Origin of the sequence: Streptomyces vietnamensis, from assembly GCF_000830005.1 — a bacterium.
GTDB lineage: Bacteria > Actinomycetota > Actinomycetes > Streptomycetales > Streptomycetaceae > Streptomyces > Streptomyces vietnamensis.
On the sequence record NZ_CP010408.1, the window covers coordinates 113,223 to 170,893 of the forward strand.

Below are 57,671 nucleotides of genomic sequence, written 5' to 3' on the forward strand. Positions count from 1 at the left end.
GCCAGAGCCTCGACCGTCTCCCCACCCGCAGCGGCAAGCCCGCCTACCACCGCGACGGCCGCATGGTCGGCTACGCCACACTCAGCGCCGACGCCAAGGCCTCCCGCGCCTCCGGCACCTTCCGGCGGCGCGTCTTCTGGCTCCTGCCCCACGACCGCGACAGCGAGCCCGTCGGCCTGTACGCCAGCTCCGCGCCGGCCGAAGCCGTAGACCCAGACACCCTCGAACCACGAGTCAAAGGCAGGAAGACGGAACGCTCGGAGGGCGGTCCTCCATCAAGCGCGATGCGGGAACTCGGGATAACGCTTCCCCTGTGACGCCAGCTTCCCGAGACAGAGACTGAAGCGACTCAAGCGACTGAACTCTCCACATCCCTGAAGCTTGAGCGCCTTGGAGTTCACGGCTCCCTGCGGGCTACTGAAGAGCCCGCCATCGGACACACTGGCCAGCCCCGTGAACCTCGGCCGACGACGGTGCCTGGACGACGCTGCGGCCCTCGCGTCCCGCCCAGCGGCGCGAGGGGAATCGTTCTTCTGCCCCGTTGCTGAAGCCGCACCCACCGGCTGGCGGCATGAATGCCCGCCGCAGGACTACGTGGCTATGTGCACGAGAACCGGCTCTGGCACACATTCCGTGAAGTTGAGTCGGCTCAGTTCGTTCCTGTACGGACACGAACCGCTGACCTGCCGGTTCATCAGGACTGCCGGTCCTGCAGGCCGAGGGCCGGCACAGGTTCACGGAATGTGTGCCAGACCCCGTTCTCGTGAACATCGGGCGCGGGCGAGTGCCTCCCGAACTGCTGTCGAAACGCTGCTACGACGTGAACAGAGCCACTCGTCCCTGTATCTGGCAGCGGAGCTGGCCCGTTCATCGGCGGGGCGGGAAACGATATGTGTGGTTCACCCGACGATGCGTCGGACAACGAGGATCGGGCCCAGGTTGACCTCTTTGGTGACCTCCACGACGCGGCCTGGCTTCGGTGCGTGTACGACGTACCCGTAGCCGATCGCCATGGCCACGTGCTCGGGAGCGGAGGCGGAGCCGACGGCGAAGACGAGGTCACCCGGCTGGATCGCGTTCGTCGGGACGGCGCGGCCGTCGTGGATCTGGGTGTAGGTGGTGCGGGTGATCTCCTTGCCGGCGACTCCGTAGGCGCGCTGGGTCAGGGACGAGCAGTCGCACCGTTCAGCCGGGTTGCTGCCGTGGGGGTTCGTGCAGCTGCCGCCCCACTGGTACATCGTGCCGAGCTGGCCGAGGGCCCAGCGGATCGCGGTGCGGACCTCCAGCGGCGCCGTTGCCGGGATCTGGTACCCCTCCGGCAGTGTGCCGGGCGGAATCTCCCCGAAATCAGCGGTGCCCTCGCCAGAGCACCCGCCGGTGCCGAAGCCTCCGCCGAGGCCGGGCTGTCCCGGCATCGGTCCGGCGGGTGCGGCGCCGAGCGTGGGGGCGATGGCCTGCTGGAGGGCCGTGGCGAGAGGTTCGTGCTTGGCGTACGCGTCGGGGAACGCGCTGCGCTGGACTTTCTGTGCGGCCACCGTGACCGGCATCTGCTCCCAGTCCTTTATCTTTACGAGCCCGTCGTAGAACTTCCCGGACGCGTAGACGGGATCCATGATCTGCTCGCGGGTCCCCCAGCCCTGGGAGGGTCGCTGCTGGAACAGGCCGAGCGAGTCACGGTCGCCGTGGTCGAGGTTGATCAGCGTGGACTCCTGCAGGGCGGTGGCGAGGGCGACGACCTGTCCGCGGGCGGGCACCCGTTTCTGGATGCCGGTCGCGACGATGACCTTCGCGTTGGGGACCTGCTTCTCGGGCTCGGAGAGGCCGGGGACGTTCACGTCGCCGCTGCCGGCCAGCATCTCCTTGACCTTGTGGGCGATGTCGGTGGTTTCCGGGTCGAGTTCGGGCTGGTCGGCATTGGGGCAGCGGGCCGAGGCCGCGGCGGCCTCGGCCTCGCTCTGGCCAAGGCCGGCGACGTGGGCGGCGATCGCGGCGAGCAGGACGAGTCCCAGCCCGATCAGCCCGGCGGCGCCGGCCAGCCACCGTGTGCTCCCCTTCTTCATGAACGCCCCTGCTGGCGGCGACGACGGTTTAGTTCCCACTGCTCGTTACGGCTGAGGGAGGCGGCGCTCGGCCGCGGGGTCACGGAGATGACGCGGCGTGTGACGGGCTGGCGCCGGCTGCCACGGTTCAGGCGCTGCCGGAGCTGCTGCTGTCGCGGCGAGGCTGCGGGCTGGGTCGGCGCCGGGTGGCGGGGCTGGGCCCGCTGTCTTGTCGTCTGCGTTGCCTGCGGGTTGGGCTGGTTCGGGGTGGTGGTCGCCGGGCCGCTGCTGGTGGCCGGGTTCTGCGCCGGTCCCCCCGGCGGCTGGTTCGCCGGGGTGCTGCCGGGCGGGTTCGGGGGCTGAGTGGGCTGTGGTGGTACGGGGGGCCTCTGGCCAGGATTCCCTGTGTTGCCCGGCCGGGGCTGAGGCTGGGGGCCCGCCGGCCGGGCTGGCCGGGTGCCGCGGCCCTTGCCTCCGGACTGGATCCGGTTCATCAGGGCGACGGTGCTGACACTGGAGGACGTGGCGTAGCCGATTGCGGCCGCCGGGTTGCCCGAGGCGAGGGCTGCACCGACCATCGCGGTGCGGACCGCTCCGCGGGTGATCTTGCGGGCGATGCTCTGATTCTTCGCCACCGGCGTGGAGGACGGGGTGAACACGCTGCCGTGGGTCCCGCCGATCCGGGCGGCGGACATCTTGGCGCGGAAGTTCGCCGCGACCTGCTTCGACCGGACCGTGAGGGCCTTGCGCTTCTTGATCGCGCCGATGCACACGATGTCCACGGCCAGGAACCGGAGGGTGAGTTCGGTGCCCCAGTCCTGCTGCACAGGGTCGAGGACGGCCTGGATGATCAGGATGAGGACGGCGAGGCCGATGATGGAGGCGAGGAGCTGTCCGAGGGAGTGCAGCACGGATGCCGCCCAGTCCCACAGGAAGGCGCGGCCGGCGCCGGGCATCAGCCCGGCCACGAGGGCGGGTTCGGCACGTACGGCGTCCCAGGCGATACGGCCCTGCGCGACGAGGAAGCTGCCGGCGAGGCCGGCGATCAGAACGGTGACGATCAGGGCGGCGACGAGCAGGAAGATCGCTCCGCCGACCTTGTCCAGCGAGGCCCGCTTGGCGGCCTGCACGTCGCCCTGGACGCACCGCTGCTCGAACTGCTCCATCGGCGAGTTGCCGAAGTGGTCGAGCGCCCACTGCTTGGCGATGGGCAGGGTCCAGTCGGTGATGGCCGCGCCGGAGGGGTCGATCCAGGCCCGGTAGCTGTTGAACTTCTTCAGCCGCTCCATCTGCTGGTTCAGCGCCCGGTCGTAGGCGAGCTGCGTGATCTTGGTGTTGGAGTACCTCTTCGCGCAGTCGCCTTCGAAGACCCGGCCGTACTGGAGGAGCATGGCCGGCTTGACGATGAAGGCGTCGGTCAGGGCGTTGGTCAGCGGGCGGGAGAGCGCTCGGCTGCTGGCCGAGTCCTCGGCGTCGGGGGCCTTCTCCCGCTCGCCGGGGTTGGCGTCGAGGATGATGTCGGCGACTTCGAGGGCCAGGCCGCGGGCGGCGGCGATGGCGCCGTCCTGCTCCCCCAGCAGGAGCTGCGGGGGTGAGGACAGCAGCGTGGCGGTGAGCGCGGCGATCAGGAGGGACAGGGTTGCGTCGCCCCACCCCTTGGCCCGGTCCCCGAAGAAGATGCGGGCGACGGTGACCAGGGCGCACACCGACAGGAAGAGGCTGGGCAGCCCCATCTGGAGGATGACCTGGGTGTGCAGGGAGTTGGCGACGGACAGGACGGGCGCCAGGAGCAGTTTGGCGAGGCCGAAGCCGAGGGACCAGGCGATGAGCCAGCAGCAGAACGCGATGACCCATTTGGTGATCATGAAGCAGAGTTCGGTGATCAGGTTCTGGATGCCGAGGTCCCAGTCGGTCAGGCCTCCGGTGTCGGACTTGACGGTGTAGGCCGAGATCGGCAGGTTGTGCGCGTCGGTGACGTTGAAGACCGCGAGGACACCGCCCTCGTCGGGCAGGAGCTTGCGCAGGCGCTCCTCCTCGGCCTTGAGGTAGGCCTCCTGCATGGTGCCGGTGACGCGCTTGTTGAGCTCGTCGAGGATCTTCTCGATCTCGGCGAGTTCCTCCGGGGTGGGCGTACGCGTGCCGGGAGTGGGCGGTCCGAGGGGGTTGGCCGCCGACGGGCTGGTGGGAGTCGGGGACGGGCTCGGCTCGGCGAGGGCGGGCAGCGCGGTGAGCAGGGTGAAGACGGTGGCGGCGAGCGCCGCCAGGAGCAGGGCAATACGCAGACGGGCTGCGCCGAGCAGACGCAGTCGCTGCCACGGGGAGCGACGGGCCGTCATGCCGCGGCCTGTTCGCTGGTCGGGGTGGTGTGGATGACGCGCTCGATCGCCCGGTCCATGGGGATGAGGACCCGCATGAGGCCGATACGGCCAGCCAGGTCGCGGTAGAGGCACTCCCCCGCGCGGGCCCGGCGCTGGTCCTCGGGCAGGCCGAGCGGCGAGAGACCGCCGGTCACGAGGTCCAGCAGGTCGGTGTCGGCGGTGTCCACGCCGAGGAATTCGAGGCTGCGCGCGGCGAGCGTGCGGCTGGTCTGCCGGAAGACGAACCGGTGCGGGATGAGGCCGCGGACGATGGCGCCCTTCTCACTGTCGGCCGGCCCGATGTCGTCCGCGTCGTGACTGCCGACGTAGGCGGCGGCGTTCCTCTTGCGGCCGTCGCGCACCAGTTCCAGGAGCAGCTCCAGGCCCTCGTCGCTGGAGGTGAGCCACCAGCACTCGTCGAAGACGGTGACCGCGAACTCGTCGCGGGAGCGCATCGCGGTTTCGCGGGAGACTGCCGCGATCAGGTACATCAGCGCCCGGCCCAGCACCTTCTCGAACTCCAGGCGCTGCATGCGGTGCTCGGAGGCGAGCTCGGACTTCTTCGGCAGGGCGAGCGAGTTGACGAGGAAGACGACACTGTCGGCGCGCTGGGTATCGACGACCGGCAGCGTCTCGTCGAACACCACCCTCGCCAGGTCCTTGCGGGCGACCGCGGCGAGCTTGCGGGCCAGGCCGTGGGCGGCCGTGTCGCCGGCGCTGCGCGCGGTGAGTTCGTCCATCAGGGCGCGCATCGACGGTTCCGGCCTGGCCAGGACGGCCTGGACGGCTTCGGACAGGGCGACGCCTTCGAGGTCCATCGGTCTGACCCCGAGCAGCAGGGTGAGGAAGGACTCGGTGAAGCGGGCCGCGACCTGGGGGCTGGTCTTCACGTACAGGCGCAGGGGGTCGAGGGAGACCGCGGCGGTGTGGTCGATGCGGATCAGCTGGGTGGTGCCGGGGCAGGCCTGGGCGAAGCGGGCCCATTCCTGGTCGGTGGTGCGGTCGACGATGACGGCGCGGCCGCGGCTGCCGGGCCGGCCGAGCTGGTGGCCGCGGGCGAGGACGTTGTAGACGGCGGTTTTCATGCCGACGGACTTTCCGGCGCCGAGCTCGCCGAGCCAGGCCATCGATGCGGACGCGTTCTCGCGGGGACCGCGAGCGGGGTCGATCAGGACGGGGCGGGCGCCGCCGGAGGCGACCTGGAGACCGTAGAGGCCGCCGCGTTCGTCGCCGAGCTGGGAGCCGCACCAGGGCATGGCCATCGCGAAGTCCTTCGCGAGGAGGATCTGCGCGTAGCCGACCATGACGCGGGGGGTGCGGCAGCCGGGCAGCATCGCCTGCCAGAGGCTGGTCTGCTCGCCGGCGGGTCGGGAGAAGGTGTAGTCGGTGGAGCCGAAGTCGCTGGCGAGGGCGGCGGCGCGGTCCATCGCGTCCTGGGGGCTGTCGCCCCACACGGCGAGGGTGACCATGGCGCGGATCTCGACCTCGCGCCGGTTGGCGGTGATCCGCTCGTGGTACTCCTCGTTGTCGGCCTGGTTGCGGGCGACGGCGGCGGGCGGGCCGGCCGGGTCGCCCTCGTACTCGGCGGCCTGCGCCTTCAGGTGCCGGGCCCGCTTGCGGATCTTCGGCTCGGCCTTCGCGCCGGGGACGACGACGAGCCGGGCGGTCCAGTCGACGGGGTAGGCCAGGTCGTCAAGCTGCTGGAGGTAGGCGGCCCCCGGCAGGGCGAATGCCTCGGGCATCTCCGAGAGGGCCAGGAGCGCCTGGTAGGAGTCGCCCCACTCGCTGGAGACCTGAAGGAAGCGCCGCGTGAAGGGGTTGGCCGGCAGGGCGGGGGCGGTAGTGAAGTCGGCGCCGCCCTCGGCGACGAGGATCTCCCCCAGGGCCGCGACGTTCCGGCCGCGGCCCCGGACCGGGGTCTCGGTGCCGTCCGGCAGGAACGGCTCCGCGAGCCCCCGGCGTGCGCTGTGGCCGTAGATCCACAGGATCTCCGCCTCGGACGCCGGCCGCATCGACACACCGGACGGCCACTGGGCCTGGATCCGCTGGGCCTGCTCCAGACGCCGCTGCACCTCCGCGTCGGTGACGACGGCTGGCATCAGGCCGAGCTGCAGAGCGACTTCCGCCCGCGCCGCCCGGAACGCGGACAGCACCGCGTCCTTCTGGGACAGCGGAGGAAGCGGGAGCGCGAGCCAGTCGGTGCGTCCGGTCAGCTCCATGGTCTCCAGCTGGTCCAGGACGGCGTGCCCGAGACGCTCGTAGCGGGGCGCGCGCTCGAGGTCGATGTCGTCGACCATGGCGCGGACCACTGCGGTCGGGTCGATCTGCGGGCACAGGCTCATGAGCATCGGCTCGCCCGTGAGCGCCTTGAACAAGCCCTCCAGCGCCTTGAGGCGGCGGCGCTTCACGGCGGCCGGGGCGTGGGAGTAGTTGGTCGCGGCGACGCGCCAGACGGCCCAGACGGTGCCGTGGGTGGTGAAGATCAGGTTCTGCTGGACATGCCGGATCGGCAGGCGCATCGTCAGTTCTCCGGTCAGGTACGGGGTGTGGGGATGCGGCGGGCGAGCAGGGCCTGCGCCCCCGAGGCCACCGGTGCGGCAGGCGCCGTGGGATCGGCAGGCGCTGCAGGTTCTGCGGGCCCGGGCCCTGCCGGCTTCGGACGGGCAGCGGCCGGTGTGCGGGCCGCGCCGCTCGCAGGGGCCGTGGCTTCGGCGGGCGATGGGCCTGCGAGCAGGTGGATACGGGTGTCGCCACGGGTGGGCCGGGCCGGTCGGTAGGCCCGGCCGCGGAGCTGGCCGCGTCGGGGCGCGGCCAGCATCAGGGCGATGCTCAGCAGGGCGGCCGCGGGGTTGCGGCCGTCGATGTGGAGATGGCGGAGCACGAACGCCACCGCGAACGGCAGGACGATCAGGAGCACGACGTCGAGCCAGCCGTGGCCGCCCCATAGCGGGCGGGTCAGGATCAGGGCGGCGACGGTGGAGACGATCCCGGCGAGCTGGGTGAGGGTGTACGGGCCGCCGGGGAGCCGGATCCCCCGGCCGCCGTTGACGTCCCGGATCACCCCGTGGACCAGCGGCGCCCGCCGGGCCTTGGTGTAGCAGCGGCCGATCAGCTCGAAGTCCAGCTCGCCACCGCCGGCGGCCTCGGTCACTGGTCGCTCCGGACGGCGTTGGCGCCGCCCTGGTACTGGACGATGTCCTCGGTCGTCTTGTTCTTGAGGGTGGCCATGTTGGCGGACAGGCCCCAGACGATCGCCGCGAAGATGACGGCCATGATCGTCGGTCCGGGTGCCTTCGTCTTCCAGCCGACAACGATGACGAAGAACCCGCACAGGACCGGGATGGCCACGTTGAAGATCAGGCCCTTGATGTCGTTGCCGAGGCCGGTGCCGGTCTGGATCCAGCCCGCGGCCAGGATGATGGTGGGAGGCATGACGGTGCTCCTTCTATGCGGTGGGGGTAGTCGCCGGGCCCGGGGAGCCGGAGGCGGACGGGGCCGGGGTCGGTGAGGTGACGGCGGGGGCGCCGTCGAGGCTGGCGATCTCCCAGCGGCCGGCGCGGGCCTTGAGGGTCAGGGCGTAGGTGAGCGGAAGCCGCACCCCGTCCTGGCCGGTGGCACGGAGGGTGACGAGCAGGCGCAGGGTGGTGCCGTCGCCGGGAACGGAGACGACCGGTTCGCCGCCGGTCTCGCCCTCGACGGCGAGCTGGTCCACCGCGATGCCCGAGTACGGGGCCGGAGACGGGGCGGCCAGGCGGGTGCCGGGGGCGAGGTAGCGGTCGAGCTCGGCGCCGGCCCGGGTGAGGTAGGCCGTCAGGAAGCTGGTGACCGCCTGGGTGTGCGGGTCGGACGGCAAAGCCGGGCGCATCGCGCCGTAGACCAGCTCCGGTGACTTGGCCCGCTCGGGCCCGGCGACCTCGGCCGGCATCGCCAGCGCCGTGTACGCGGTCGCTCCCCCGGCGCCGGGCGCCGTGGCCACGGGCACTTGGAAGTAGCGCACCGGGTCGGCCTCCGGAGACGGGGAAACGCCTGGCTGGGCGGACGGCGTCGCCGACGGCTGCGCGCCGATGACGCGGGCCGCTACCGTGACCGACCAGACGGCGGTGTCGGTCTGACGGAGCCGGACGACGGTCAGCTGCTCGCCCCGGTGCTGGCCGGAGACTCCTTCGAGCTGGAGGTTGGCAGCTGGCGGGTAGTAGGCGGCGAGCTTGGCCTCGTCTCCGTCGCCTGCGGACAGGTAGGCGGCGACGAAGAGGACCGCGAAGCCGGCCGCACCTTGGCCGCCGCTCGCGGTCGGTGCGGTCGGTGCGGCCTTCGGGGCGGGTGCCGCGGATGTGGTGGGCACCGACAGGTAGGCGAGGGCGCCCAGGAGCGGCCCGAGCGCGATCAGGCCCCAGACGAGCCAGCGCAGCAGCGCGGCCGAGTTGGCCTGGGCGCCGGTCGACCAGCCCCCGACCCAGCCGGCGTCCTTCTCGGCCTCAGGCTCCTGGACAGCCGCCGGCTGCGGCTCCGCCGGTGCGGCCGGCTTCCGTCGGCCGGTGCCCACGGGGCTCATGCCGTACCTCCGGCCGAGCGCAGGTTGTGGCCGGCCAGCTCCGCGATCCGGTTGCGCAGCTCGGCCTCGGGGCGACGGCGCAGCACGGCGAGCGAGGCGAGGACCGGCTCCGCGTCCTCGTCGAGGAAGGCGCGGAGCTTGTCGTAGGTGCCGGTGTCGAAGGGGCAGGCGACGAGGGCGGCGCCGAGGTGGATGAGCAGACGCTGGGCGCGGGTGACGCGCTCCTCATCCGCGTCCAGCGACTGCGCGACGGCGGGTGTGGTCAAGACACATCTCCAAAGGGGGGAGCGGGCGGTGGCCGGGGCGGTGGTCCAGCTCATGCCGCGGCCTTGGACCGGAGGGATGCTTTGAAGCGGGCCAGGGCCCGGGAGCGGCGGCGCTGCCAGGCGCCGGCCGTGGTCCCGGCGCGGGCGGCGACCTCGTCGTCCGGGATCCCGCCGCTGATGTGGTGCCAGGCCAGCGCCTGCGCGTCGGCGGTGGACAGCGCGCCGTCGCGCACCGCGTCAAGGAGGAGCTCCAGGAGCTCCAGCCGGGCCGGTGCCGCTTCGTCATCGGCCGGGCCGGCGTGGAGGCCAGCTTCGGTGGCGGCCGCGCGCACCGTGCGGGCGCGGGTGATCTCGTACGGGCCCGGCGCCGGGTCGGCGATGTGTTCCGCGGCCGCGAGGTCCTCCCCCGCGGGGCCCTGTTCGGCGGCGAGCTCGGCCAGGACCTGGCGCAGGGTGTCCAGCGTCAGGTTGGCGGCGGGCCGGCCGGGGCGGAGGTGGATGCGGCCGGAGCGGGCCACTTCGTAGAGGGCGGCCACGGTCATGTGACCGATCGCGTCCCGGGTGCGGCCACCGGTCGCACGGACCTGTCCGCGGGTGATGCGGATGACGGCGGGGAGCATCGCCTGGACGATGACGCGGCCGGCGAGAGCGGCCGATCGGTCACGGCCGGCGGCGCGCTGAAGGAGGGCTCGCAGGACGGCATCGGTCAGCGCATCGGTAACGCCGTCGGCCGCCGGACGGAGCGCGGCGAGGAGCTGCGCGGGCCCCAGGGAGCCGGCCCAGGAATCGGTCACGGCCGCGATGTCGTCGCCGAGGTGGCCATCGGTCACCCAGTCGGTCACCGCGTGCTGGAGGCCGGGGTCCGCGCACAGCGCGGCCCAGTCGGCGTCCAGCCGGTCGAAGAACCCGCCGCCGGCGGCGGGGTGCAGCACATCGTGCACGGCACGTCTCCTTTCGGATCTCGTGCCGTACACACTCCTCAGGCCGGCTTGCCCGAAGGCTTGCCCGCAGCCCTAAAAGCGCAGATGGGCGGCTTGCCCTCTATCTGGGCAAGCCGCCCGTGACCGATGGGGCAAGCCTGGCGAGAGGGTGGGCAAGCCGCCTCGTGACCGGTCCGTGCAACCCGGGCAAGCCTCCCCCCGCAGGCGGGCAAGCCCGCTGGTTCGGGTACGCGGGCGTACCGGAAGACAGGGAAGACGAGGGGGCAATGGACGGGTGGCCGGCGGCCGCGCGTCGGTCATGACCGGTGACCGATGGGGCCTCGATCGGTCACCGGTGACCAGGCGCGGCATCGGTCACCGGCGGCTCCCGCGATCGGTCACGGGATCGGTCACAGGCCGATCGGTCACGGCCGGACGGCTCCCCGAGGCGCCTGGCCGTGACCGATCGCAGTGTGAAAGCGGCCGCGAACGTTGGGCCGAGCAGCGCCACCAGGCCACTCCACCCGTGTCGGCCCCGCCCCGTGCGGGACAGGATCAGCACCACAAAGGTGGCCACGACTGCGATAAGTCGGGGACCGTCTGCGGGCCGCCCGGCAGCCCGATCTCGCGGCCACCGCTGACGACGGATGACGCCGCGGGCCAGCGGGGCGCGGAAGGAAACAGCATCCGATGAGCTCGCCGCCGACTCCGCCAGCGTCGACCAGGTGATCGCTGCCCATCGGGCACCTGCGCGGGCCGCTGCTCATCGGGGGCTCCTCCGCAGGCGCAGGACCACCGTGAGGCCGAGTGCGACCGGTACAAGCAGCAGGGCCCGTTCCGGAGTGCCGCCAGAGCTCCCCGGTCCGCGCTGGGCGGTCTGTGTGACGCCCCTCAGGCAGTAGTCGTGCGCCGGGCCCAGGATCAGGGCGCAGGCCTCGCTCTCCTTGGCGGGCGACGGGGCCGGCTGCGTGGGGGTGGGGTAGCTGGCGGCGAAGGCCTGTCCGGTCTCGGGCCACCAGGCATCCGGCACGCCGGTGAGCGCCAGGACCACGGTGCCGATGGCGGCGACCCAGACGGTGAACCAGGACAGGGCGCCGAACAGGCGCTGGGCCCGCGGGCGGGCGAACGTGTTGCTCACAGCTGGCTCCCCAGGGTGGCGGTCTTGGTTCGGTCGGCCGGGGCAGGCCCAGTGATGGTGATGGCGTTGGACGTGGGCGACTGGGCTCCGACACCAGCGCTGGAAATGGCCGCGGCCGCGTGAGCGGGGGCGCCGGCGCGGCCGGCGATCTCCCACCGACCGACGTGAGCCATGACGGTGAGGGCATAGGTGAGCGGGACGTGTACCTCGTCGTCGGCCGGCGACGCCGAGGTGGGCCGAGGCCCGCGGATCTCCTGCCGTGACAGCGGGCGGACGATGACCGGAGAGGAAGCACGCGAGCTGCGGTGCTGCGAGGCTCTGGCGGCGGCGCCGACGTGGGCGGCCGCCTCGGCGGCCGGGACGGCGGCGGTGCGACAGAGGATGCGGGCGGCAGGGGTGACCGGTCGGTCATGACCGGCCGAACAACGCAGCAGGGCACGCAGGACGGCATCGGTCAGCTCGCCGGTCAGGCGACCGCTGCCAGGCCAGAGTGCGGCGAGCAGCTGCGCGGGGCCGAGGGGGCGCACCCAGGAACCGGTCACGCCGTCGGTCTCGACGGCGATCTCGCCAGCCAGCCGGTCGGTCACGAGCCGGCTGGCCGCGGCGGCCGGGACCTGCCTGCCAGCGCGCAGCGCGGCCCGGTCGGCGTCCAGGCAGCGGAAGATCCTGCCAGCGGTGAGAGCGGGGTCGTGCACGGCACGTCTCCTTTCGGATCTCGTGCCGTACACGCTCCTCAGACCGGCTTGCCCGAACGCTTGCCCTCCGTTCCAAAGGACCAGGTGACAGGCTTGCCCTCTACCCGGGCAAGCCGCCCGTGACCGATGGGGCAAGCCTGGCGAGGGTGCGGGCAAGCCCTCTCGTGACCGGTCCGTGCAACTTGGGCAAGCCACCCCCTGTGGAGGTGGGCAGGCCTCGGGATTCGGGTGCGCAGGCTCGCCCGGCAGGGACGGGGCGAGGATGCGGCGGACGGGTGACCGATGTCCTCAGACCGGTCATGACCGGTGACCGATGGAGCCCGGATCGGTCACCGGTCACCGTGCGCGGTACCGGTCACCGGAGGAGCCAGCTATCGGTCACGGGATCGGTCACACGCCATCGGTCACAGCCGGACGGCTGCCGGAGGCGTCCGGAGCTGGTGACCGATGACCGGTCACCGCTTCCGGCGGAGGTGTTCGGTCAGCTGCGTTTGACGGAGCGAAGGTGCGCTCGGCCCTGCTGCTTGCGCTGCTCCGCCAGGTGCCGCTGCGCGTCGATTACGCGGCGTTGACCGGTCTTGGGTGAGACCCCCAGGCGCCGGGCGACCTCGGCACCGGAGAGCTTCTCTCCCGCCTGTTCCGCCTCGCTTAGCCACTCGGCGACGGTCACGACCTGCTGCTGAACGGGGTCCAGTTCCGGCTCTTCTGTCTGCTGCTCGGGCAGCCGCGCGGTCGCCGCTCCCGTGTCGGTGGCGGTGGATTCCCAGAGGGCCGGCTCGCCCAACGGATCCGCTGGCCGCACGGAGGGGAGGTCCAGCGACGTCTGCTCCGGCATTTTCCCGCCGTCCCAGTTCCCGCCGGTTGCTGCGGCGCTCGGCGCCGCCACCGGCTCACGCACGTAGGGCTTGGCAACCACCGGAGCCGCTGGCGCGGCGAAGGACTGCGGCGTGACGGGCTCGAAGAACGGGTGGGGCTCGACGACGGCCTGGCGCTCGACAGCCGCGCCCCCGCCGGGAAGGACACCGGTACCGTCGGCCACGACCGGCTGGTCATCGGTCAGCTCCGGCGTGGCCGGCAGCCGATCGGCCACCGGCTCCGCCAGGGCCTGGTCGTCCTCCACGTTGTCCTGTGCCGCAGCGGTTGACTCGGACTGCGGCAGCTCCTCGACCTCGTTCGCCTTGCCCCTGGCCGCTTCGCTCTCGCCGGCTTCCAGGGCTCGCTGGTGTTCGCCGGCCGCCGCCTGGTCGTCGGCGCGCTCCACCGTCACCGTGGTGCTCAGGTTCAGCCCGGCCGCTTCCAGGACGTGAGGGGCGGTCTCGGCCAGCGGCACACCGTAGCGAGCCAGCTTCATCGGCATGAGTGCCTCCACAGGAGCCTTACGACGCCAGCGGCGGCCGTACTGGCTGTGCAGCTGCGCCTCATAGACGAGCCGGTGCTGTTCCAGTTTCACGGCCTGTTCGTAGGAGCGGATCTCCCACAGCTTCATGCGCCGCCACAGCCGGAACGTCGGCACCGGGGAGAGGAACCAGCGGGTGATCCGGACGCCCTCCATGTGCTTGTCCGCGGTGATGTCCGCGATCCGGCCTACCGCATGGCGGGCGGCCTCGACAGCGACCACGAACAGGACTGGGATGACGGCGTGCATGCCGACGCCGAGCGGGTCGGGCCAGGCTGCTGCACCGTTGAAGGCGATCGTCGCGGCCGTCAGCACCCAGGCCGTCTGACGCAGCAGCGGGAACGGGATCCGCAGCCATGTCAGCAGCAGGTCCAGGGCGAGGAGCACGCAGATGCCGGCGTCGATGCCGATCGGGAAGAAGTACGAGAAGGTGCCGAAGCCCTTCTGCAGGGCGAGCTCACGTACGGCGGCATAGGAACCCGCGAACCCAATCCCCGCGATGATCAACGCACCGCCGATGACCATCCCGATCAGAACGCGGTGTGCCCGCGTCAGCTCCGGCTTCGTCGTACTTCCCGCGGCCACGTCGCCCCGTCCCTCCCGCATCAGCTGCCCCTCACGTCTGAGCAGCTCTCACACTCTCATGTCCCCTACAGGGCGCGGCCGGATCGCCGTGACTCTGGCACCGATCGTCTACGAATAGTGATCACGTCAGGGCTTCACGATGCGGCACGGTTCACCAGATCGCTGAGAATCAAGTGGAAGCGCTCGATCTCGGGACCCCCCATGTCAGCGGTTGCGGGCCTCCCGGAAAGCATGACGCCGACGGACTTGGCGATCGCTCTGGGCCCGAAGCGCTGCAGGTACCGGCTTCGGGCCTCGTCCAACTGCTCGGCGGTGATCTGCTCCGCCGCGAGAGCGACTGCCGCCTGGTGTATGGCTCGCAGCCCGTCTACGAACTCAGGTATCCCGGCTGGCTCTCCATCGAGGAGGAGTCCTCGCTCGATCCTTTGCCCAGGTCGGGCCGGCCATGGAGAGCAGACCTCCGTGAGTGCCGACTCGACGATGTCCCAGCGCACCTGCTTCGTCGCCAGAGCGTTCTCCAGAACGAGCGTGGCCTTGCGTATCTGTGCTCGGGGCGCGTCAGGGTGGGTGACTAACCGGACCAGCATGGCGGCGTTGTCCTGGAGGGATCCCTGAGGGAGCTGGAACTGCTGCTGGCAGAACGTCCTCAAGGCGCGCCTGGCTTGTTCGGTAGGGATCGTCACGAGGCCGAGCAGCCACAGGTAGATCACGATCCGGAGTGACACGCTGCGGCGATACCGCAGGGGCTGAGGAAGGTCCCTCCTAGCCCGGAGCGCGGCGATGAAGAGGTGCCCTTGAACGAGCGGGAAGGTGCGTTTTCCGCTTCCGTGCCGGGTGGTCTTCTGGAACTCCGGCCTGCACAGCAAGCCGATCTCGATCCAGTCGGTGACGAGGCGCCGGCTGACCTGTGGGAAGCCGTGGTTGTGGGCCATTTTGAGGAGGTCGTCGATCGTGAGCGTTGTGTCCAGGTCCTGGTTCGGATGTTTCATCGCACGAGTCCTGTGACCAGGCTTGCCGCGGCGGTCGCCAGCGCGGCCGCGACGCTGGAGAGCACCGCGACCAGGACGGCGTCGCGGGTCCTTTCGTGGATGGGACACCTCGAACAGTCACAGTTCTCTTCGCGGTGTTCCTTGCGGTTGAGCAGGGACATCTCTCCCCCTTCAGTGGCCTGGGTCAGAGTTCGGTGTGGTGGTGACCAGGGTGTCCAACAGGAGCGGGTGCTCGGGCCGGAATGGGTCCCTTCTTCGGTGTAAGTTCTGCGCGCGCCGCTCAACGCTGATCGGGCCCCAGCGGATGCAGCCGGACGCAAGGGTCGGTGATCAGCGGCCGCACTGTGCGTCGTGGAGCGTAGAGACATCTCCGCCGTCTGTCCGGTCCCTCGGCTGGACAGCGAGGGACCTCGAGATCGGTGCGTCAACCAAGCTGTATGCGGTGACCGGGACGAGGCACCGACAGGCACAGGGCTCGATGAGCTCTCCAATTGGAGAGCCGATGGGGCGGGAGGGCTCTCCAATTGGAGAGCCCAAGAAGGAGGAGAACTCTCCAATTGGAGAGCTCCACCACGAGCAGGGTCGTGCTCTGCGTGCAGTAAACGTGATCAAACACCTACAGAGTGATGCAGGTCACGCGCTGCTGCTTGAACGTCAGCGTCTTGATCAACCAGACAGGAGGGGACGCCCGTTGCTCCAGAGGTAGTGAAGGAGAGCTCTCCAATTGGAGAGCTCGATGCCTGAGGCCCCTCTCTCTGCACGGACTGGTGTGTCAGGATGCGTCCTGCCGTGTCTCGTTGGGGAACGGTGAGTAGGAATGAGAGGGCGCCGCCGATGCTCAGCGAGGACATGGAACTCGTCGAACCACCCGAGAACAGCACCGTCATCGGTACGGGGAAGGGTGGGGTTGGTAAGAGCACTGTCGCGGCCCACTTCGCAGCGCACTGTGCGGAGCAGGGCGAGAGAACCCTCCTTATCTGCGTGACCAGCCAGGACGACGACGACCTCGGAGTCAAGGAGTTCGGCCGGGGCACGCCTCCGGACGGGCCGTCCGTACTGGAAGGCCAGGGCCTGTACCGTGCCATCTCCGAGCGGATCCCCCTCGTTCCCGTACGCGATGTGAGGCCCAACCTCGACGTCGTGCCCGGGGGCGAAGCCGTGGGAGAGCTTGTCCCCCTGCTGATGGCCCGCCTCATGGGAGCGGAAGGCCCTGGTGTGGCTCTCTCGCTCGCGCGGGCTCTGCAGCCCATCGCGCCGTTCTACGACAGGATCGTCCTCGACTCCGCGCCCGAGAACGACTCCCTCGAGCAGCTTGCCCTCGCAGCCGCCAGGCACCTCTATGTGCCCACGCGCTCCGATTCCTCTTCGATCAACGGGATGAAGCGCATCGCCCGCAATTTCAAGATCGTGCGGAAGCAGGTGAACCCGTGGCTGAGGGTCGCCGGCGCTTTCCTGTACGCCTCCAACCCGAGCGCCGGACAGCTGCATGCCCAGGTCAAGGAGAAGATCCGATCGACCCTGGGCGAAGGCACCCCGATCCTGCCGACCATCGTGGGCTACCGGGAGAAGCCGGCAGTGGGCGCCCGCAACCTGGGTCTCCTCTTCCCCGAGTACGCCGCGCTCCTGCCTACCAGCGCCAAGAGCTACGACGTTGCCGCCGGCAGAGCCAGGGTGGAGGACGTCGTCCCCGAGGCGATCACCGGCCTGGCCGCGGACATGCGGCGTCTGAACCTTGAGATTCTCGACTACAGCAGGAAGGCAGCACAGTGAGCTCCGGACTCTTCGACGACGACCCCGCTGAGGACCACCGGGGCACCGGCCTCATGGGACCCGGCATGAGCATCGCCGTCCAGCAGGCGCAGGTCGTGGTCAAAGCGCTCCCGGGCACGACTCTGGACACGATTCCCGCGCCATACGAGATTGCAGGCCAAGGAGAACTGTCGCCGCAGGAGGAGGCTGACTTCGAGGCCTGCAAGGCAGGTGTACGCAATCTCCAGAATGCGTTCTGGGTCGCGGGCAAGTCTCTGGAGACGATCAAGACCGGCAACTTGCAGAGGAGGGTGCATGCGAACTTCGCCACCTTCGTCTGGGAGGAGTTCGAGATCTCCGAGCCGCAGATGCATCGGCTCGTGGAAGAGTGGCGAGTCGGGCAGGCGCTCTCCCAACTTGGGTGGAAGCCGAAGGAGTCTCAGGTCCGCGAGCTGACCGGCATCACCAAGGAGGCCGGCGACCAGACGGCCGTGACGGTCTACGACACGATCGCACGTAACGTGAAGAGGGTCACCGCGCAGGTCATCAGAGACGTGGTCGCCCAGCTTCCGCCCCTGCGGTCGGCTTCTGCTGCAGAAGTACGGCAAATGGTCGCGAGCGTCGTGGCACCGCCTCAGCCGCGCACAAGCGTGGAGAGTGGCGCCGAGGTTCGTGCACTGCCGCATGCCGAGGATACGGAAGCCGCGGCGCCTGCCGCCTCGACGGCCGGTGCTCCTGAACTGGAACGCCCCCCGGCTCCCACGGAGGGCGGCCAGCCAGTCGCTTCCCCGTCAACGGCGGGGGTAGGGACGGGAGGCGAGGAGAGCGGTGGTGGCGCCCCTTCGACGGCAACTGATCACCCTGATGTCAAGAAGCTCATCGAGGCCGCGAACCTGCTGGAGAAGGCTCACCGGATGCTGAGCCCGTCCCTGGTGCGTCGAGCCGGTGAGGCGTATCCGACGTTCACCGACGATCTGATCACGAAGATGCGCGCAGCGGGCGACGGAATCGGAAAGTCGCTCGAAGCGCGGACCAAGTAGCCGATCAGCGTCGGGGGCCTGCCGAGTTCGGTAGGCCCCCGACGCTGTTGTCGGCGAGACAGGTCGCGACAGCGTGATTGCCACCCGGCCAGAGCCGTATTCGGAGTCAAGAATCGAACCTGACGCCTGCAAAAAGCTCTGCCTGGCCTCCTGGCGGCCTTTCGGGCGCCAGAGGGTCGCCTCATGCCGGGCCCCTCGCGAACGGCGCTCCAGCACCCCATTCTGCGGGTCGATTTTCTCTAGAGATGCACGATTTCTGCGGTTTGCGGGTCTGGGAGGACGCCTCGCTGGCCCACCGGCCCCGGCGTCCTCCCAGACCTTCCCCTCGGCAGGTCAGTCGATCGTCCTGCTGCGCTCGCGCTTCAGGGCCGGCAGGAACACGTGCAAGGCCTCGTTGACGAAGTCAGAACGGCTCGGGAACGCCCACGAGCTGGCGAGCCCGTCGATCACTTCGAGTTCGTGGGCGGAGGGGCGAAAAGACAGCTGCTCACGGTTCTTAACCCTTCCTCGCGCCAGCCGCTGGCTGGGTTCCGGTGTCCCGAACAAGCCGTCCGGGTCGTCGTCCTCGTCAGTCGAGGGCCGGTTGTCGGCCTGAAGACGGGCCAGCATCTCCGCGTAGAGATCGTGGCGCTGAGCGTGAAGGACAGCTCGCCGCACCACGACGGCATTGGTGGGCTCCCGGCCCGTCGTCTGCCTCTGCGCCGTCTGGTACCGCTCGAACCGCAGCCGCACATGCCCGTCAACCATGACCATGCACTGGTCCGTACCGCGTCGGCGCAGAAGCGGCGTGGCCGCACTCGGCCGAGGCGCGGGCGCCTCGATCGGCAGAGCAGGCTCGCGGTCCGAGCGGTTTCCCGGCGCACTGTCCGGCTTCACCGACCCCCCGGACGCCGTGCTCGCGACACGGGACCGGGACTGGAAAGCCACGGCCGCGGCCGCGCCGAAGGCCTCGAGTCCTTCGTCCTCGGGCAAGCCTCCACGCTTCTCGTCTGCCTGGGCTGTCATGCGGCGAGCTCCTCCGTCTGCTGCTGATCCATCGCTGCTTTGGCTTGCATCACTTCGATCGCGAGGGACTGGTAGTCCCCCGCCAGGGCGCTCATCGACCTACGCGCGGCCGGTTCGAGCGTCTTGCTCAGGCGCAGTTCCTGGGGCACCTTGCCAAGCTTCCGGCAGGTCACGGCCGCAGCTTCGACATGCCGGATCGTCTGCTCGAAGACTGGCGCGGCACCCCGAAGGTCAGCGGACAGTTGGCTCTTGATGTCTTCCTGTACCCGCGTGGCGGAGGAGTTCGTCGCGAAGATGATGACTCCCAGGAGCCGGAGCACCGGGTTCAGGGCAACCGCCTGAGCGAACCGTCTTGCGACCGTACGCAGGCCCTTTCGGGACGACGGGTCGGATTTCGTCGGGATCAGGACGCGGTGCCCCGCGACGAGGGCCTGGAGTTGGAGCGGTTCACACCCGGGTGCGACGTCGAGGATGATGACGTCATAGTCGTCGGCTACAGCATCGATGGCAGCCGCGTACATCGCTGTCCACGCGGCCTGCTCGTCGAGGTCGTCTGTGTGCCGCGCTGCGCGGCGCTGGCAGTACAGCTCCTCGACGACTTCTTCGAGTGCGGGACCGCCGGGGAGTACGAACAGGTTTGGGCGCGCTTCGCCGGTTGGAACGAGTGGCTTGCCGTCGAGAATGGCTGCGGCCTGCGCGCGTCCCCCGTCATCGAGGGGGCCTCCAGTGAAACCGAGGTCTTCCGCGTTGTTTCCCTGTTCGTCCAGCTCGGCCAGCAGCACCTTCAGCCCGAGCTTGGCCAGAGCGGCGGCGAACGCGGCGGCGGTGCTGCTCTTCCCGACGCCGCCCTTCCCGTTGACGATGACGATGACCTTGCTGATCAGCGGGCTGCCCTGAACGAGCTGGAGCCTGCGCCGCAGTGCAGACCGTGCTGCGGCAAGGTCCGCAAGCTCGAGCAAGCGTCGATAGTGAGGCATATGCACCACTTCTTACATAATCACGGCCTATGTGTGATGAATGACTGTATGTGTGGTGCCATGGGGGCTGTGCTCGCCGCGCCGTAGGACGGTGTGATTCCTCCAGCCGGCCCTGATCTATAGCGGTCCTCGGTGCACGGCGTCTAGCACGCTATATAGTCCGCTCCCTAGCGGAACCGCATGGCTCGAGCGTCTCATCGAGCGAAGGGGCTCCGTGCGGTGCTGCAGGGATGCATGACTCGCCGCACAGTTCCGGCTCACCTGACCTGAAGGGCAGAAGACAACCAGAAAGCGGTGTCCGCGGCGCCCGTGCAGTTGATGGCCTGGCCGACGGCAACGTCCGAGTGGCTCACAGCCACCGCGCGCCGAGGACCGAGAGCTCCTCTACATGCGCGAACACGAGCTCGGTATCCGTCATACGCTACTGATCGATCCGCAGGCCCGGCTTCTCAGCGTCCGAGCGAGCCCGGTCCATCTCGTACGAAACCGTCAGCCGGTTTCGGCTCCGCTTGGTAGTCGAAGGCACCGTGTACTGCCCAGTCTGCAACGAGCTGCTCCCTGCAGACCTGAGCCAGAGGCGGCATCGGCCGCCCTCCTGGAACCAGTGGCCGCTCCTCGTGGAGCCGGCGGCGGGACTCGCCGCCGGCCCTGTGGGTGTCCTTCGGATCGAGCCCGGCATGATGCGGGGGCAAGGCTTAGCCCTTCGGCTCAGGGGGCTGGGGAGCGGCGTCGGGTTCGGCGAGGAACTGCCAGATGCTGATCATGGCGACGATCTGGGCGATGAGATAGGCGAACTGCAGGGAGTAGTAGCGCATCTGGTAGACGGACAGGAGGAGACCCATGCGGCTCTGCCAGTAGCGTCGCTCGGTGCGGAAGGTGTCGAAGTCCATCGCGATGCCGGTGACCGTCAGGACGAAGAGCATTGCTGACACCGCGAACGCCAGACCTGCGGTGCTCTCCTCTGTGAAGTGCAGGACCAGTCCGTCGGCGGCGACTGGCAGCGCGAACGCAAGGGTCACTGGCAGGGCTTTCGCCGCCCCTCGCTGCCCGGGAAGCTGACGCCACAGGGCACCGAGCACGAAGGCAGCTCCGGTCCAGGTCGCGGCCCAGCTGACAAGTGACAGCAGGAGGCTGGGGACACCGAACTGATCGGAGAGGACCTCCGTCCAGCCCTCGCCACGGATGTGCCAGACCCAGATCATGAGGAAGGACGCGGGCACTGCAGGGACGAGAGACAGACGGGCGCACCGGCTGCCGTTGGCCCACCACGTGTCCCGCGGCCCCAGTGCCAGGGCAGCGTCCACCACGGAGACTTTCGCTGGAAGCCGGTCCGCGCCTCCCGGCAAGGGCGGGCTCGCAGGCCAGTTGTGCAGGTCGCTGAGGTTCTGTTCGAGATCGCTGCGTTTCGGAGGTACGTCACCGAACAGGCCCTGATCGAGGCGGCGCAGTTCTGCGTGGATCTCACGGTAGGAGCGGGACTTGTCGAGGAGTGCCGCCCGGCCGGCTGGGGCCACCACCGTCGCCAGGGAGTGCCCCGAACCTTCGAGGGGCTGTGAGAGGACGGAGCGCCCCGTGAACGGTGCCACAAACCCGTACAAGGCCAGCATGCCGAAGAGCTGCCACAGCACGGAGATCGTGCTGAAGCCGGCGACGTATCCGCCGGGCAATGTGCCCACCACTCCGAAGAAGGTGATGAAGAGCAGCCGGTCGGCCGGTTCTTCGAGGGGGGACACGGTGGTAGCTGAGCGCCATGCCCGCAGGACGGCGAGCATCGCGATTGTTGTCAGCAGCCACAGGTACGAGGAGAGCCAGTCCTGAGCCCCGGGCACGGAGGACAGGGCCTCCCACACGAAGTCGTTCCAGTGATCGAGGCCGTACTCAGGGACTGTGCGGTCGCTGAGCCAGGAAGCCCGCTGCCAAGCTCGTTCCTCGGTGAGAACGAAGAAGGCCGATACGAAGATCGTCCAGGCCAGGATGGCCGGCCCGGCGAGGCGGAGTTTCAGAACCCGGTCGTTCCCTGGGAAGCGGCGGCTTCCGGGCAGCAGCCCCCCGTCCGTGGCCAGGCGCCAGGCGGCGGCCACCCATGCAAGCGAGCACAGGGAGAAGAGACAGAGGGACGCTGTCGCCGTGGCCGCAAGCGCGAGGCCGGATGCCTCGTGGCGCAGGTCGAATGTGCCGGGCACCACCGCCACCAGCAAGGGCGGCACCGTCAGGCCAGCGAGCGCTGCCCAGGTACGGCGAGTCGGGCGCGCCACGAAGAGCAGCACGGCCACAAATGCGAGGGCGAAGCCGTGGTCGCGGAGGATTAGTCCGTTCCTCCAGAAGGCTTCGTTCCAGTGTTCCCCATACCGCTGAAACACCGCTCTGCCATCTGTCAGCAGGGCAAGGAACGTGGACGCCACGGCCCATTGCGCGAGGTTCCGCAGTGTGCGGTCCTGCCGGGCAGTGGGAGGAGCGGGCCGCCTGCGGTAGAGGACAACCCCGCAAAGGAGAAGCACGCTGGTCACGATGCTGGCGATTATGTAGCCGCTGCGGTTCAGCAGCACGGCGCCCGGTCGATTGCTCTGAGCGCTCCAGGAACGCTGCCAGGAAGGCTTGAGTCGAACGGTCACCGCGGGGACCGGCTCGGTCGCGAGCGGCTTCTTGCCGGACTCCTGCTTCCCCTTTTCGGCCACCGACGCTTTGTCTGACGACGCTGGATGCCACAACAGTGCCGTGGCACCCTCGCCCCCGTCGGGCAACGGCGTTGCAGTCTCGGCGCCCGGGCCGCCGGGGTCCACCTTGATCTCGGTCCAGTGGGCGCCAGCGAGAGCGCGAGGCAGGAGAAGCCGGACCGTCCACCGGTCTCCGTCCGCGCGCACGCTCCAGAGGCCGGCGTGGACGGTGTCGTCCACGTTGACCCAGGTGTGCGCCCGGTCGACGACCGTCACCCCGCCGTCCTTCTCGGCCGTTACCAAGGGCGGGCCGTCGCGCCACTCGGACCAGCGCCGATACTGACCGTTGTGCGGAGGGCGGGTGATACAGGCCATCGCCCGGATGTACTCAGGACTTTCCTCGCTCAACAACAGGTGTCTGGCGAAGGGCCAGTCGGCGGGCACCTCGACGCGTAGTTCGGACCGTACCTTCGTGGACGTACGGTTTCCGTGCTCCAGCAGCACACCGGCGCTGACGCTTGCCGTGGCCAGCTCCGTGGACTGGCACTCGTCCGCTGGGGCGGATGCAGCGGGGGGCGCGGCGGCGAACAGCAGCATGAGGAGCAGGACCAGGGCGACCGTCGGCCTTCCCACCTCTGTCACGGCTCGTATGACACGGCTATGACCACTCAGCACAGAGCTTCCCCCCTTGGAATCCGCGAACGCCATGATGACGCAGGGGTACGCCGTGGGACACCCCTGCCCACGTGCCTACCCGCCTGGCGGATAGGCGGCACCGCCGCGGAGAGAACGTCACGCTCCACGGTCGATCAAGGCTGAAGTCGGCGAGCGCTCCGGCACATATAGGTGCGCCGCGGTGTCGGCAGGTGGGGGAGGAGCTCCCACAGGGGAGACGAGCCGCTGGCCCATTCGTTCAGAAGACCGCGATCCACCAGATGCAGCCGCTGACTGCGGGCGAACTCCACTGCCGGAACGGTGAACCGGCCGTTGGTGACGAGGACGACGACGTCGCCGCCGTGGACGGGGCGACCGGTCCCGTTGAGGACATGAAGGTCCGGGCTGCCGACTGCAGCCCCGGCCGCTCCATCACGACGGTGCTTGCACTGGATAACCCAGCGGCGGCCTACGGGATCGGTCCCCTTGACGTCGGCTCCGTTGTCGCCGGCGCCGCCCACCCGGACGGCGTCGTGTGCGCCGTCGCGGCGCATCAGGTCTCGTACGGCTTCCTCAAACTCGGTGTGGTGCAGGCTGTCCAGGAAGCGGATGTCCCAGCACTCCGAGCGGCGGCGCCGCGTGGCCCAGGCAGAGGACCTACGTCGTCCGGCCTTCACCAGGAGCAGGCTCAACACTCCGGCGGCCAGGGCCGTGACGGCGATCGTGGCGATGATGGAGCCGTGGCGTTCAAGCCCCTGGCGGGCCTGTGGGAAGAGGACGGCCGCGAGCGCGACCGTCACCAGGACGCCGCCGGCGTCCATGCCCTGTGCCCGTCGTCGGCGGTGCGCGGGCCGACGCCCTCGTCCTGGGCGTCGTGGAGCAGCGGTGCGGGGGGAGTACCGACGTCCGGTCATGGCCGGCCTTCCTGAAGCAGGGCACGGCGCCCGGCCCACCGGAAGGCCGGCGGGCAGGAGGCCGTCTCCCACCGGATGGTGGGAATCTCCACCCAGCCTCCTCACGGCGGCTTGCCCGAAGGCTTGCCCACTGCTCGAAGGGACGGAGGCAAGGGCTTGCCCACAGGGAGCCCCGCGCGCTCGGCCGTCATCGGGCCCGCGAGCGCGGCTGTTCTCACCGCTGCGACGGAGCGTTTCAGCTGGCGCCATCCGCCAGACCGAGCGCTCAACCTTGAGCCGCGCTCACCGACCACGAAAAGCGCTTCGCGTACAACACCCGGCCTGTGCATGATTCCCAACGTGCATGCAGACGGGGATCATGGCGGGCAGAGACGGTACTCGCTGACGGACGCGGGAAACGGCCATGTCTGGGGTGTCTGCGCCGAGGCAGAGGGGTTCTTTCGGGAAGCCCTCCGCGGGACGTATGAACTGTTCGGCTGGGTTCCTGACGGAGCCGAGGTGCGCGGCTGGGCCGGCAGCCGGGTGTGGCTGGTGCCGGAGGACAGGACGCTCGATGCTTGGCTGCTGGAGGACGCGGAGAGCCTTGGACAGTACCCGGGAACGGACAGCCTCGTGCTCACCGGTCTGGACGACTACGAGGGCCCGCCCGAGGGACACCAGGGACCTGTCCGACTGCATGACGGGTACCGGTGGCTGGGTTCGTGCCGGGAGTTCGCCCGCGTCCTGCCGCCCGAGCACGTAGAACCTCCGCTCGTCCTGCAGGGACTCGCCCCGAGTGATCGACTACGACGGACACTAGCTACGGGCGCCCGGCGCCCGCTGGACCTGGAGGAGGTCTGCCTGGAGATCCGGGACGACCGGGACGGACTGCTCACCGACCGGCTGCTGCGCCCCAAGGTCCGTACCTGGCAGCCGTCCTCCCGGGGTACAGGCCTGATTGATCTGGAACTCGACGGATACCTCGCACCTGTACCGGGATACGCCCGGCCCGTCTGGGAGCGCTGGCTTGCCGGCCCGCCGGACGCCCCCGGCGCCTGGGCTGCGCTCGATACCCGCCGGCGTGGGGCCTGGCTCGACCTTGTCCGGGAGCGGGGCTGTCGGCTCAAGTACCAGGACCGGAAGGCCGGGCACGCGTACGAGCTGGACGGCCGGCACGTCACGGACGAACCGGGCCTCTACCTGGCACTCGGCGAGGCCGTCAACGGGCCGGGCGGTTACTTCGGAGGCTGCCTGGATGCCCTCCTGGACTGTCTGCGCGGCAACTTCGGCTACACCGCCCCCGCAACCCTGGTCTGGCGGGATGCTGCGACTGCACGCGGGTACCTGTCCCACGCCCTGGCGCCGGAGGGTGAGCAATACGATCTGGTCGCCCTGGTGATCGAAGCTCTGATCGAGGGCGGGATGCACGTGATCCTCACGTGAACCAGCCGGGCCGCCAGAGGAGTGACTCGAATGTCTTTATCTACGACTTTGGTTCTGGCACAACTTCTGTGGTGGCGAGCCGGCTAAGGACCGCGACACCGTGGAGCGCTGCATCAACAGGATTCGGGCCTGGCGGGGCCTGGCCACGCGCTACGACAAGAGACCCGACAGCTACATGGCAGGGCTCCAACTACGCAGCTCGATCACCTGGATGCGCAGCCTCGACCCCGCCACGTGATGCACAACTCCAGACAAGCCCTAGAAGGCACGAAGCTCGACGCCGATCCCCATGCCGTCGAGGTCGCTTACGAGCCTCCAGTAAACGTCGCTCTCGTAGAAGCTCGCTGTATCGCCGTTCCCCTCAGCGGGGTCGATCTTGTCCATCTCGGGGACGTCGTAGGCCACCGTGTACCCGGCCTCCGTGTCGGTCCACTGGACCCGGACCACCATGTCCGCTGTGCCGATGTCGTAGTTGTCGTTCCCGTGGTTCTTAGCGATGTACTCAAACGGGTACGTGAACGTATAGCTGTCGTCCTTCTTGATCGACCGCAGGTAGTCCTGCTCGTTCTCGAAGCCATAGTTGTTCGACTCACTCCACATGAAAGGAGCATAATGCCCTGCAGCTCTGCCAGAGTTGACGCTTCCAAGGCCCTGATCTACGAAGAGCTCGTCAGCCGTGTTCGGACTGCCGGTAGAGGTCTTGGGCGAATGCGCCGAGAGCTGTTCCGTAGCTTGCGTCTGCGTCGCCGCTGACGTTCACCGCGACGACACTGCCCTCCGCCGGGTCGCCCGAAAGGTACGGGCCGCCACTGGCCCCCACTCCCATGAGGCAGGGGACGCGCACCATCGTCTTGCCAGCTGCCCAGGTGGTGACGCCCGAGCAGTGCAGCACCCGGTCCGTGTACGGGTAGCCGAAGAAGTGCGCGGCCGTGCCGGGTTCCGCCGTGAACGATATGGGCTGGGCGTCGACGACGTCGGAGATGTTCCGCCCGTCGGCGCCGGGATTCATCTCCAGCATCGCGACGTCCCGACCGTACGCCTGCCAATCCTCGGCCATCCGTACCCGGCGCACCGTGAAGCCGCCGTGAGGCCCCGCACCGCCCTCATATCCCGGTACGAAGAAGAGGTTCTGATCCCAGGCAGCGGCCCGCGCGGGTGCTCCCCCAGTCGGTGTTCTGACACAGTGCGCGGCGGTGATCACGGTGCGGGTCCCGACGACGGTTGCCGTGCAGGCGCCCGAGCCGCCGCCGACCCCCGACGACGCGTACAGCCGGCCGACCGTACGGGCTATCGAGCCGCCGCCGGTCCAGGCTGGCTGGACCAGATCGTCCTTGGCGTCCTGCCGGGCCACCTCGGCCATGCCGCCGCCAATCCAGTGAGCCGCGATCACGCGGCTGCGCTCCTCGGTAGTGGCACCGTCGTGAACCACGATGCTCACTTCGGCCGGCGGTCTCCCCGTGCTGCCGGCCATCGTGCCCGGGCCACAGCCCAAGACCCCCGACAGGATCAAAGCGGCCGTGGCTGCCGCGGCCCCTGTACGTGCGTTCCCCGTGTGCTCTACACCCTCAGTGCCTGTTTCTGAACCTCCGGCTGGCCGGGGCCGGTAGCCTGATCGCAGGTGGGCCGAGTGCGAAGCTGCTGACCGTCAGTCTCAGGCGGCTCCGGGCCCTGCAAACTCGTAGTCGATGCCGTGCCGACCGGTGAGAGCCACCAGAGCCGCATCAACCTGGTCGAAGTGGCACAGCCTCACGGGACGCGGTGGCCGAAGAGGCGGTCTGCGGTGACCGGTTCTCACGAACCCGCACCGGCTCGGACGCCGATCACTACCGTCGTGGCCATGGTGAAGGGGAAAACGGGCGCTTCTGGCCACTGATCGTCGTCCCTCTCGCAGCCTTCAGCTTCACCGTGATGTTCCGCACGTCACGGTGGTGGAGCACCGAGACCCGCCCCTACCTCCTGCGTACAAATACGGGCCGGTCAACGCATGGTTTTGGCCAGCGCTTGGGGCTTTCTTGATCAACTGTCGGTCTGCGTGATCTCATAGCTCCGCCGCCGTGACGTGATCACACCAACGGCGGCTTTCTTGTGACCTGGAGGGGATCCCCATGCTTAACACGTTCCGGCGAAGTGCGACTCGCGCGGTGGCTGCCGTTGCCGTCATGACCGCCTCTGTTTCTCTTGCGGCGGCTCCGTCGGCCTTCGCCTCCGGAGCGACCAGCTGCCCCCGTGATGGCTACATCACCCCGGGCGACCGCTGCACCACCCTGTCGGGCGGCATTCTCAGCATCCAGACCAGTTCGCCGGGCAGTTCCGTCTATGTGAACTACTACCGGACGGGCAGCGGCAGCCTGTCGGCCAAGCTCGGATACGAGCGCTCGGGCGTCTCCGGATACAGCAGCTACATCAACATGAGCACTACTCCCTTTCACTACGGCAAGCTTTTCACCTACAGCAATAGCTGCGCTGTCGTCTACGGCAAGCTCCTGACCAGCGGCGGCGCCCTGTACGTCACCCCTGCCGCCGACCCCTGCTGAGGCAACTCGCTTCTCGGCCCCGCCCCGACGCACACCGCGTCGGGGCGGACGCCTTCCAACGTGCCAGGCTGTCCTCTTCCCGCATCAGGATCTCCCCTTGATCAAAGCCGTCTTCCAGCACCATCTCGCTTTCCTGGCCGTCGCCATCGCGGTGACCGTCGCGGTGGGCATGGTCGTCTTCCTCCTGGCCCGTCGCCGTACCGGCAGCACCAAGGCCGTGCTGAACGGCCTGTGGGCGTCCTCCGCCGTCGGGCCGGCGATCCTGACAAGCTGGTCGGGCAGCGGGGTGATGACCTACACGTGCGCCGTGAACCCCGACGTCACGCAGGTTCTGCAGAGCACGCAAGGTCAGCTCAACCTCGTTCTGTTCATCCCGTACGGTCTGTTCGCCGCTCTCGCCACGCGCCGCCCTCTGTTTGCCGCCGCCACCGGCCTGCTGTTCACGGCTGCAATCGAGACCGCGCAGGCCACCATGCCGTTCATCAGCCGGCTGTGCGACACCGACGACCTGATTACGAACAGCCTCGGCGCCTGCATCGGCGCTGCTCTCGGCGCCCTCGTAGCTCGCCGCCTGCATGGCAGCGGCGCTGGCGCCTCGCGGCCGAGTGTGCGCCGCACCCTTGCCTGGGTAACGCCGGCCGTCGTGCTGATCGCTGTGGGTTGGCTGGCTGTCATCGATCCCGTTCGTGTGCAGCCCCCCGCGGCCGAAGTCCCCTCAGCCACCGCCGCACAGACCGCAGCGATCAACGACGCTGTCACCGAGGCCTTCCCCTCCGCCTTCCAGCCGAGCAACGCGTTCTACACGGACAACGCCGACGGAACCGCATCCGTGACCGCCTCCTTGCCTGGCGGGTTTGCCGAACTGTCCTGGCCCGACCGTGAGCGATTCACCGCTCACTTCAGCCCGGCTTCCAACGGTGAAGGAACCCAGGCCTACCGCATCCCCGGCATCAGCCACCCGATCACCACCGCAGACCAGGCCAAAGAAATCGCTACCGCGTACGCCGACCGCTACGCCCCCTGGGCCAAGCCCGGCGCCGAAATCACAGTCCGGGCCATCGACGACACAGTCAACGTCGGATGGATGGTCGAATGGCGCCGCTGGAAGAACGACGTCCTCATGCCGATGCGCCTGAGCATCGCCATCGAGCCGTCCGGAGGTCTCATCGACCTCATCGCCCGCAACATCGCAGACCCCCGCCTGCCGCCCGCGAAAATCAACGAGGCCAAGGCCTGGGAACTCTTCGATCAGCACCACAAACTCAAGCCCGGCCAGGGAACACGCCAGCAGCCCATCTACCTTGCACAGCGCCGCAACGGCCAATGGCGCATCCACTGGCTGCTGTCCATCCGCGACGGCAACACCCTGTACTCAGCCACCGTTGACGCCACCGATGCCAGCATTCACAACCAGACCACCATCCCGGTCCAGGACGGCGCTCCCTCCCAGTAACCTGCCAGCCCAACCGATGGTGCTGTGAGCACCTCCCGTGATGCGCCGCGCGGCGCAGATGTCTTGGGCGACAGGCTGGGGGCTAGGGTCGCAGCCTAAACCACTTGATCTACTCGGAGGTTCGCCCGCTGGCGCGAGCGGTTCGGCAAGGAGAACGACGGTCCGGAAGACGGCGAGTAAGTTGGAGGTGCCAGGAGACGCGGTGCGTGCGGGGTGGCGGTGGTCCGGGCGACCGTCAGTCTCGTTCGCCCTCGCGGGAGGTGGCTTGACCGGTCCTTCGGGACTGTCGGCGGGTGATTCTCCTGGTCATGAGCGTGATCGCGGCCCAGGTGATCAGCGACTCGGAGTGCTGGATGAGCCGTTCGTAGTCGCGGGCGTGTCGGCGGGCGTGCATGATCCAGGCCAGCGACCGCTCGACGACCCAGCGGCGGGGTAGGATGACGAACCCGACGGCTCCCCTGGGGCGGCTGACGGTTTTGAGCGTCAGGTTCAGGTGCTTCTTAGCCCAGGTCACGAGCTGTCCGGCATAGCCGGAGTCCGCCCAGACGATGGTGATCTCGGGGTGCATGAGGCGGAGCCGAAACAGCACCTCTTTCGCCGCGTCGCGGTCGGTCATGTCGGCGGCGGTGACCATGACGAACAGCGGTAGACCCTTGGTGTCCACGACCAGGTGCCGTTTGCGGCCATTGATCTTTTTCGCTCCGTCGTAGCCTCGTGAGTCCTTGCCGACGGTCTCCGCGGCTTTCACGGACTGGGAGTCGATGACGGTCGCAACCGCGCCGGGGGCCCGGCCCATCTCGCGGCGGATGCGCTTGCGGAGCTGGTCGCGGATCTGTCCGACGATGCCGGCCGCCGCCCAGCGGGCCATGAAGCCGTAGCAGGTCCGCCAAGGCGGGAAGTCCCTGGGCAGGGCCCGCCACTTGCAGCCGGTGTCTACGACGTAGCGGATCGCGTCGACGATCTCGCGGCGGGGGTGCTTCTCCGGGCGTCCACCCCTGCGGCTCTCGCAGGCCGGTGGCGGCAGCAGAGGTTCGATCAAGGCCCACTCGTCGTCGAAGGTGTCGGAGGGGTAGCAGCGGCGCCGGGCCAACGGTCCCTCCCTGGAAGAAGCGGCGGGGCCAGCCGCTTCGCGGCCGGCCCCGCCGGTCAGGCGTCGATGAAGTCGGCGATCACGTCGAGCGTGGACTTCACCGAGCTGAGCTGGGTGTTCAGGTGTTTGATCCACCGGCCCTTGGGTTGCAGGGCGGCGTGTGGGGCGACGACGCCGGTGATGAACCGGCGGACCTCGGTGAGTTTCTCCCGGATGATCGCGACCTCGTACGCCTGGAGCTCGGCCGGGTCCGAGCAGAACTTGTAGCCGTCGGTCCTGGTCCAGATCAGGGGCGGCCAGCCGCGCTCGGTGATGATGTCCCGCAGACAGGCCAGGCCCGCGCGGGCCTGGCTGGGTGACAGCTCGCTGGAGCGGATCAGCTGGTTGAAGGCCAGGCCCGCCGGCCTCGCCTCGAAGAGTACGAACCGGACGGTGTCGGCGTGTCGCTGGGCGGCGGGTGATCGGCGCTCGGCAGCGCGGGGCATCGCCTAATCACCTTGCAGGAGACGGGCCAGCTCTCCGTCGACGTCGACCTTCCCGGTGTCGACGGCCGTCTCGATCCAGTCCAGCGTCGCCCGGACACGGGCGATGTTCTCGTGGACGACTCCGCGTTCGTCGTCGCCGAGCTGGCGGTCGCGCAGGCCCGGGACAACCCGCCCGGTCGCCGCGACGAACGCGTGGCAGGCGGTGACCAGGTCCAAGAACTCCACCGACCGGTCGATGCCGCGGATCGCCGGAGCGACAGGGCTGGTCTCCTCGAAGTGCTCGCGGGCCTGCCGGCCGCGTTCGACCTGGGCGTGGTTGACCTGGTGGCGGGCGGTGTCGTCCGACATCGCACGGAAGGCGACGTCGGGGCGCCGCAGCAGGCCGGTGGTCACCGTCGCGGCGACCTGGTCGTCGCGGGTGAGTTCCTCGACGGCCCGGACCTTGTCCTCCTGTCTGACCTGGGCGACCACTGTCGGACGCCGCAGCAGGTCGCTGGTGACGGTGGCGGCGACCGCTTCGTCCCTCGCGAGGGTGCGGATCGCGCTGACCTTCTCCTGCGGGGTGATCGGGTGCTCGACCTGCCGGCCGACCCGGCGCCGGGCCTCGTCCGCGGTCCACCGCGGCTTGCCCTCCGGCGGGGTCAGGATCGCGGCGAACCGTTCCCGCTCGTCGCCGATGCCCGCCAGGATCTTGTGGACGGTGAAGGACACCGCGGTCCGCCGGCGTTCCTTCGGCCAGCGCGAGGCCGTCCACCTGGCCTCCTTCACCGTCGAGTACGACAGTCCGATGTCCTCGGCCAGGCGGAACATCGACTCCTTGACCGTGAACAGCTCCTCGCCCCGCTCCTGGCCGCCGGCCTCGCGCATCGGCTCGATCTCCAGCGCGCAGTCGCCGATCGTGAACTGGCCCCGGGTCTGGTTCTCCACCACCGTGCGCAGCTCGGCCACGATCTGCTCGTAGCGGCTGGAGCTGACACTGCCGACCATGTCGGCGTTCTTGATCTCTTCGGGCATGGCATTCACCACCCGCCGCGGGCCGGGGCACAGCCCCTCGGCCGTGACAAGACGCGGCCCGCTTCCTGACCCGAGAGTCAGACCGGAAATCCTAAGATCACAACGAACGACCATGAATGACCGGAATCTGACCGAAGACGCGATTCGGATGCGTTCGCGATGCGGTCACTGTGACCGTTCTCCGAACGTTTCCTTCCGGGCCCGCCAAGCCCTCACGACACACCGGCGCGAGCAGTAGACGGCGTTCGACCGCCGGTCCACCCCCACCACCCAACGGGCCCCACACTCGGGGCACTCAGCTCGGCCGGCACCACTCAACTCCGCGGCCACCCGCTTGCCCAACCGGCGGCCTCGGCGCCACTGCCTGGCACGACATGCCGTCGAGCAGTACACGGCATCGGGCCGCGCTTCCGGCCTCAACCGTTCACCGCAGCCCCCACACACCCGCTCTCCGGCCCGCCCGGCACCGTCGGACACCACGCCAGCGTAGGCCCCAAGGCCACTCAGCATGGCAGTTCAGAAACAGGCACTCATCCCGGTTCTCGCTCGTCTCCCGGCTCATTGGGGTGCTGCGCACTCGCCGGTCTCGGTGCGACCGTCCCGCATCTGCGGTCGATCACTGGGCGGAGCTTACGACAGCGCCGGACAGCGGATGCGAGAGGTGCTCAGCCACATTGCCGCGTGAAAAACACCCGTTTTCCGTAACCGATGGCCTACCCGAGAGCTCAAAATGCCATGAGAGGCCGCGTGCGGGCCTCTCGGCTGATCGCAGGTCGATCCATACCAGGCGTGCCGAGTTCGTCGACTCAAGGGCCCATTCTGGACGTCGCTTTTCGCTGCAGATTGGCGAATTGCCGGATTAGGTGACCCGTCTCGCTGAAGGTGAGCCAGTCTCGGTCCATGTGAACCATCTGGCCGCACGTCTCAGTCAACCTTGGCCATCTGTCGATCTGTCTCGCTCTTCCTGATCCGCCGCCGTATCCGGATCCCTACCGTCGTCGTACTTGGTCGGCGCTGAGTGGGGTGTCTGGTGGAGGCGGAGGACTTCTGGCTGGAGTACGTCGATGCTCGCGGTGAGTCGCACGCCGGTCCGCTCAGTTGTCGGCGTAGACGTGAATGTGCTCAATCGGGTACGGATGAACGGGGTCTGTCGCTGATCTTGTGATGCCGGACAGCTGATCGACTCGTGCACCAGACTGCGACAAGGTGCCTGAGAGCCGACGACCCCGGCGCGGGAATCACGCGCAGTCGGGGCAGCCAGCGACGTGGCTGGTGTGCAGAGACTTGATCAGGGCGAAGTCGGCGTCGACTGCACGGCTGGAGTACGAGGCGAGGGCACCAAGTCCTATGTGCTCACCGCTCTTGAGGATCAATCCGGGGGCATGAGCCGGGGCCAAGCCAGAGCCGTCACCGGTGTCAACCGCGCTGATCACGCACCACGGAACGACTTTCGAGCGTCCCAGACCACGTTCGGTGAGACCCGTGGAGTCGATCCGCACCCCCATGACACAGCTACGGAACGCCATCCAGGCACCGCCTGCGAGAACCACGGTGTAGATGACCACGCCTGCAGGGTCGGCGGCGACCTTCCCGCTGATCAGCGCCCCGGCGCCCAGCAGCGCAAAAATGCTCCCCGCCATGAACAGAACGATGCGCTGCCCCGGTCTGTGGAGGGTCTGGGGCGGTATCGGGGGCGGTGTGGTGGACTCCATGGCCCCCACCCTAGGCCGTAGCTGGTACGCCCCGTAGGCATTTCACCTTCACAAGATCAGCGACAGAGCCCTTCGACGAGTACGCCGGCACCAGTTGAGCGAGACGGGCGAAACACCGTGCCTCCCCTGCCTTGATAATCCGCCGGCCAGGGCATGCCTGAGCACGGTCGACGGACTATGTTCGAGCAGTGGAGAACCCGGAGATCATCATCAAGCTCACCCCGGATGAGGCGCTGGTCCTGTCGGACTGGCTGGAGCAGGTGCAGATGACGGACCTCAGTCGGCTCGTCGACGACGCGGCGGTCTGGGCACCCCTTCACCGCATCGCCGGAACGCTCGACAAGTCACTACCGGGGATCTTCACAGCGGACTACGCCGAACGTCTGGAAGCGGCCCGCCGCAGGCTTCATCCAGCCCAGGACGATGACACCAGTGATCACAAGAGGTCGGACACATGAAACCCCTCTCGGAAATGACTGAACGCGAGTACTTCGCCAGCGTCGGCCAACGTCCCGGCATGTTCGTCGGCAAGACCTCCTTCCACGTGCTGACCGCGTTCCTGATCGGCTATGACCAGCATGCTCTCCGGCACGGTGGACACGGACTCACCGGCTGGCACGACTGGCTCGTCGCCCGCCGGGGACGTGACTGCAGCCACGCCTGGCCCGGCCAAGTCCTCCACATCGCCCTCCCGGACAGCTGGGACGACATCTGGAACCTTCCACCTGAGGACGAGCAGAACGCGATCAAGGTCCTGTTCGAGCTCCTCGACGAGTTCACTGCCGAGCGCGAAGCAGCCCAGGGTGCACAGTTCTCAGATTGACTGAGACGTTGGGCTCCACCGCATCTCACTCAAGATGACCCACCGCTGGCCACGGCCTCGCCGTGATTCACATTCACTGAGACAGGACAGGGCCCCTTCCCGTGCCCAGCCGGTTAAATGCCGCAGGCGGCGCCCCGCAGCAGGCGGAAGCCCGGAAGGGGCTGCTGTGGCCGAGTCAGCTGGACCGGTTCCAGCGGAAGAAGAGCTGCTCGCCCGGTCCGGCGCCCAGACCGATCGGACGCCCCGTCAGGACGAATCCCACATCGGTGGTCTCACCGGGGGCGAGGATGGTAAATCCCTGGCGCGCGTAATAAGGCCCCAGATCGCGTTCCGTGTCGAAGCCGCCGTACAGGAACATGAAGTCGAGCTGCCAGTACACCTGCATGCAACGCTTCAGGAGCGCTCCGCCCACGCCGCGGCCACGCGCGGCTTCTGCGACCGCGAGACCCTTGATCTTGACGTACTTCAGCATCGCCAACAGGGCGTGCTGCTCGTAGCCGGCCTCCTGGACGGTCTGCACCATCGAGCCGGGAGGCAGGGCCAGGAGCGCACCGACGATCGTGCCGTCCCTGTCCTCAGCAACTAGAGGGAGGGACAGGGCCAGAGCGGCGTCTTGGAGGTTCCCAGTGGTGGCGGCACTCACCAGGGGGCGTGTCAGCGACTGGTCTCCTTCGTCCAGAGCGTCCACCAGCCAGGTGCCGCAGCGGCCTGCCATCACTCCTTCGACGTGTTCCTGCTCGATCTGGTCAGTAGCCAGGGTCAGCAGATCGCTGAAGTGGATGCTGTCCCCGGGCCGGGCAACCCGGATACGTGTCCCATCCGGCCCCGCCAAACCATCGCGTAAGCGCTGCCCGGTGAGCCGCACCCGCAAAGAGGGGGAGGGGCGCTTCTTTCGCTGCTGTGCCTTCTTCGCCATCCCGGGGCACTACCCATCTCACCTCGCGAACACGCCAGCACGGCGGTTCGGTGTCCTGAGCGGGATGTGGTGGTGGGCCGGCAAGTCAGCCGTCAGAACGGCAACCGGCGCGATCCCCACGGGGACGGACGGCGGCGACGCGGTGACGGCAGGTGTGGGAGGAGCTCCCACAGGGGAGATGAGCCGCTGGCCCATTGGTTCAGAAGACCGCGATCCACCAGATGCAGCCGCTGGCTGCGGGCGAACTCCACTGCCGGAGCGGTGAACCGGCCATTGGTGACGAGGACGACGACGTCGCCGTCGTGTACTGGACGCCCGGTCCCGTTGAGGACATGCAGGTCCGGGCTGCCGACTGCAGCCCCGGCCGCGCCGTCACGACGGTGCTTGCACTGGATAACCCAGCGGCGGCCTACGGGATCGGTCCCCTTGACGTCGGCTCCGTTATCGCCGGCGCCGCCCACCCGGATGGCGTCGTGTGCGCCGTCGCGGCGCATCAGGTCTCGTACGGCTTCCTCAAACTCGGTGTGGTGCAGCCTGTCCAGGAAGCAGATGTCCCAGTCCTGTGGCCGGCGGCGTCGCGCGGCCCAGGCAGAGAACCCATGCCGTCCGGCCCTCACGAGGAGCAGGATCAGCGTTCCGGCTGCCAGGGCCGCGACGGCGATCGTGGCGATGCTGGAGCTGTGGCGCTCAAGCCCTTGGCGTGTCTGCGGAAAGAGGACGGCCGCGAACACAGCCGTCATCAGGACGCCGGCGGCGTCCACACCCTGCGCTCGTCGTCGGCGGTGCATGGGCCGACGTCCTCGTCCTGGGCGTCGTGCAGCAGCGGTGCGGGGAGAGTAGCGACGTCCGGTCATGGCCGACCTTCCTGGAGCACGGCACGGCGCCCGGCCCCCGGAAAGCCGGTGGGTGAGCGGCCGTCTCCCACCGGTTGGTGGGAATCTCCATCCAGCCTCCTCACGGTGGCTTGCCCGAAGGCTTGCCCACCGCGCGAAGGGATGAAGGCGAAGGCTTGCCCAAGGGGGAGCCTGTCGTTCAGGCAGGAGGTGCGGTATCTCTGGTCGAGCCGCTGAGGGTACCGCCTCGCATGGATCTCTCGCGAAACGGCGGTCGCGAAGCTGACTCGGTTGACCGTGCGTGAGCGATCTGGTGGGGAGTGCGCGGTGCTGCTGGTCCGCAAGCGCCAGTGTTCCTGCCGCCGTAGCTAGCAGACGATGCGACCAAACTTTGCCATCTGTCGATCAACCTGCTCTTGCGTGCGGGGCGGGGAATTGCGGCAGATGACCTGCGTGCCATCTGCCGCACTCCACTTTCCGGCTACTCCTCCGTGGTGGCTGCACGCACCCTGCTTGCCGATGGAGAAGGACAGCGTCCCGTCTGCACAAACGGCCCCCTCGTAAGTCCAGTCGATCGGCGTACGCGTGGTGGGTGCCGCCGACGGTACCGAAGCCAGTCTGGCCTGCCTCTCACGCTCCTCCTGCTCGTCGCGCTTGATCCCGTCGAAGATCCCGAAGATCATGAGTGCCAGGAACGCAAGTGCGGACAGTCCGGCACAGACCATGCTGAACCAATGCCAGACCTTCTTCGCCATCTCCACGGTCCGCTGGGTTGCGGATCGCATGCTCACGGCGCGCACTTTGCGTGTCTGCACATCCGGTGCGCGGCAGCCCGCTCGATGGCTTCGGCCTGCGAGCTGAACTCGATCACGTCCTGGGGCGCAATGCCCTGCACCTCGTTGCCCTGTTGCCCAGACACCAACCCAGGACACCCTCTGGACCGGTGCACTGCGTCACCCTGCGCCGCGACCCAGTAAGGCTGACTCACACCTTCCCCCTCCCTACTTCACGAACGGCAAGCGTGCCACCTGTGCTGGATGCACACCAAGTCTTCAGGTCAGGGCACTAGATTCGATCGAGATAAACGAGTTATCCGACGCCCGGCTCTGTGCGGCGGTGACCCCCAGTAGGGGGCACGCCGCACAGCATCCCGGTTACCCAGTGGCCGGGTATGCGGTCAGGTCATCTTCCGGGGCGGGGGACAGGGCGAGTCCGGTGTACCCGTTGACGAGGAAGGGGGCGACACCCGGGCGGGTCGGCAGGTCCGCTCCGGTCTGGGAGTCCAGAGCGAGGGGGCCGTCGTTCGTCTTGCCGTAGATCCGTCCGTTCCAGACGGCTGTTACTCGCGGCGCGATGCGGTTGGCAGTCTGGTCTGGCAGCTGCCACAGCAGGGAGGCGGTGCGGTCGTTGAAGGCCCAGACCTTGTAGAGGTTTCCCTGGTTCCAGGAGCAGACGACGGTGTTGTGCCCATCATGGTCACAGCGGGAGCCGGCGATGTCCTCCGGGGCCTCGTGCTTCACCGTGCCGGTCGCGGGATCGAGGAACTGCTGGATGTGTACGCGGTAGTCGTCCTTGTTCTGTGCCTGGACGAGGAGGAGGTGTGGTCCGGCGGGCGTGACGTCGAGGTTGAGACGGTCCTCTCCGCGCCAGCGCTCGGTGCCGGTGAGCAGGTCATAGCCGCGTGCGGATTCGTAGGTCCCGTCGGAGGTTTCCAGCTCGCCTGCCACGATGTTCCCGGTTACGGCGGTCGCCTCGAACCGGTCCTTGGTCCACAGGACACGGCGTGCGGTGAGGTCGATGCCGTAGGTGGTAGCAGCGGAGAACAGGGAGGACGCGCCGGTGCTGACCGTCACGATGGCGACCTTCTCCGAGGCTCCTACGACCGAGACGGTGCGCGGGCTGCCGTCCTTTGTCCAGGACGGCAGTGTCAGGGGCAGTCTCCACTCGACCTTGTCGCTGGACGTGTCGGTGGCAGTGAGCTCGATGAAGTTGGTGGCTGCCTGGGTTCCGACTCCGGGCCGCCGTACGAAGAACGGCGCGAGGACCAGCGGATTGGCCCCTGGGGTGACGACCGGAGGAGCGGCGTTGTTGCGGTCGTTCTCGCTGAGCACACTCAGTGCATCAGCCGTGGAAGTGATGGTGGCCGTGAGCAAACCGGTGGTCGTGTTGAAGGTCAGCAGGCGGTCGAGGGTTGCCACGTAGACCTTGTCCTTGTGGAGCGCCACCGGGATCTTGCTGTCACTCAGCCAGGTTCCGCCGATGCTCAGCAGCCCGGATGAGGCCTCCCAGGGCATGAGGACGCCGGCCTGGGTGCCGAACTTTGCCGGGGGATCGTAGACGGCGCGGGCCGGTAAGGTCTGCTTGCCGGTCGGGGCGGGAGGGGCGGCATCGACGCGTTCGGGCTGCTGGGTGCAGCCGGCAGCGAAGACCATCGCGAGGGCGGCGATCAAGGCTGAGCTGCTGGACTTGCGGACTGAATTCACGAGGCGATGCACCTTTCTCAGTAGTCAAACGATCACCCTATGGCAGCGGTTGCGAGAGCCGCACGGCCGTCTCGGATCGGCGCGGTCGGCAAGGATCGTCTCGACAGAGGTCCGGCGCCGGCGGCCTTGCGCGGCGTGCGGGTTCGCAGGCTGAGCGTCGCCCACCGCCTACGGGCCGTCGTCGCAGCGGGAATTGCGGAGCTCACCCAGCCACCGGTCCGCTCGCGTAGCGTGCGTGCGGCCGTTCGTCTACGACCAGCGCATGTCCAGCGCCGACAGCTCCTCGACCCGCTGAGCCGGCAGCTTTCCGGCCTTGACGCGCTGCTGGCTGACCCACGCTCCGAGCCGCACGGCCTGGTCGTCGACCTGCTCGGTGTGGCTGCGCGGCACTTCCAGGTGCCCTTCACGCGCGTGATACTGCCGGGCGGCGGCCAGGTTCTGGGCCCACATCTGCTCCCGTGTGCGCTTGGCCGGCGTCGCGGTGATGCCCACCATGCTGGTGAGCATCCACTGCTGGGTCGCGGTCAGCTTGGTGAAGCCGGCCCGTTGGGCGGCGGCCCACCGGCCCAGGTCTTCGCCGTCCACGACGACCAGGCCGGCCTTGTCCGGCAGCGGGCTCCCGCCCTTGGTGTGGCTCCAGGCGAGGCGGAAGAGGCGCTGCCAGTCGATGCTCCAGTTCGGGCACCAGCCGGGGTCGATCTCCTCCAGAGCCTGCCGTCGCTCGTCCGACAGGGGGCTCGTGCCGCCGTCCGGTTCGGGAAGGCCTGCGGCGCGGCAGCGCTCGAGCTCGTCGGCCTTGCGGGCGGCTGCCCGCTGGTTCTTCAGCCAGCGGCCCACCGGGTACTCGCCCTGGGTGGCGTCGACCGGTGCGGCCAGGCCGACTTCGTGCTCGGCCGCCCAGGCGGCGGCCGCGGCCAGGCCTTCTGCGAAGCCGGCGTCGAACGGCGCCCAGACCATGCCCAGCTTTTCCAGCTGCGCGGTGCGCTCGGCGTCCAGGCGGCCGGCGTTGTAGTGACGGCGGCAGTCGGTGACCCATACGCCGAGGGGGAAGTCGGCCGGGCTCCACTCGTCGGGGGTGCGGTAGCCGTAGGGCACCCGCAGGTCCTGGTGCTCGGCGGCGTAGCGCTGGGCGGCCTGGATGCCACGCCGCCAGTGGACACGCTCGGGGTTGAGGACGCGCAGCTCGATGAAGGCGGCCAGCTGGCGCGCGTCGCGCGGGGCGGAGAACCGCAGCAGTTCCTTCGCGGGCCGGCTCACCGAGGTCGTGCCCTCCCCGTCGTCCTGGTCCAGGTCTTCGTCGGCGCTCTCCTCGCTCGGCTCGGGTGCACGGGCGGCGGAGCGGCTGGGTTCGGTGAGCTTCTCGATCCGGGCGTCGTGCGCACGCAGGGCGGTCAGCAGCTTGGCCAGCCCGGCGTAGGCGGGGGAGGTGAGCATGGCGTCCGGGCGCTCGCCGGGGGCCAGGAAAGCGGGCACGACCAGCGTGGCGATCTTGCCTTCTCCGGGGTGCATGCGCAGCGCGCGGCCGACGGCCTGGACCAGGTCCGGCATGGAGCCGCGGACGTCGCAGAAGACGACAGCGTCGCATTCCCGGGTGTCGACACCCTCCCCGAGGACTTTCACCGACGCGACCAGGGACAGTGCCGCCTCGGTGCCGGCATCGGTGACTCCGGCGGCCAGCTGGCCGAGCACGCTGCGCCGGTGGGCCGGCTTGTGCTCGCCGTGCAGCCACTCCGCCCACACCTCGTCCTCGGCCGGATACAGGTCGAGGTCCTTCGCGTGGAGCTCGCCAGCCTTGGCCGGCAGACCCAGGGCGAAGGCTTCGGCTTCGGCAACCCGCTGGTGGAAGGAGAGAACGCGGCGCAGTTCTTCCTCCGTCGCCGCCTTCAGCGTCGCGGCCTGCAGTGCGCCGAGACGTTTGCCGCGGGCCTCTTCGCTGCCGTCGCCGGCGGTGCGCAGGGCCGTGTTCAGAGACGGGTCCTGCACGTCGACCACCAGTACCTGGTAGGGAGCGACGATGCCCCGGTTGATCGCCTCCTCCAGCGACAGGAAGTACGCCACGCTGCCGAAAACGCCGTCGGGGTCGTCCAGCATCGAGGCGACCAGCTCGCCCGGGCCGCGACGGCCGGGCTCGTCCTCGTCGGCCTCTCCGGCCTGCCACACCCTGGGGGTCGCGGTCATGTAGAGGCGCCGTTCGGCGGGGATGCGGATGTTGTCGTGGACGACGGCCCAGGGCTTTCCGGTCCGGCCGCTGGTGCGGTGGGCCTCGTCCACGATGATCAGGTTCCACAGGGGCAGGCCCGCTGCGTGGGCCTTCTCCAGGAAGCCCAGGCCGAGGGAGGCGTAGGTCGCGAACACGGTGACGCGGCCCGGCTCGCGGGTGAGCCGGACCAGCTCGTCGGCGTCGGTGGTGTTGGGGAATCCGGCCTCGTCCGACTTGAGGGAGGAGACACCGAAGAACGTGCCGGGCCGGCCTCCGTCGCGCCATGCACGGGCGGTCTGCTCCAGGAGGTCGAGCGAGGGGACCAGGACCAGGACCCGGTCGGCGTCGAGTTCTTCGGCAGTGTGCACGGCCACCAGCGTCTTGCCGCTGCCGGTGGCCATGACGACCTGGGTCCGCAGGCCGGCGGGCGGCAGCAGCGCGCCCGCAGGCAGTTCGAGCTTGCGCACCGTGGCGACGACCGCCTCGGCCTGGTGCTCCCGCAGGGGCTTGAGCATCGGTGTCTCTCACTCTCTGGGCGTCGGACGAGGCTTCCATCGACGGTGGGCCGTCGTCCAGCTCACCCCAAGGCTTTCGCCGTGGGGTAGTCGGTGAGGTGATGCAAAAGGTGACAACCCCAGGCCATTATGCAGACATCGAATATGCATTGCAAGGGAATGCATTGCTGTCTGTCGCTTCTCTTGCCTGTTCCGGAGGAACACCACCCGGCCCATGCTCATCGGACATAGTCGACTCAGGCTTGCCCGCCAGGGTGAGACGAGACGTCAGCCACGGGCTGGGCAAGCCTGGACGCGTGACCGGTCACTGGCCGTGCAGCTAGTGACCGATGAGGCACTCGGCGACCGGTCACCGCGCTGACCTGCGGTTTGGCCGATCCGGGCAAGCCTGACCGACACCTGGGCAAGCCTGGTGACCGACCAGGAAGGCAGCGGGCAAGCCCTCCCGCTCCTCAAGAGAAGGGCCCGTAACCGACCGATTCCGACCGGCGAACAGCCGCTCAACCTCTCGTACGGAAGGACTCGCATGACGGCCCCCGCCAGCCGCGCCTGACGCGCTCCGCAGCGGCTGCTGAGGCCAGCCCGGTTGACCTCGACGCCCAGCAGGCAGCCGCCAACAGCTGGCCGGGACACGACCGCTACTCCGGATGGTTCGGAACTGGCGCGCCCGTAGTGCTTTGAGGGTCCGGGGTGTGGCCCCTCCGGTCAGCTTTCGAGCATCCCGCCATTGAGGTACCAGGACGATGCTGCGAGGCCGTAGAGGAGAGCGGTATCCAAGCTGTTGGGGTTGGCCTCCTCGGCGCTTTCGGCTTCGTCTTCGAGCTGCGCGCGAAGTTGCTCAGGTCCCGAGGACGCCAGCAGCTTGGCGTCTCGTCTCAGGCGGTTGGCCAGGCGGCTGGCTGTTGCGTCTGAGTACCGGTCCTTGAGTTTGTGACTCGTGAAGTGATGCTCCAGTCGTTGAGCCTTGACCTCCGGCCAGTGAGGAGGCGGACAGACGAAGTAGACCGCTGCGACACCGCGCTCTGTTGGATGGACCTCTGCGAAGAGCCATCGCTCTTCCCCGAGATCGTCGAAGTAGGGATGGAAGGCTTCTTTGGCGAGTTCAGCGGCGAGTGTGTTGCTCTTGCCTTGGTTGCAGGGGCCGCAGACGGGCACCAGGTTGAGCGGCGTCAATGCCAAAAGAGGGAAGGTGGCCTTCGGCGCGTGGTGGTCGATCTGAGAAACCGGCTGGTATCCGCACAGGGGGCACATGTTGTGTACTGCGGCGGCCTTGAGTGCGTCATAGAGCCTTCGGCCTGGCGCCCGGTCGACCAGAGCTGTCTTGTACGTATCGTGGAAGTGCTCCTTGTCCATGTCCTCCTTCTGGGAGTCGGCCTCAGAGAGAAGCAGTGCGAGCAGCTCCCCGGCCTCGCCGGCCTTTCTGTAAGCGTCCTCCTCCGCTATCAGTTCCGGGAGCCGGGCTTGGAGCGTCTGGCCCCAGTCCTGGGTGTCCAGCCACGTGGTACAGGCCGTGAGTACGTCGCGGACGGTGATGGTTGGTCTCGGCGGCCACAGCATCAGCGTGTCTCCTGTGCCCGCGCGAACGTCATCGCACGCAGAAGCGCCCGGGCCTCTCCGCCCAGTCCAGTGAACCGGCGGGAGATCTCCTTGTAGGTGCCGCCTCGCGCTACCTCTGCGGCGATCGCGGCGTGGAAGCCGGTCGATTCGACCTCCAGGCCGAAAGCCTCGTAGGTCAGCTCTCCAACGCTCTCACCGTAAGTCTCGATAGTCGGACGGTGAGCCGTGAGCTCGTCACCATGGCGGTTCATCATCCATACGCAGGACGCTGGGACTTCCTGCAGCACGACGGGGGAGTGGGTTGCGACCACGGCCATTCCGTTGCGGTGACTGAGTAGATCGGACAGTGCACGGGTCAGGGCTGCGAGCAGAGGCGGGTGCAGATGCGTCTCGGGTTCGTCGATGAGGACCAAGGTGCGTTCACCGACGACCTCGATCAGGCGGGTCACCATCAGGAGGACCACCGCGTGCCCGGAGCTCAGGCTGTCGAAGACCTCGCCCATCCGCTTCTCGAAGGTGCGGGTGCGGCCTTCCCTCATCATGGCGTTGATCACCGGCATGTGGTCATCGAGGAAGCCACTCGCGTTGTAGTTGAGCGTTTCGATGGCCTCTCGCCAGCGCCTGCCTCTTGACCCGATCCGCGCGGTGGCGAAGCTGTGGACGAAGTCTTCACGCCATTCAGCCTCAGTCTTGAGGCGCAGTCCGTCGGGGTGGCGCAGGCCGATGTAGTCGAACGATGTAGTGGCGGTGCGCGACAGGTCGTACGGCCGGTCGAAGGGACTGAAGGAGACGACGACGCAGCCGGTGAAGCTGTTGTCCTCGTAGCGGGACTGGCTCTGCACGCTGATCCGTCCCGCTGCCGCGGCCTCGGCGATACCGTGCAGCATCGTGGACTTCCCGACGCCGTTGCGGCCGATCAGGGCGTGCAGGTTCGTGGGAGGCACACTCCCCGGCACGGCCTCAAACACGAACTCGTGCGGGGGAAGCAGGCCCTCCTGGTCGGGGGTGTAGCTCCAGTTGAAGGGAACAACGCGTGCCCGCAGTCCCGTGGCAATGCGGTTCGCGTTGGCAAGCTGTCGTTCGTCGCGGCCGCGGAGAAGCGACTTCTGGTACACGTCCAGTTTCCGTGTGGCCGGGGGTGCCCCCCTGAGGGCGACATCGTTGAGGGCGCTGAGGATGTCGCGACCCGTGCCCGCGCCTGGGAGGCCTCGCAGTGTCTCGTAGTAGTCGTCCTCGTGCGCAAGGCTGAAGAACTCGGGGCTCAGGGCGGTGAACTCACGAGGGAGGATGTCCGCTGTCCGGGTGGGCCCGTCGGAGCGCATCGAGACATGGCCGATCCTCAGAAATCCGACCTTGACCAGCCTTGCGTCGCCCAGGCGGACCACGAGGTCGAAGGTGGTCAAGAATCCGAAGTCGTTCCAGCTGTCGTTGACCAGGTAGGCCCCCGGGCGGTCCGGCGTCTCATCCCCGTACTCCAACACCGTGAACTGCACTGCAGGCCCCCTCCGTGGACTGGTTTGCCAGTAAGAGTGCCGCAGGAGCACAGGGAAGGCGAACAGCCGTTACGCCTGAGACCGCTCAGTCAGGCTGACCTGTGCCAGCCTGGCGAAGGTGAGTCTGGCCCCGGTTGCGGAGAGCCGCAGCAAGGAGCCAGATTTCCCTTAAGCCCAGGGCGCCCAGGCCCGGATCTCAAGACCGACGATTTCGGTTCCGGGTTCGACGCGGTCGTTGTCGACCAGCCACTTCTGGACCGCGGCGGTTACGTCGCCCCCGGCCGCGTCGACCCACGCTTTGAATTCGACGCCGTCGAAGCCCTCCTCGCCGGACCCAGGGCCGCCGCGGTTGTCGGCGTAGGCCCGCTCCTCCGTACCGTCCCGCCGCTGGACGACGTTGCGCCGCAGCCCGGGGGAATCTGTGATCCGGCCCGCGTCGTGCTTGAAGGCCCCCTTGCGGGCTCGCACGGTGAACGCGATCTTGCCGCCGAACTGGGCCGCGTCCTCCACGACCGGCCGCAGCCTGCTTGCGCCGGAGGCGATGTGCTGGCGGCCGGCCCTGGCCAGCGACGATGACCAGGCTTTGACGGGCTTGCCGTCCGAGCCGATCACGGGCCTGCCCCTGCGGTCCTTGACCGTTTTCTCCGCCCGGACGCGGTTCTTGCCCCGCACCCGGGCCTTGTATCCGGACTTGTTCAGACGCGGCTGGACGTGGCCGGCGGCCAGGGCCTTGAGGCTGGCGATGTCGCGGGGCCCGCCGGCCTGGACCTCCTGGACCACGGCCCGCAGCGCTTCCACCATCGACGCGCCCTTGTTCTTGGTGAAGAACTGCGAGACCAGGGACGGGTTACGGCCGAGGATCTCCCCGACCTGCTTCTTGTTGAAGCCCGCGTCCAGCAGCTGCTCGGTGAGCCGCGCCGCCTCGTTGCGCTGCACACGACGGCCGCTGTCGGCACCCCGCTTCTTTCGCGGCGTCATACTGCCGCCTCCTCGTCCTCGTCGGCGCACTCGTGATCGGCGTACGCCGTGGTGTCGTCCTCGAACTGGCCGTCACCGCCGGCGCCGCAGCCGTGGCACTCCCATTCGGCGCTCCAGGCCACCTGTCCGCCACGGCCGCAGTCGTGCCCGGACGAGGCGGTGTCCTCGTCGTCCCACACCGCCTCACCCGATGCCCCACACTCCGGGTGCTCCCAGCTGCCGCCCCATGCCACCTCGGCGTTCACAGATCCTCCGCCTCCAGGGCCTGTCGACCGAGGCTCTGCAGCACGTAGAACTCCTCGTCGGCCGTGGGCGTGGTCTGCTCCCAGGCCATGGCGCCCTTGAGCAGGTAGTCGCCCGGCTCGCCGCTGTAGGGCCAGTCCGGGCGCACCGAGCTGTAGATGGCGTCGGTCCTAAAGGCGAGGATCGACCCTGCCGGCAGGTGCAGCGCACCGGCCCGGGCCGGCTTGCCCGTCGCCGGGTCCGTCGTGCCGGTCGGCCCGGACAGCAGCGCGGCCCGGGCCGCCGACCACACGCCGGCCGCCCACTCCGGGTGCGCGTACGGGTCGCGGGCGAAGCCGCCGTTGCGCTCCCAGGTGGCGTGCGTGTCCGTCAGGCCGGTCAGCCGGGCGCCGTCCGGGATCTCGGGGACCTCGCCGCCGGTGCCGAGTTCGACCGACCCGGTGGTGATGCGCGGGCGCTGTGCGAACATGCCGATCCCGTACAGCAGGATGCTGCGGACCGCGCGGGACGCAAGCCGTGCGGCCTGGCGCTGCTGCTCGTCCCCGTGGGTCTGGGCTAGGGCGCGCAGCGACTTCCAGACGTCCTTGAGCTTGTTGGACCAGTCCTTGAGCGGGTCGCCCTTGTCCCAGACCAGACCGTCGAGGATCTCCAGCTTCCAGGGCTGGATCGGGTTGCGCAGCGCCTGGTTGATCTCGGCGCCGCCCGCCCAGGTGGTGAAGGTGCGGCCGCCCTCGTAGGGGTAGTGCCAGGCCCGCTCGCCGGGAGCGGGAGCCGGCAGCAACCCGACGTGGTCCCACTCCTTCGGGATGGTCACCCTCACCTGCCAGTGGCTGGGGGAGAACAAGGCGTTGGCCTGCTCCTTCTCGCTCAGGGCCGCGAAGCCGGCCGCGGTCATCCGCTGCGGTACGCCGACGCCCGAGGTCCAGGTGTGCTTGGCGTAGGCGAAGGTGCGGTCGGCCTCGTACCAGCCGGGCACCCGCTCCGGTACGCGCGGCGGGGTGATCAGTTCGGTGCGGCCCTGCCCGGCGGTGGCGTGCAGCAGACCGCGGATCTCCTGCGACATGACCGGGTAGCCGTCCGCCCACTTCGCGCCAGCCTTGGCGGGGATGGTCCGCGACCACAGGTCACGGCCAGTCTGCGAGGGCGAGCCCATCAGCACGACGTCGTCCCAGTGCCGCTTGAGGGCCTTCCACAGCTCGACGAAGGCGGCACGGACGGTGGCCGGGTCGGCGCCAGCCGGGTCGAACCACTCGCCCACGCTGCGGATCTCGGTGTGCTGGTCATTGCCCCGCTGCCAGCGGCCCACCGGGTTGCGGGGGTGGACCAGGTGACCGGCCTGCCGGTCCTTGCCCCGGGAGGACTCGACCCGCCAGCCCTCCGGCAGGGGCCCGTTCAGCCACTCGGACACGGCGTCCTTGAGGAACTGGTGCCGGGCGGCGTTGCGGTGCCAGGGGTCGCCGGCCGTGATGTAGATGCGCTCCACGTCCGCGGACACCGTCGCGTACACGGCGGTGAGGATCTCGGCGACGCTCGCACGCCCGAGGTCCAGGGTGACCGTGCCGGCCTGCCACACCAGCACACCGGTCGCCGTGTCCAGGAACGCCATCTGCCGCGCGGCCTGCTTGAAGTTGGGCCGCTTCGAGGTGAGGTTCGGCTCGGCGTAGATCCAGCGGTCGCCCTCGGCGCCGTCCGGGATCGACGGCAGTGTCCGCTCCTGCTCGACACCGGGAGGCGTTGCTGGGGGCGAGGTGGTGGCCGTGTCGATGAGGGGCTCGGCGGCCTCGAGGTCCTGGTCCTCCTCGGCGGCCGTGTCCGTGGCGGGCTCGTCTGTGGCCGTGTCCGCGGCGGGCTGGGCTGCGGGTCGCAGGTCGGGCGCCGGCGCTCCGGCCGGTTCCTTGATCGGCTGTACGGCCGTCTGCGGCCCTGGAAGTTCATCGGCGGCCGAAAGCCCGCCCGCCGGGGCGTCTGCGGGCGCGCTGGGGGTCCCCTGGGGGCCGAGAGAGGGCACGAGAGCCACGACGTCGATCACGGAGACGCCGGCGGACGTCGCGATGCGGTCCGCCTTGGCCTTCTCGTACGCGCCCAGCTCCACGATCTGCTGATCCCGGCGGGCCTGCAGCTTGTCGAGCTCGGTCCGGAGCTTTACGAGGTCGCGCAGGCGCGGCTTGATCTCGTCCCGCAGCTCGCGCAGCTCTGCCAGGCCACCGCTGTATGCCTTGCTGTCCATCAGAAGATGCCCTCCATGGGTCGGTTGGGACTCTGGCCTGCCGGCTGCCGCGTGGTCAGCTCTGGGCGGACCTGGCCTCTTCGCGGAGTTCCTGGAGCTTCCGTCCGGTCGGGACGTGGGTGTATTGGCCCCATCCGTTGATGTCGCTGCCCGTCTGCGCCTTGAGAGCGGGGGAGGGCTGCGCGAAGGTGCGACCGTCGGGGAGCTCGACCCAGCCGTCGGCCGTGATCTTCGCTTCGTGCGTCCGCTGGCGTCGGGGCTGGTGGTGTACCAGCTGATCGCCGGGAGCGGCGAGGCCGGCCTCGATGATGAACATCAGGCCGCCGAGCCCCCTTTCGGGGCCGGTGTCCTTGCTGCTCTTTCCATCGCCCAGGAGCTCACGGCGCAGTACGTCGTTGGGAGTGTCCACGAGGGGCTCGCTGTGTCTCTGCAGGTACGCGAACACCTCGTCGTCGATCTCGATCTTCCGCATGACTCCCTCTCTACTCTTTCCACTTTAGATTCTCCCAGAAGTGAAGTGTAGAGTTCAAGTGAGCTCACTGCCGATCGTGCGTACGAATTGATGGCGGGCGTGACGGAGCGGATCTCCCGCGCGCGGATGCGGAAGTGATATCGGGCAGGCGTCAGTCGAACGGAGCCAGCTGTTCAGGCAGGACGATGATGCGGGTGCCGTTGGGCGCAGTACGGCCGAGGAAGCGCAGTTCATCGAGGTCGCGGACGAAGATGAGCAGTCCCTTGAGCTGGTCCCAGTCGACGAACTGGGGATGGGGACGCAGGACCGCGCACGGCCGATCGCCTACGTACAGGGGGGTACCCAGGGCCCAGCGGCGATCACGGTCGCGGTGGCGCGGCTCGGTCTCGACGCCGAAGAGGAGTCGGGCCTCGGACAGGGCGGCCTCGCGAAGGCGTTCACGCTCGTGGTGTGGGAGGTCGGCCTCCCACACTGGTTCGGGACGCGGGGCCGCGCTGCGGCCCTGCTCGGGTACGGCAGGCTGCTTCGCCGGGGGCTTGGGCGGCGCGGCTGCGAGGGCTGCCACCCTGGCCCGGCGCTCCGCTTCCCGGCGGCGGCGCCGTACCTCTTCCCGTCGCTGCTGTTCTTCTAGCTCGGCGACCGCGCGATCGCGGGCCTGCTGGTAGGCCGCCGCGGCATCGATGTACTGCGGCGCGGTCCACACGCCGGTCCAGTCGTGCTGGTCGGTGTGCAGCCAGCTCGGTAATCGGTGGGCGACGGCGCGGCCGGTGAGCGCCCAGGCGGTGAAGGATCGCAGGTCGGCTTCCGTCTCGTGCCACTCGCCGTGGCCGACAGCGCGGCACAGGGAGTACTCGTCGTCGCACTTGGTGACGGTAAAGCGGGCCAGCCCGCCGGCCACCGTCCAGTTCGGCTCGTCGTCGCTCGGCGGCCGGACGTGGACGGAGGGCACTTCGCCGACCCATGGCCGCAGCTTGGTGGCAACCCAGCACACCCGCACGCCGTCCTTGGCGAACCGCGCGGTGCGCTGGATGATCTCGTCGACGGTGATCGGGGACAACTGCGCTTCCCACGCCGTGCGCGCGGTGCCGTCCGGGGAGGTGGCCATGACGTCGGCCCGCCAGTCTCCGTCCGGGCCGCGGACCTCGAGTTCGGCGTGGTGGCCGGCGGCGCGTACGGCGGTGGCAAGCTCCAGCTTGAGTAGGTGGTGCTCCATGGACTCCCCGGCCAGCGCGCAGGTCGGGGAGCCGGGGTCGTGGGCGAAGAACCGCAGTCCGTGCCGGGAGACCTTCGCGTGGACCGGGTGCGCGCACTCAGGGCACGTCATCGCGACCCGGGGCCGGGCCCGGTGGACGGCCTCCCACGCCCAGCCGCAGCCGAGATCCGGCTGGGTGGCGTCCAGGCGTCCGCGTCCGTCGTGCTGTGCGGTGAAACCCAAGGTCATGCCCCCTTCACGTGTGCGTCCGGCCGTCGGATGCGGTCAGCGGTGCAAATCCTCGTTGAGCCGGTGGTGCAGCAGCAGGAGGAGGTCGGTGTCGGCGACGCCGGCCAGCTGGTGGAGCAGTCGCCGGATCGCGCTGTCGTCGCCGGCGCGTACGGCCGCGCCGATGTGCTCGACCAGTCGGGCAGGCTCGCAGGATGCGGTTGCCGGGCCGGGCGAGGCCCCACCATGGCCCTTCGGCCCGGCAGCAGCGTGGGGTGCGGCCCGAAGAGTGCGGGTGGCCGTCACCGGTTCAACGCTCCTGTTCGGGCGTGGCCACCCGGTGTGCGGCCAGCGCGGCGCGGGCGGTCGGCGGCTCGATGACGACGCCGAACTCGTACAGCCCGATCTCCCGAACGTCCTCGACTGGTCTGCCAAGCGAAAGGCGCTAGTTGTCCGCGTCCTGGAGGTCAGGCCGGATGTCGGCCCCCAGCTCTTTCAGGGTTTCCACTACCACCGTGACGGGGTCACCGAGCGGCGTCAGGTCGAACCATTCGCCGCGTACTCGGTAGTCCACGAATCGGTCGTGCAGCGTCCCCTCGTAGTCCCCATCTACTTCGAGGAGCGGCCGCAGGTTGGCGGGCTGGCCTGTCTGGAGCTGGGCAACCCGGCTCTTGACGGTGTCGGTCGTGTGTCCAATCTTCGTCAGGACGGAGCCCTCCATGCCGACGAGGTACGTCCGCCAGCTCCGGGGCGCCGGCATCTTGGGGGCCTGTGCTTCGGCGGGGCGGTAGGTCGGCAGCGCCTCGTCGTCCGGCACGTCCTCCGGCTTCTGATGCCACGTGAGAGGGGTGCTTCCGCCCTGGATCGTCAGGGTCTTGCCGATCGGCGTCCCATCGGCCCGGAACGTAGTCCGGACGATCTGCGTGACGACGACGGGGCCCTTGTACCCGAGGGCCGCCAGTTCGGCGTCTGTCGCCAACCGGCAGTGATCTCGGCTTCCTCGCGTACGGCATCACTCGGGTAGGTCGGTAATAACTGGGCACGGCGTGGGCCGGTCAGGTTCTCCATGGTTCGAGACTGTACGGGCAGCCTCGGACAACGTGGGGGTGGTGTCATTTGGCGGCGGCCGTGGGTGTGGCAAGAGCCGATATGGTGCCCTCCATGACCGACACCACCACTGGCGCGCCGCTCGTCACCGGCCCGGTCCAGCAATACATCGAAGCCCTGCTCCGCCGCAGCCTCGCCGAACGACTCAACCGCCTCGAGCGCCTCGAGCAGCTCGAGAAGGACGGCCACCGCATCATCGACGGCGGCCAGACGCACGGCGACGCCTGGGAGATCACCGACTGGCGTACTGGGGACCTTATCGAGCGCGGCATCGGCGGCTACCCGGGCTACGACAAGGCCGTGCAGCGGCTCGACCCCGACGGGAAGTGGATCCTCCACGAGAACGTCGACAATGACGACGACCAGGAAGACATCGAGCCGGTCGGTGTTCCAGCCAGCTTCGCTGACTTGCTGCAGGACTGGCTTGGCTTGAGGAGCACCCCGGACGAGGACGTGGCCGCCGTCGTGGGCTGGAGCGTCGAGGAAGTCGCCCGGCACCGCCAGGAGGACTGACCCAGGCCCGCACAACGGCGTGGTGGTCTCGGCTGTGTGAGCAGAGACCACCACTTTGGCGCTCACGCTTCGTCGAGTGCCTGCCGCACCGCATTGAGGTACGCCGCCCGCAGGTTGGGCACCTCGTCGGAGGCTTGAGCACGAGAGACCCCGTTGAGCTCAAGCCTCTCCACGAGATGGTTCATGTACGCCGCTGCGGCCCGTGCGACTTCTCGAGGTCCTTCGATCTCGATAGCCCCGCGAGCCGTTGCGAGCCGGGGAGCTAAGGGCTGTCCCGTAAATGATCTCCGAGGCTCCTCGGGCAGGCTCGGTGGCCGTGTAGTTCGCTGGCCTATCCGGCGAGGGCGAGGTTGTGCATCCGGGCGATGCCGAGCATGGCGTGGTGGACGCCATCGCCCTTCAAGCGGCAGTCGCGGAGGATCTTCCAGGGAGTGGAGGGATGCCGTTGATGTTGCACGTCAACGGGGGATCTCCCGCCCTGCTTCGGTGAGGGTCAGCGTGAGGCACCCCAGCCACTCACCGGATTGCGGATACTCCCAGTTCTCGATGTCCGCCAAGACCGCGGGAACATCCTGCTTCGGGATGGGGAGCCCGGGCTGCAGCCCGAGAGAGCCATCCGGTGCTGTCCAGGGCGCGAGCCGACACACTTCGATCCATCCTCTGTCGACGAGGGGGAGGAGGATCGGGACGAGAGCCGAGACAGGGCCTGAGTGCAGCGGCTCGTCGAGGTCGCCCCAGACACCAGCGAGGATGTCGATCTCGGTGGCGTTGATCATGAAGGCGCGTTCGGCGGAGGACAGCTGGTCTGTCGCGGGATAGCTCACGTGCAGAGTGTCGCAGCCCAGGAGTGCAGCCAAGAGCCCCAGTGGTTCTCTGAAGAAGTGGTCGCGTGGACGAGATGATCTCGATGTGACTGATGTGATCACAGCCTCGGATTCATCCTGGATATCCCCGTTCTCCGGGCTGAGCCCGCGCGCCTTCGGGAAGCTTGTGACGGTCCTGTGTCACGCAGGTGCGGACACGCCTCGCAAGGGCCGACCATGGAGCCTTTCGTTGGAGGACCGGACCTTGCTGGTTACCGTGTACTGGCGCACGAACCTGACCATGCGGCAGTTCGCCCCGCTGTTCGGGATCTCGAAGTCGGCAGCGGACCGCATCATCGACCACCTCGGGCCGATGCTCGCACTCCAGTCCCGTAAGCGGTTCGCCAAGGACGCCGTGCTCATCGTGGACGGCACCCTGGTCCCCACCCGCGACCACACCATCGCCCAGCGGTCGAAGAACTACCGGTACTCCACCAACCACCAGGTCGTCATCGACGCCGACACCCGCCTGGTCGTCGTGGTCGGCCGGCCGCTCGCCGGGAACCGCAACGACTGGAAGGCCTGGGACGAGTCCGGAGCCAAGGCCGCCGTCGGCAACACGGTCACGATCGCCGACGGCGGATACCCGGGCACTGGACTGGTCATCCCGCACCGTCGGCAGCGCGGTCAGGCCGAACTTCCGGCCTGGAAAGGGGAGCACAACAAGTCCCACAAGCAGGTCCGCGCCCGCGTTGAGCACGTGTTCGCCCGGATGAAGACCTGGAAGATCCTCCGCGACTGCCGCCTCAAAGGCGACGGCATCCACCACGCCATGCTCGGCATCGCCCGGATGCACAACCTCGCCCTCGCCGGATAGGCCAGCGAACTACACGGCCACCGAGCCTGCCCGAGGAGCCTCGGAGATCATTTACGGGACAGCCCTCAGCCAGACACCGATGAAGGCGCCGATCAGCGCGACGACGCCTGCTACTGAACTTGATTGAGTGATGTCGGAGCCGTTTGCCTGACAGCGGCACCACGGCTTCGGTAGGCGTTGGGCGTGAGATACGCGCAGGGCGGTGGGTTGACCGATGCAGGGAGGGCCGCGCGGGAGCGGATCCGGTTGCAGGCCGTGGAACGCTTCGAGGGCGGGGAGATGAACCGGGAGATCGCTACTGCGCTGCGGGTCAGCGAGCGATCGGTGGAGCGGTGGCGCCGCCAGTGGCGCGAGCGTGGCGAGGCCGGAGTCCTGTCGAAGGGCTCGCCGGGACGACCGAGGCTCGGCGAGAAGCAGATCGCCAGACTTGAGCGGGAGTTGGAACGCGGTCCGCTGGTCCATGGTTGGGCCGACCAGAGGTGGACGCTGGCGCGGGTGAAGACACTGATCGGCCGTTTGTTCCACGTGAGCTACACGGTGGAGGGCACATGGCGGCTGCTGAAGCGGCACGGCTGGTCGTGGCAACAGCCGATCCGCCGAGCCATCGAACGCGACGACGCGGCCGTGGAGCTGTGGAAGAGGGACGTCTGGCCGCGGGTAAGAGCACCGCGGCGGCATGCAACGGCTGGATCGTCTTTGAGGACGAAGCCGGCCAGTCGATGACGCCGCCGCGTGCCAGAACTTGGGGCCGGATCGGCCAGACCCCGGTCGTCCGGGTTCGCGGCCGGGGCTCCGGACGAGTGTCGATGGCGGGCATGACCTGCTACAGACCCGGTGAGAGGTCCCGGCTGATCTACGCCGTCCGCGAGTATCAGGGCCGTAAGGACGAGCCGAAGGGCTTCGGCTGGCGGGACTTCCGTGACCTGCTCGTCCGCGCCCGCATCCACCTCGGCGGCCCGATCGTGCTGGTCTGGGACAACGTCCGTCTTCACCTCACCAAGCCGCTGCGGGAGTTCATCGACGCGAACGCCACCTGGCTCACTGTGTTCCAGCTGCCCACCTACGCACCGGACCTGAACCCGCAGGAGGGCATCTGGGCGCTGGTCAAGCGCGACATCGGCAACCTCGCCGCAGCCGACCTGGGCCAGATCACGCGGGTTGTGAAGCGTCGACTCAAGCAGATCCAGTACCGCCCGGACCTGGTCGACGGCTGTCTCGCCGGCACAGGCCTGATCATGGACGGCTGACCGACGGTACGAATCACGTTCAGCGGCTCAGTCCGACGCGGCTTCCGGCTTCCTGAGGCTGCGACCGGGACGTCGAGGCCCGCTCTGCCTATCGGTGGGGCGTTTGGCGTCGTCTGAAAACCCCTTGCTCCCCGATCCGCCTGCTTGGTGGGATGCAGGGGCTTCGACGGCGGGAGGGGAAAGCTTGGCGGTGTTCGGGTGTGCGGGCTGCGGTGCGGTCCTGACGGCGGTGGTGTCGGAGGTGGCGTTGCCGATCCACCTGGCCGACACCCACTGGGAGACGCTGCACCCGCCACTGCTGGAGGCCGGATCCTACGCCGTCGACCCCGCACCGTACGGGCCGCCGTGGCGGCAGTGGGACGAGGCCGGGGCGCGTGAGGCGGCGGAGCGGGGGCGCTTCGCGCCGTTCGGCGCGCTGTCCAACGGGCCGTCGGACACCATCCTCCTCGCGCCCGGCGACATGCGCGGCACCCGGCTGATCCTCGAGCGGGCTGGGGGCTACTGCATGGGGATCGACGGGAGGGACGGGCCGAACCTTGCCTGCCTGGGCTGCGATCTGCCAGTTGGAACGAGGATGGACGACTGCGGGTGCTGGCAGGTCGTCCGGCTCGTCCCGCAGGCGGTAGTGCGGTTGCCCGGCCCGCCAGAGCGGCCGATCATGGACTGGGCGGAGCTGCTAGCCGCCGGCGCGCTGTGGCACCGGCTGAGCGAGTACCGGGACATCCCGGCGGGCGTGGCACTCGCCCAAGTGGTGGTTGCCTCCGGGGGCGCGCCGGTCGAGGCGGCGCCCGGGCCGGTCGCTGAACTCCTCGGCCGGGCACTCGGCGCACTGCTGCCCGCCGGGGAAGGTGCGAAGCGGCTGGACCTGGCGGGACCGGGGTTCGGCGAGCCGGCCGCCGACCTGGTGCTGGTGCCGGTCCATCCGCAGACCGGAGACATGTGGCAGCCGCGTGCCGGGGCGGTGCCGGTACCTATGGATGCCGCGCTCTGGGCCGAGCTCGCCTTCCCGCCACACCGCACCCGGCTGCCGGTGGTCGGCGGGCTGCCGGCAGGTGTGGAGCGGGACGACCCGCTGCCGCCGCACTCGTGGTACCCGTTCCAGCCGTCAAAGGAGGCGTTCCGGTACACGCTCGCACGGACGCCCGCCGTCAGGGAACCGTGGCTGCGGGCGATCTACGACCGAGGATGCTGACCCGTCAGAGGTAGTGCGAACCCAGACGTTGGGCTCGACGTAGACGGCGTAGTCATGGACCGAGTCGTGACCAGGACGCCCCCTGATCACACATGGCTGACCGACATCACACATTCAACTTCAGTACTCCGGCCGCTATGACGGCCGCCCACCCCTGATCCATGGCGGCATCCTGCCGTACCCGAGTTCCGGTAGCGAAGAACGGGCCTCGGGGATCAGTAAGGATCTTCAGCGTCGCCGCTCGAGGGTGAGAACGGCCTTGGTGATTGACGTGAGTCGGTTGGGGCTGATGCGGGCTTTGCGGAAGATCCGCCAGGCCTTGAGGCGGGCGAAGGCCCGCTCGACCGGGAAGCGGAGTCGTGCGTGTGCTCGGTTGACGGCTGCTTGTCTCATGGTGAGGGGGCGTCCGAGGTGGCGTTTGAACGGCACCTGGAACGTTCCGCCGGCCCCTGCGTAGGCCTTGTCGGCCAGGACGGGGATCCGCAGTCGTTCACAGACGGTGACGATGCGGTGGGTGCGGGCGGCGGTGATGTCGACGGTGCGGCCGGGCAGTGCCGGCGAGTACCAGATCAGCTCGCCCGCCGGATCGGTGACGGCCTGGATGTTCACGCCATGCCGTCGGGCCTTGCCCGAGTAGTCCCGTTCGCGATCGCCGACCCGGTCGCACTCGGCGATGGTGCCGTCCACCAACACGTATGCGGGACGCGCCCGGCGCAGTGCCTGGGTCAGGGACGGTGCCCTCGCGGCGAGGAGCTTGATCACGCTCTGTACGTAGGCGTGGGCGGTGCCCTCGCTGATCCGGAAGCCCGCGGCGAGCTTCGCATAGGTGGTGTGCTCGCGCAGGTATACCAGGGCGATGACCGCGCGCTGCGAGGGCCGCAGTTTGCAGCGGCGGTCACCCTCGCGGGTGACGATCAGCATCGTGACCCACTCCACGAGCGCGTGCGGCAGGTCGAGTGCGGCAGGATAGGTGACCAACGAGGCCTCCGGTCGCAGCGGTTGAGACGTCAGACATCTCGAACCATTGCCCGAAGGCCTCGCCTGCTATCCAGCCTCGACCGTCACCCGATCGGTGACCACGCTGAAGATCCTTAGTGAACCTCTTTCATCCTGAATAGTCGCAGGTCAGCAGGATGTGGATAGCTCGGACGACGCGGCTGATGCGTCCGGTCGAGCAGCGAGCTCTGCGCATGATGCGCCAGGACTTGAGTCGGGCGAAGGGGAGGGGGTGCGCTTTGGGGGCTGGAATGGCGTGAATACGCTCCCTGGGGATGGTGCTCTTGGACCGTGATTATGGAATGTTGTTACGTTCGGCATGCCGCATTGCCCGCCGATGCAGACCTTGGCTGTCGAGGAGGCAAGGCGGGCCTGGGCGGACTCGTCAGCCCGCAATTTCCCGAAGAAGGAAGTGCTATGAAAGTGGAGAACATGATCGATTCCTCTGAGGGCTTCTTCGACGAGCGGCGCCCACCATGATCGCGTACGAGTCGACGTCCCGTACCGACGAGTGACAGATTCCCGATGAAGCTGTGGGCGCCCCAGGGACGATTGCAGTGCTTCATTAATTGCCGAGCGCATGTCCTGATTTTGACCGACTCTCAGGCGCGTCGGCCTTGCTGCGGACCAAAGACAGGGAATTCCTAAGACATACCTGATCCACCCCGAAATCGGCGAGACGACTAGGAGTACACTGCGTGAGCACCCTCCCGCGTAACGAGTCCGACGAGACAGCACAGGAATCGTGGACGGAACGCCGTTTATGGGATGTCTGGTCGGAGCACTATGACGGCAGCTTCCTCGGTACTACAGAGCCCGGGGAGATGGTTTCCCGGCTCTCTTCCCTCGCATGGGATCAAACCGCTCTGGAGTTAGGCGTAGGCACAGGACGAGTAGCTCTGCCCCTTGCTCGAACGGGAGTGACCGTCGACGGCATCGAGTTTTCCGGACCCATGGCCAAAAAGCTGCAGGCCAAGGTGCAGGACCTCCCCGTCGTGGTAATTAACGGAGACATGGCCGACCGGCATGATATGGGGCATTCTTACTCGCTCGTGTACGCCGTACATAGCGCTCTCCATCTTCTCCAGACTCAGCATGACCAGGTGAGGTGTCTGATGAACGCTGCGGACGCCTTG

51 protein-coding genes and 3 pseudogenes (2 of these 54 cut by a window edge) are annotated in these 57,671 nt (G+C 68.6%); 14 read left to right on the forward strand and 40 right to left on the reverse strand.

The annotated features are described in order from the left end of the window. Positions 1-317, forward strand: the 3' portion of a protein-coding gene (locus tag SVTN_RS39890) for a DUF6009 family protein (protein WP_041134835.1). Its footprint begins 85 nt before the window's first position; the window shows 317 of its 402 coding nt (coding positions 86-402); its start codon lies off the left edge, out of view; it ends in the stop codon at positions 315-317. Between the two features lie 582 nt (positions 318-899). Here SVTN_RS39890 and SVTN_RS39895 read toward each other — a convergent pair. From SVTN_RS39895 to SVTN_RS44580, 13 genes are all read right to left on the reverse strand, one after another. Beyond that, positions 900-2,060: a C40 family peptidase gene (locus tag SVTN_RS39895; RefSeq protein ID WP_041134836.1), complete on the reverse strand. Its 1,161-nt coding sequence runs from the start codon at positions 2,058-2,060 to the stop codon at positions 900-902. After that, positions 2,057-4,375 carry a hypothetical protein gene (locus SVTN_RS39900; protein WP_041134837.1) on the reverse strand — a complete coding sequence of 773 codons (2,319 nt, stop codon included), beginning with the start codon at positions 4,373-4,375 and terminating at the stop codon, positions 2,057-2,059. The genes SVTN_RS39895 and SVTN_RS39900 overlap by 4 nt, the downstream gene beginning before the upstream one ends. Next, a complete protein-coding gene (locus tag SVTN_RS46315) occupies positions 4,372-6,915 on the reverse strand; it encodes an ATP-binding protein (protein ID WP_041134838.1) in 2,544 nt (847 codons plus the stop codon). Before SVTN_RS46315 ends, SVTN_RS39900 begins: the two co-directional genes overlap by 4 nt. Before the next feature lie 14 nt (positions 6,916-6,929). Further along, positions 6,930-7,547, reverse strand: coding sequence for a hypothetical protein (locus tag SVTN_RS39910; protein ID WP_052499817.1), 618 nt, complete (start codon positions 7,545-7,547; stop codon positions 6,930-6,932). Then, on the reverse strand, positions 7,544-7,828 hold the full coding sequence (locus SVTN_RS39915) for a hypothetical protein (RefSeq protein WP_041134839.1): 285 nt from the start codon (positions 7,826-7,828) through the stop codon (positions 7,544-7,546). Before SVTN_RS39915 ends, SVTN_RS39910 begins: the two co-directional genes overlap by 4 nt. Positions 7,829-7,841: 13 nt before the next feature. Then, positions 7,842-8,948: a conjugal transfer protein gene (locus tag SVTN_RS39920; RefSeq protein WP_052499818.1), complete on the reverse strand. Its 1,107-nt coding sequence runs from the start codon at positions 8,946-8,948 to the stop codon at positions 7,842-7,844. After that, complete coding sequence (locus tag SVTN_RS39925) at positions 8,945-9,214, reverse strand: hypothetical protein (RefSeq protein ID WP_041134840.1); 270 nt, start codon at positions 9,212-9,214, stop codon at positions 8,945-8,947. Before SVTN_RS39925 ends, SVTN_RS39920 begins: the two co-directional genes overlap by 4 nt. Positions 9,215-9,264: 50 nt before the next feature. Then, positions 9,265-10,155, reverse strand: coding sequence for a hypothetical protein (locus SVTN_RS39930; protein WP_041134841.1), 891 nt, complete (start codon positions 10,153-10,155; stop codon positions 9,265-9,267). A 742-nt stretch (positions 10,156-10,897) separates the two neighbouring features. Beyond that, positions 10,898-11,272 carry a hypothetical protein gene (locus SVTN_RS39935; protein ID WP_052499820.1) on the reverse strand — a complete coding sequence of 125 codons (375 nt, stop codon included), beginning with the start codon at positions 11,270-11,272 and terminating at the stop codon, positions 10,898-10,900. Further along, positions 11,269-11,967 carry a hypothetical protein gene (locus tag SVTN_RS41365; RefSeq protein ID WP_052499821.1) on the reverse strand — a complete coding sequence of 233 codons (699 nt, stop codon included), beginning with the start codon at positions 11,965-11,967 and terminating at the stop codon, positions 11,269-11,271. Before SVTN_RS41365 ends, SVTN_RS39935 begins: the two co-directional genes overlap by 4 nt. 481 nt (positions 11,968-12,448) lie before the next feature. After that, complete coding sequence (locus SVTN_RS39945; protein ID WP_052499822.1) at positions 12,449-13,969, reverse strand: DUF2637 domain-containing protein; 1,521 nt, start codon at positions 13,967-13,969, stop codon at positions 12,449-12,451. 113 nt (positions 13,970-14,082) lie between these two features. Further along, positions 14,083-14,937: a hypothetical protein gene (locus tag SVTN_RS39950; protein ID WP_041134842.1), complete on the reverse strand. Its 855-nt coding sequence runs from the start codon at positions 14,935-14,937 to the stop codon at positions 14,083-14,085. Then, positions 14,934-15,098 (reverse strand): hypothetical protein, encoded by a 165-nt coding sequence (locus SVTN_RS44580; protein WP_159026593.1) that lies wholly within the window; start codon positions 15,096-15,098, stop codon positions 14,934-14,936. Before SVTN_RS44580 ends, SVTN_RS39950 begins: the two co-directional genes overlap by 4 nt. Before the next feature lie 673 nt (positions 15,099-15,771). Between SVTN_RS44580 and SVTN_RS39955 the strand changes: the two genes are divergently transcribed. Together SVTN_RS39955 and SVTN_RS39960 are read left to right on the forward strand one after the other, a co-directional pair. Further along, complete coding sequence (locus tag SVTN_RS39955; RefSeq protein ID WP_041134843.1) at positions 15,772-16,707, forward strand: ParA family protein; 936 nt, start codon at positions 15,772-15,774, stop codon at positions 16,705-16,707. 65 nt (positions 16,708-16,772) lie between these two features. Beyond that, entirely contained in the window at positions 16,773-17,726 is a 954-nt protein-coding gene (locus tag SVTN_RS39960; protein WP_159026594.1) for a hypothetical protein, read from the forward strand. Between the two features lie 333 nt (positions 17,727-18,059). On the opposite strand, the gene SVTN_RS39965 is transcribed toward SVTN_RS39960, so the two are convergent. From SVTN_RS39965 to SVTN_RS39980, 4 genes are all read right to left on the reverse strand, one after another. Beyond that, entirely contained in the window at positions 18,060-18,731 is a 672-nt protein-coding gene (locus tag SVTN_RS39965; RefSeq protein ID WP_041134844.1) for a hypothetical protein, read from the reverse strand. Then, positions 18,728-19,690 (reverse strand): ParA family protein, encoded by a 963-nt coding sequence (locus SVTN_RS39970; protein WP_159026595.1) that lies wholly within the window; start codon positions 19,688-19,690, stop codon positions 18,728-18,730. The genes SVTN_RS39965 and SVTN_RS39970 overlap by 4 nt, the downstream gene beginning before the upstream one ends. A gap of 713 nt (positions 19,691-20,403) precedes the next feature. After that, the gene (locus SVTN_RS39975) at positions 20,404-22,959 is read right to left on the reverse strand and encodes a DUF6185 family protein (RefSeq protein ID WP_159026596.1); all 2,556 of its coding nucleotides are present in this window, start codon (positions 22,957-22,959) and stop codon (positions 20,404-20,406) included. A gap of 212 nt (positions 22,960-23,171) precedes the next feature. After that, positions 23,172-23,837 (reverse strand): restriction endonuclease, encoded by a 666-nt coding sequence (locus tag SVTN_RS39980; protein ID WP_245728051.1) that lies wholly within the window; start codon positions 23,835-23,837, stop codon positions 23,172-23,174. 420 nt (positions 23,838-24,257) lie between these two features. Between SVTN_RS39980 and SVTN_RS39985 the strand changes: the two genes are divergently transcribed. Next, positions 24,258-25,352: a barstar family protein gene (locus tag SVTN_RS39985; protein WP_052499826.1), complete on the forward strand. Its 1,095-nt coding sequence runs from the start codon at positions 24,258-24,260 to the stop codon at positions 25,350-25,352. Between the two features lie 85 nt (positions 25,353-25,437). Further along, positions 25,438-25,590: pseudogene (locus SVTN_RS46060) on the forward strand (IS5/IS1182 family transposase); the annotation flags it as partial. A 20-nt stretch (positions 25,591-25,610) separates the two neighbouring features. On the opposite strand, the gene SVTN_RS39995 reads toward SVTN_RS46060, so the two are convergent. Both SVTN_RS39995 and SVTN_RS40000 read right to left on the reverse strand, forming a co-directional pair. Further along, positions 25,611-25,952 carry a hypothetical protein gene (locus SVTN_RS39995; protein ID WP_041134846.1) on the reverse strand — a complete coding sequence of 114 codons (342 nt, stop codon included), beginning with the start codon at positions 25,950-25,952 and terminating at the stop codon, positions 25,611-25,613. A gap of 70 nt (positions 25,953-26,022) precedes the next feature. Then, positions 26,023-26,790 (reverse strand): trypsin-like serine peptidase, encoded by a 768-nt coding sequence (locus tag SVTN_RS40000; RefSeq protein WP_052499827.1) that lies wholly within the window; start codon positions 26,788-26,790, stop codon positions 26,023-26,025. A gap of 667 nt (positions 26,791-27,457) precedes the next feature. Between SVTN_RS40000 and SVTN_RS40005 the strand changes: the two genes are divergently transcribed. After that, positions 27,458-27,886 (forward strand): hypothetical protein, encoded by a 429-nt coding sequence (locus SVTN_RS40005; protein WP_041134847.1) that lies wholly within the window; start codon positions 27,458-27,460, stop codon positions 27,884-27,886. Between the two features lie 97 nt (positions 27,887-27,983). Further along, a complete protein-coding gene (locus SVTN_RS40010; RefSeq protein WP_041134848.1) occupies positions 27,984-29,339 on the forward strand; it encodes a VanZ family protein in 1,356 nt (451 codons plus the stop codon). 246 nt (positions 29,340-29,585) lie between these two features. Here SVTN_RS40010 and SVTN_RS40015 read toward each other — a convergent pair. From SVTN_RS40015 to SVTN_RS40030, 4 genes and pseudogenes are all read right to left on the reverse strand, one after another. After that, positions 29,586-30,429: pseudogene (locus SVTN_RS40015) on the reverse strand (IS5 family transposase); the annotation flags it as partial. A 56-nt stretch (positions 30,430-30,485) separates the two neighbouring features. Then, positions 30,486-30,914, reverse strand: coding sequence for a hypothetical protein (locus SVTN_RS40020; RefSeq protein WP_041134850.1), 429 nt, complete (start codon positions 30,912-30,914; stop codon positions 30,486-30,488). A gap of 3 nt (positions 30,915-30,917) precedes the next feature. Continuing rightward, positions 30,918-31,928, reverse strand: coding sequence for a DUF6192 family protein (locus SVTN_RS40025; RefSeq protein ID WP_041134851.1), 1,011 nt, complete (start codon positions 31,926-31,928; stop codon positions 30,918-30,920). A 1,238-nt stretch (positions 31,929-33,166) separates the two neighbouring features. Next, positions 33,167-33,640 (reverse strand): PH domain-containing protein, encoded by a 474-nt coding sequence (locus tag SVTN_RS40030; RefSeq protein WP_159026597.1) that lies wholly within the window; start codon positions 33,638-33,640, stop codon positions 33,167-33,169. Positions 33,641-33,828: 188 nt separating this feature from the next. Between SVTN_RS40030 and SVTN_RS40035 the strand changes: the two genes are divergently transcribed. Continuing rightward, positions 33,829-34,098 carry a hypothetical protein gene (locus SVTN_RS40035; protein ID WP_041134853.1) on the forward strand — a complete coding sequence of 90 codons (270 nt, stop codon included), beginning with the start codon at positions 33,829-33,831 and terminating at the stop codon, positions 34,096-34,098. Between the two features lie 14 nt (positions 34,099-34,112). Further along, positions 34,113-34,463, forward strand: coding sequence for a hypothetical protein (locus tag SVTN_RS40040; protein WP_245728053.1), 351 nt, complete (start codon positions 34,113-34,115; stop codon positions 34,461-34,463). 175 nt (positions 34,464-34,638) lie between these two features. On the opposite strand, the gene SVTN_RS40045 is transcribed toward SVTN_RS40040, so the two are convergent. The 14 genes from SVTN_RS40045 to SVTN_RS40115 all read right to left on the reverse strand — a co-directional run bounded on the left by SVTN_RS40045 (position 34,639) and on the right by SVTN_RS40115 (position 50,779). Continuing rightward, entirely contained in the window at positions 34,639-35,379 is a 741-nt protein-coding gene (locus SVTN_RS40045; RefSeq protein WP_041134855.1) for a GNAT family N-acetyltransferase, read from the reverse strand. Between the two features lie 92 nt (positions 35,380-35,471). Beyond that, positions 35,472-36,140: a restriction endonuclease gene (locus tag SVTN_RS40050; protein WP_245728055.1), complete on the reverse strand. Its 669-nt coding sequence runs from the start codon at positions 36,138-36,140 to the stop codon at positions 35,472-35,474. A 440-nt stretch (positions 36,141-36,580) separates the two neighbouring features. Next, positions 36,581-36,997: a DUF3761 domain-containing protein gene (locus tag SVTN_RS40055; protein WP_245728091.1), complete on the reverse strand. Its 417-nt coding sequence runs from the start codon at positions 36,995-36,997 to the stop codon at positions 36,581-36,583. A gap of 369 nt (positions 36,998-37,366) precedes the next feature. After that, entirely contained in the window at positions 37,367-38,695 is a 1,329-nt protein-coding gene (locus tag SVTN_RS40065) for a hypothetical protein (protein WP_159026599.1), read from the reverse strand. 249 nt (positions 38,696-38,944) lie between these two features. Then, complete coding sequence (locus SVTN_RS40070) at positions 38,945-41,410, reverse strand: DEAD/DEAH box helicase (RefSeq protein WP_078908861.1); 2,466 nt, start codon at positions 41,408-41,410, stop codon at positions 38,945-38,947. Between the two features lie 705 nt (positions 41,411-42,115). Further along, on the reverse strand, positions 42,116-42,967 hold the full coding sequence (locus SVTN_RS40075; RefSeq protein ID WP_041134860.1) for a hypothetical protein: 852 nt from the start codon (positions 42,965-42,967) through the stop codon (positions 42,116-42,118). Then, on the reverse strand, positions 42,967-44,460 hold the full coding sequence (locus tag SVTN_RS40080) for an AAA family ATPase (RefSeq protein WP_041134861.1): 1,494 nt from the start codon (positions 44,458-44,460) through the stop codon (positions 42,967-42,969). Before SVTN_RS40080 ends, SVTN_RS40075 begins: the two co-directional genes overlap by 1 nt. 168 nt (positions 44,461-44,628) lie before the next feature. Next, on the reverse strand, positions 44,629-45,438 hold the full coding sequence (locus SVTN_RS40085; RefSeq protein WP_041134862.1) for a hypothetical protein: 810 nt from the start codon (positions 45,436-45,438) through the stop codon (positions 44,629-44,631). Continuing rightward, positions 45,435-45,683: a hypothetical protein gene (locus SVTN_RS40090; RefSeq protein ID WP_041134863.1), complete on the reverse strand. Its 249-nt coding sequence runs from the start codon at positions 45,681-45,683 to the stop codon at positions 45,435-45,437. Before SVTN_RS40090 ends, SVTN_RS40085 begins: the two co-directional genes overlap by 4 nt. Further along, positions 45,680-47,908 (reverse strand): Mucin-19, encoded by a 2,229-nt coding sequence (locus SVTN_RS40095; protein WP_041134864.1) that lies wholly within the window; start codon positions 47,906-47,908, stop codon positions 45,680-45,682. The genes SVTN_RS40090 and SVTN_RS40095 overlap by 4 nt, the downstream gene beginning before the upstream one ends. Before the next feature lie 55 nt (positions 47,909-47,963). Beyond that, positions 47,964-48,380 carry a restriction system modified-DNA reader domain-containing protein gene (locus tag SVTN_RS40100; protein ID WP_041134865.1) on the reverse strand — a complete coding sequence of 139 codons (417 nt, stop codon included), beginning with the start codon at positions 48,378-48,380 and terminating at the stop codon, positions 47,964-47,966. Between the two features lie 151 nt (positions 48,381-48,531). Further along, a complete protein-coding gene (locus SVTN_RS41370) occupies positions 48,532-49,815 on the reverse strand; it encodes a competence protein CoiA (protein ID WP_159026600.1) in 1,284 nt (427 codons plus the stop codon). A 42-nt stretch (positions 49,816-49,857) separates the two neighbouring features. Further along, positions 49,858-50,106: a hypothetical protein gene (locus tag SVTN_RS40110; RefSeq protein ID WP_041134866.1), complete on the reverse strand. Its 249-nt coding sequence runs from the start codon at positions 50,104-50,106 to the stop codon at positions 49,858-49,860. Positions 50,107-50,245: 139 nt separating this feature from the next. Then, complete coding sequence (locus tag SVTN_RS40115) at positions 50,246-50,779, reverse strand: GIY-YIG nuclease family protein (protein WP_041134867.1); 534 nt, start codon at positions 50,777-50,779, stop codon at positions 50,246-50,248. 182 nt (positions 50,780-50,961) lie between these two features. On the opposite strand from SVTN_RS40115, the gene SVTN_RS40120 reads away from it, so the two are divergent. Beyond that, positions 50,962-51,420, forward strand: coding sequence for a hypothetical protein (locus SVTN_RS40120; protein ID WP_159026601.1), 459 nt, complete (start codon positions 50,962-50,964; stop codon positions 51,418-51,420). A gap of 331 nt (positions 51,421-51,751) precedes the next feature. Here SVTN_RS40120 and SVTN_RS43500 read toward each other — a convergent pair. Beyond that, positions 51,752-51,850: pseudogene (locus SVTN_RS43500) on the reverse strand (IS5/IS1182 family transposase); the annotation flags it as partial. A gap of 28 nt (positions 51,851-51,878) precedes the next feature. Beyond that, positions 51,879-52,244, reverse strand: a complete 366-nt coding sequence (locus SVTN_RS40125; protein ID WP_159026602.1) for a hypothetical protein — start codon at positions 52,242-52,244, stop codon at positions 51,879-51,881. An 85-nt stretch (positions 52,245-52,329) separates the two neighbouring features. On the opposite strand from SVTN_RS40125, the gene SVTN_RS40130 reads away from it, so the two are divergent. The 3 genes from SVTN_RS40130 (at position 52,330) to SVTN_RS40145 (ending at position 55,539) form a co-directional block, all read left to right on the forward strand. Then, on the forward strand, positions 52,330-53,100 hold the full coding sequence (locus tag SVTN_RS40130) for a transposase (RefSeq protein ID WP_099055355.1): 771 nt from the start codon (positions 52,330-52,332) through the stop codon (positions 53,098-53,100). 183 nt (positions 53,101-53,283) lie between these two features. Next, positions 53,284-54,347 (forward strand): IS630 family transposase gene (locus tag SVTN_RS46760; RefSeq protein ID WP_425429072.1). Its coding sequence is split into 2 segments (ribosomal slippage): positions 53,284-53,731 and positions 53,731-54,347, totalling 1,065 coding nucleotides; the frame shifts between segments, so codons are not numbered across the junction. A 190-nt stretch (positions 54,348-54,537) separates the two neighbouring features. Further along, complete coding sequence (locus SVTN_RS40145; protein WP_425429074.1) at positions 54,538-55,539, forward strand: hypothetical protein; 1,002 nt, start codon at positions 54,538-54,540, stop codon at positions 55,537-55,539. A gap of 228 nt (positions 55,540-55,767) precedes the next feature. Here the strand turns inward: SVTN_RS40145 and SVTN_RS40150 are convergent, their stop codons facing one another. After that, positions 55,768-56,517, reverse strand: a complete 750-nt coding sequence (locus tag SVTN_RS40150; protein WP_041127278.1) for an IS5/IS1182 family transposase — start codon at positions 56,515-56,517, stop codon at positions 55,768-55,770. A gap of 716 nt (positions 56,518-57,233) precedes the next feature. Between SVTN_RS40150 and SVTN_RS40155 the strand changes: the two genes are divergently transcribed. Beyond that, a protein-coding gene (locus SVTN_RS40155) for a class I SAM-dependent methyltransferase (protein WP_063782371.1) crosses the window boundary here: on the forward strand, positions 57,234-57,671 show its 5' portion. The gene runs 342 nt beyond the window's last position; 438 of the gene's 780 nt are visible here — the first part of the coding sequence; its start codon is at positions 57,234-57,236; its stop codon lies off the right edge, out of view.

Excerpts from the sequence above, each read along its gene's own strand:
- SVTN_RS39895 (WP_041134836.1), bottom strand. The coding sequence starts at position 2,060 with ATGAAGAAGGGGAGCACACGGTGGCTGGCCGGCGCCGCCGGGCTGATC.
- SVTN_RS39900 (WP_041134837.1), bottom strand. The coding sequence starts at position 4,375 with ATGACGGCCCGTCGCTCCCCGTGGCAGCGACTGCGTCTGCTCGGCGCA.
- SVTN_RS46315 (WP_041134838.1), bottom strand. The coding sequence starts at position 6,915 with ATGCGCCTGCCGATCCGGCATGTCCAGCAGAACCTGATCTTCACCACC.
- SVTN_RS39915 (WP_041134839.1), bottom strand. The coding sequence starts at position 7,828 with ATGCCTCCCACCATCATCCTGGCCGCGGGCTGGATCCAGACCGGCACC.
- SVTN_RS39920 (WP_052499818.1), bottom strand. The coding sequence starts at position 8,948 with ATGAGCCCCGTGGGCACCGGCCGACGGAAGCCGGCCGCACCGGCGGAG.
- SVTN_RS39945 (WP_052499822.1), bottom strand. The coding sequence starts at position 13,969 with ATGCGGGAGGGACGGGGCGACGTGGCCGCGGGAAGTACGACGAAGCCG.
- SVTN_RS39950 (WP_041134842.1), bottom strand. The coding sequence starts at position 14,937 with ATGAAACATCCGAACCAGGACCTGGACACAACGCTCACGATCGACGAC.
- SVTN_RS44580 (WP_159026593.1), bottom strand. The coding sequence starts at position 15,098 with ATGTCCCTGCTCAACCGCAAGGAACACCGCGAAGAGAACTGTGACTGT.
- SVTN_RS39955 (WP_041134843.1), top strand. The coding sequence starts at position 15,772 with ATGCTCAGCGAGGACATGGAACTCGTCGAACCACCCGAGAACAGCACC.
- SVTN_RS39960 (WP_159026594.1), top strand. The coding sequence starts at position 16,773 with ATGAGCATCGCCGTCCAGCAGGCGCAGGTCGTGGTCAAAGCGCTCCCG.
- SVTN_RS39965 (WP_041134844.1), bottom strand. The coding sequence starts at position 18,731 with ATGACAGCCCAGGCAGACGAGAAGCGTGGAGGCTTGCCCGAGGACGAA.
- SVTN_RS39975 (WP_159026596.1), bottom strand. The coding sequence starts at position 22,959 with ATGCTGCTGTTCGCCGCCGCGCCCCCCGCTGCATCCGCCCCAGCGGAC.
- SVTN_RS39980 (WP_245728051.1), bottom strand. The coding sequence starts at position 23,837 with ATGGACGCCGGCGGCGTCCTGGTGACGGTCGCGCTCGCGGCCGTCCTC.
- SVTN_RS39985 (WP_052499826.1), top strand. The coding sequence starts at position 24,258 with ATGATTCCCAACGTGCATGCAGACGGGGATCATGGCGGGCAGAGACGG.
- SVTN_RS39995 (WP_041134846.1), bottom strand. The coding sequence starts at position 25,952 with ATGTGGAGTGAGTCGAACAACTATGGCTTCGAGAACGAGCAGGACTAC.
- SVTN_RS40005 (WP_041134847.1), top strand. The coding sequence starts at position 27,458 with ATGCTTAACACGTTCCGGCGAAGTGCGACTCGCGCGGTGGCTGCCGTT.
- SVTN_RS40020 (WP_041134850.1), bottom strand. The coding sequence starts at position 30,914 with ATGCCCCGCGCTGCCGAGCGCCGATCACCCGCCGCCCAGCGACACGCC.
- SVTN_RS40025 (WP_041134851.1), bottom strand. The coding sequence starts at position 31,928 with ATGCCCGAAGAGATCAAGAACGCCGACATGGTCGGCAGTGTCAGCTCC.
- SVTN_RS40030 (WP_159026597.1), bottom strand. The coding sequence starts at position 33,640 with ATGGAGTCCACCACACCGCCCCCGATACCGCCCCAGACCCTCCACAGA.
- SVTN_RS40040 (WP_245728053.1), top strand. The coding sequence starts at position 34,113 with ATGACTGAACGCGAGTACTTCGCCAGCGTCGGCCAACGTCCCGGCATG.
- SVTN_RS40045 (WP_041134855.1), bottom strand. The coding sequence starts at position 35,379 with ATGGCGAAGAAGGCACAGCAGCGAAAGAAGCGCCCCTCCCCCTCTTTG.
- SVTN_RS40055 (WP_245728091.1), bottom strand. The coding sequence starts at position 36,997 with ATGCGATCCGCAACCCAGCGGACCGTGGAGATGGCGAAGAAGGTCTGG.
- SVTN_RS40070 (WP_078908861.1), bottom strand. The coding sequence starts at position 41,410 with ATGCTCAAGCCCCTGCGGGAGCACCAGGCCGAGGCGGTCGTCGCCACG.
- SVTN_RS40075 (WP_041134860.1), bottom strand. The coding sequence starts at position 42,967 with ATGCTGTGGCCGCCGAGACCAACCATCACCGTCCGCGACGTACTCACG.
- SVTN_RS40085 (WP_041134862.1), bottom strand. The coding sequence starts at position 45,438 with ATGACGCCGCGAAAGAAGCGGGGTGCCGACAGCGGCCGTCGTGTGCAG.
- SVTN_RS40095 (WP_041134864.1), bottom strand. The coding sequence starts at position 47,908 with ATGGACAGCAAGGCATACAGCGGTGGCCTGGCAGAGCTGCGCGAGCTG.
- SVTN_RS40100 (WP_041134865.1), bottom strand. The coding sequence starts at position 48,380 with ATGCGGAAGATCGAGATCGACGACGAGGTGTTCGCGTACCTGCAGAGA.
- SVTN_RS40120 (WP_159026601.1), top strand. The coding sequence starts at position 50,962 with ATGACCGACACCACCACTGGCGCGCCGCTCGTCACCGGCCCGGTCCAG.